Source organism: Psychrobacter nivimaris (assembly GCF_009812035.1).
Classification (GTDB): Bacteria; Pseudomonadota; Gammaproteobacteria; order Pseudomonadales; family Moraxellaceae; genus Psychrobacter; species Psychrobacter nivimaris.
Map to the genome: position 1 here is coordinate 1 of NZ_VZIZ01000004.1, position 57,671 is coordinate 57,671.

Here is a 57,671-nt window from a genome sequence, read left to right on the forward strand (position 1 = left end):
AAAAACTTGGTAATCCGCCTCTTCAGTTTGATTTGCTTATTTCAAGTTGAGAGTGGGGTTAAGGTATATATTAATCTAACGTGACAATTATAAGTAAGTCACTATTCAATTAAGTTCACTATTCTAGTATTCTGATAGCTATAGCTGCTCTACTACGGTTCTTTGTATTTGGCATTGTAAGCTCTGTTTTGCTGTTTACAAAAATAGTTCTAAATTACTTATATTCTTATAATATTTCCTTTTCTTGTAAGAATGATTATAAAAAATTATAGCGATTCAGCTTATGTACGAAATATTTCTTCTATATACCATGTTATTCTTTTCTTCGCTTATCACTATTATTATAGTGGGTACTTTTTTAGTAGATGCATTTGTCTATTTATTTGGAGAGAAAATCAACTTCAAGACCGTTTCATATAACATATCTCCTGTTGGTAGAGAGTTTTGCTTAGGACATTGGCACTCTATAAATATAGTCTACGAATATGAGGTATCAGAAAAGAACTATAGTAGTAGTTTACTTAATTCTACGAATTCTGTGATGAAGCTTAGCTATGAAAGTGCTAATGCGAGACTGTCAAAGTGTCTGAATGAAAGTAAAGTTTACGTTGTTAAATCATTTCCTAAAATATCGATGATAATGCCTTTTAGCCAAGATCTTAGATACTATTTAGGATTGATCTTTAGCGTCTCATGTATGATATTTTCAGGTCTGAAAATTCTATAAGTGTAATAAAGTTATTGAACGCTAGTTAGTGAGGTTAAAAACAGATGTCTTATTTGATAAGCTATTCTACAATAGCTCATTGACAGCCGTGCTAGCCAATTGATATATCTATTGTTCAAATACATGCAAGCAAAGGATAAATTTTGAGCGACTGCAAAGCGTTAGATGTTGATATTGGGCAAGAGCATATTGCCATACAGCGACGATATGATGCTTTGGGCGCAGTAAATGATTTACTTATCGCTGTTTGGTTTTTGATTGGTAGCTTTTTCTTTTTGAAAGAATCGTTAACGACGGACGGCACATGGCTATTTATCCTTGGCAGCGCCCAACTACTTATCAAACCGCTAATTAAGCTAATCAGCTTGATTCATGTTGGTAGGGTATTTAAACGCACAAAAAAATAACAACCTCGTTCAAAACACATTGAATTATTTTAATATGTCTGTATTATTGGACATATGGAAATAACTAATGCTATCGCAAGCTTTGCTGCGCTCTCTCAAGATACTCGTTTAAAGGCTTTTAAGCTGCTAGTCAGCCATGAGCCTGAAGGCCTACCTGCGGGCGAAATAGCCCGTCAGCTCGCTGTTCCTCATAACACAATGTCAGCCCACCTATCGGTGCTGGCACGGGCAGGGTGGGTGGTCTCACAGCGTCATAGCCGGCAGATTATCTATCGTGCTTCGTTATTACATATGGATAACGTCATTCAGTTCCTGTTGCAAGATTGCTGTGCGGGACATCCAAAACTGTGTGCGTCACTCATGGATAGCCTGAGCGACTGCAGAGTAAATGAGTCTGCTGAGCAAAGTAATGATTAAACCAATTATCAATTCAATAAATACATAAAATAGGTGTAAACACTATGAAGCCATTAATCTTTCATAATCCTAAATGCGGTACATCTCGTAACACACTTGCCATTATTAAAGCGTCGGGTGAAGAGCCAGAAGTGGTGGAATATCTGAAAAATACGCCAACGCGCGACCGTTTAGTGGAGCTGTTGGCACAAATGCAGATTTCGCCTAGAGAGCTATTAAGAAGCAAAGAAGCTATTAATGATGAGCTTGGTCTGGATAATCCTGAGTTGTCTGACGACCAAATTATCGATGCCATGATTGCGCATCCTATTTTAATCAACCGTCCTATCGTAGTGACGGATAAAGGCGCTGCTCTATGCCGTCCGTCAGAGCGTGTGTTTGAATTGCTAGCAAATCCAGTAAGTAGCTTCACCAAAGAAGACGGCGAGGTTGTTACTCATGACAAACACTGAGGTTGACCAAACATTAGCAGTTGATCCTACTGTTTCGCCAGAATTTAGCTTAGACGATTTGCCCAATATTGATATAGATAATCTTCAGCCTATCGACATTGATTCTTTAGTTGCGCCAAATGATTCACGTCATCCGCCGAAAATATTAGTGCTATACGGTTCTGTCCGTGCACGCTCGTTTTCTAGATTGGCCGCTGAAGAGTCTAGCCGATTGCTACGTTGGTATGGTTGTGAAGTAAAAATGTTTGATCCGTCCGGCTTGCCGTTGCCTGACGATGTAGACTCAGACCATCCTAAAGTGCAAGAATTGCGGGAGCTGGCGCAGTGGTCAGAAGGCATGCTGTGGGTGAGTCCAGAGCGTCACGGCAGTATCACTAGTATTATGAAAGCGCAAATCGACTGGATACCGCTGTCACTAGGTGGCGTGCGTCCAACTCAAGGTAAAACACTAGCACTGATGCAAGTCAGCGGCGGCAGTCAGAGCTTCAATACAGTTAATCAAATGCGTATTCTTGGGCGCTGGATGCGGATGATTACTATCCCCAATCAATCTTCGATACCCAAAGCATTTTTGGAGTTCAACGACGACAATCGCATGGATATGTCTCCGTTATATCTGCGTCTTGTCGATGTCTGTGAGGAGCTAGTGAAGTTTACTTGGCTCACACGCGGACGTTCAGATTATCTCACTGATCGTTATTCAGAACGCGTTGAGAGTGCTGAAGAACTATCGAGCCGCGTCAATCAAAAATCGATCTAACCTCCTAATCGATCTAATTTCCTATATTAAATCGGCTGAATAAAATCAGCTTAAGTAAGGTCGTACAATGCTTGCATTTGCTATTTTTGTGGTCACTTTAGTCTTAGTTATTTGGCAACCTAAAGGATTGGGCATCGGCTGGAGCGCCATGGGTGGTGCTTTAGTCGCGTTAGCGCTTGGCGTCGTGCAGTTATCAGATGTGGGTATCGTCTGGGATATTGTCTGGGATGCGACCTTTACTTTTGTGGCGCTGATTATCATCTCGCTTATCTTAGATCGGGCAGGGTTTTTTGGCTGGGCTGCATTGCACGTGGCACGTCTTGGCAATGGGCAAGGGCGCTTGTTGTTTCCGATGATTGTCATATTGGGCGCCTTTATTTCTGCCTTTTTTGCCAATGATGGTGCTGCGCTATTACTAACCCCGATTGTCATTGCTATCTTGCTACGTCTGAAATTTTCGCCACCATCAGCTTTAGCATTTATCATAGCGACTGGTTTTATCGCTGATACGGCAAGCTTGCCATTGGTCACCTCAAATTTAGTCAACATTGTCAGTGCCAATTATTTCGATATTGGCTTTGGTCGTTATGCGGCGGTAATGGTACCGGTCAATATAGTGTCTGTATTAGCGACGCTACTGGTGTTGTGGGTTGTCTATGCGCGTCATATTCCAAAAACCTACTCAACTAGCGAGCTAAGCGCTCCAGAATCTGCCATTACCGATCCATTAGTATTCCGAGCTGCTTTTCCACTATTAGGCTTGCTACTGGTCGCCTACTTTGCAACAGAGCCGTTGGGGCTGCCTATTTCACTGGTTACAGGCATCGCTGCTGTTGCACTAATGGCAATCGCTGGTCGCATATGGCAAGGCGGGCGTGGTGCGGTGGTCTCTGTGAGCGATGTGGTACGTAAAGCGCCTTGGCAAATCGTACTATTTTCAATCGGTATGTATTTGGTGGTATATGGTCTGGGTAATGCAGGACTTACTGCTTATGGTGCGCAAGTACTCAACTGGTTGGGTCAGCAAGGCGCAGTCATTGCTACCGTCGGAACTGGGTTCTTGTCTGCTATCGTCGCTTCTGTGATGAATAATATGCCAGCAACGCTAGTCGGCGCGCTTGCGATTGATCAAGCACAAGTACCTGCGGCAACACGAGAGCTAATGATTTATGCCAATGTCATCGGTAATGATTTGGGTCCTAAGTTTACGCCGATTGGTAGTCTGGCTACTTTACTATGGTTACATGTGTTGGCAGAAAAGGACTACAAAATCAGCTGGGGGCAGTACATAAAGATTGGTCTACTGATCACGCCGCCTGTGTTGTTAGTGACACTGTTGGCATTGGTGTTATGGTTGCCAATGTTGCCAAGCTAAGCTAGCCAACAGAAAGCTTGCTACAGTTATATCCTATCGTGACAATGATATTTACTTTTAAATATCATTGTCATAATCAAGAATGAGATAAAATAGTTGTAAGCGTTTATCAAAAGAGCAACGGTGATAAATAATATTAAATGAGAGACATAAAAAAACCCTCATCAAATTGATGAGGGTTTTGGCAAATGCCATAATTGAATCAAAGTTGACTCAAGAAATTTACTACTAAAATGTGGCTCTCCAACCTGGGCTCGAACCAGGGACACACGGATTAACAGTCCGTTGCTCTACCAACTGAGCTATTGGAGAATAAGCTATAAGTACTTGAGACCTTACAACGAGCCTTAACAGTCTCTAACGAGTTCTTGCTAAGTGGGGCGTATTCTAGCAAAGTTAAAAAATACGTCAAGCCTTTTTTTGCATAATTAGTAAAAATTGTCATTTTAATGATGAGATAGCGTGTTTTTCCTAGTTATGCCTAAGACTCTCGTAAAAAAGACGCCCTATAGAGTGTATAGGGCGTCTTTTTTATGAACAGCGGTAAGGCTCGTTGCTATTTACGATTTATTCAGCAACGTCTAAATCAGCCACTGCTTTTTCGATACGCGATAGCGCATCTTTTAGCGTCGCTTCATCAGTAGCGTACGAGATACGCATATAGCCGCCGAGACCGAACGCATCGCCAGGTACGACTGCCACGCCTACTTTGTCCAATAACCATGCTGAGAATTCAGTACATGATGACAGGCCAGCTGCTTTGATGAGCGGTACGATATTTGGGTATACATAGAATGCGCCATCAGGACGCAAGCAAGTAATGCCTTTAATGGCATTTAAACCATCTACGACTAGGTCACAGCGTTTCTCAAAGGCGGCTACCATCGGCTCTAGTACGCTCTGATCACCACTGATAGCGACTTCCGCTGCCACTTGGCTGATTGACGTTGGGCATGAGGTAGATTGTGACTGTACCTTTTTCATCGCGCCGATTAGCTTAGCAGGGCCACCCGCATAGCCGATACGCCAGCCTGTCATTGCATATGCTTTAGACACACCGTTCAAGATGATTGCGCGATCTTTTAGCTCAGGTGCCGCGTTTAAGATATTGTAGAACTTATCACCTGTCCAGCGGATGTGCTCGTACATATCGTCTGAAGCTACATAGACTTGTGGATGTTTTTTCAATACTTCAGCGATGGCCTTTAGCTCATCTAATGTGTAAATCATACCTGTTGGGTTAGATGGGCTGTTTAATACCAATAGTTTAGTCTTGTCAGTGATCGCTTCTTCTAACTGCTCAGGGGTAATTTTGAAGTCTTGCTCCGCTGGGCATTTGACGATGACTGGCACACCTTCTGCGATGATAACCATGTCAGGATAGCTGACCCAGTATGGTGCTGGGATGATGACTTCATCGCCAGGATTGATAAATGCTTGGGCAAGGTTAAAGAATGACTGCTTACCACCGACCGATACTAGGATTTCGTTTGGCTCGTAGCTGATGTCATTGTCGCGCTTAAACTTCTCGATGATGGCTGTTTTTAGCTCTGGCGTACCATCGACAGCCGTATATTTAGTGAAGCCATCATTGATTGCATCGATTGCTGCTTTTTTGATGTGTTCAGGAGTATCAAAATCAGGTTCACCAGCGCCCAAGCCGATAATATCTTTACCAGCTGCTTTGAGCTCTTTGGCTTTATTGGTAATCGCTAGCGTAGGTGATGGTTGGATGTTGTTGACGCGGTCAGACAGTTGCAACTCGCTCATGAGAGATCCTTTTTTATATGAGGGTGGGATTTGTGAAAATCTGATATTAATTATATAACGTTTTCATTGCTATCAGGACAAGATGTCAGATAGTTTAAGAAAAGATAGCCTTATCTTACCGTAATACGGTGGTCATTCGATTATAGATGATGGTAATAATGCTTCGGCAAACGACGCGATTGCTAATTTTTGAATTGTAGCATGCTGATATTGAGCTGTCTTACGACGCTAGTAACAGAATATTGTGTCGTTGCTTGTGATAGTAGCACCCTTATAAAGATGACAAATAACATGCTTATATTAAGCTTGAGCCAGACGATTGCGAAGACACAACAATAAACCTGTAGCCAACCACTATAATTATTTAGATTTGTTAAATAAAATGGCTTATAGCTTAATAAAATGCGCCCAATGATATCTGCGAAGAATAACGATAATTAATAGCTAGTTGCTATCAAAGGTCTAAGGTTTTATTAGGTAATCAGTTTAAGAGCATTAATTCCATATTATGAAAATACTTAAAAAGATAAGAATACTCAAAAAGGATATTTACGATGACAGATTCTACTGAAAAATTACATATTCTCATTACTGGGGCGACGTCAGGCATTGGTAAGCAGTTGGCAAAAGACTATCTACTAGCAGATCATCATGTATATGCGGTCGGCCGTGACGACGAAGCGTTGACTGAACTTCAGGCGTTAGGCGCAGAAACGATTGATTTAGACTTAATGGATCGAGAAAAGGTCATCGAAGCTTTTGAAAAAATCGACAATGTCGATCTAGCAATTTGCGGTGCTGGCATGTGCGAGTACTTAGATATGCCGAACTTTGATAGCAGTGTCTTTATGAAAGTCATGTCGGTCAATATGGGTACGTTGTCGCATGCGATCGAAGGAGTGCTGCCAAAGCTAATTGCTTCAAAAGGTCGCTTGGTCGGTATCGGTTCAGCATCTGCTTATGTGCCTTTTGCGCGCGCTGAGGCCTATGGTAGCTCAAAAGCTGCTATCCATTATCTAATGAAGACACTACAGATTAGCCTTGCTCCGCATGATGTGTCAGTCAGCTTAGTCGTACCTGGTTTTGTCGAAACACCGATGACCAAACAGAATGACTTTCCGATGCCGTTTATCCAAACGCCAGCGCAGGCTAGCCAAGCCATACGCGACGGTATCGAAAGCGGGCATGAGGTGATTGAATTTCCGAAAAAACTAACCATGCCTTTAAAAGCATTGGGCACGCTGCCTGATTTGGTCTGGCAGCAAGTTAGTGAAAAACTTAATAAAAAATAATCTACTATTAAAAATAATCTACTATCAATAGAACTCTTAGCCATCATATCGACAGAAAAATACAGAAGGGAATGCTTTTATGCCGTTTACTCGTTTCAAGCGTGCAAGTAACCAAAAAAATGCTAAAACAAACTCTGACCATCAGACTACCCCAAAACGTATTGCTATCATCGGCTCAGGTGTATCAGGACTGACATGTGCCCATTATCTAGGTACGCATCATGATGTGACGGTATTTGAAGCCAACGATTATATCGGCGGGCATGTAAATACGATTGACGTGGCACTACAAGACGGTAAAAAAGCAAAAAGTAGCAATGTAGAGAGTAGTGCGATAGATACAGGATTTATTGTTTTCAATGAGCGCACATACCCGAACTTTTTCCGTTTGCTTCATGAGTTGCAGGTGCCGTTTCAGGCAACGGATATGAGCTTTTCTGTCAAAAATACTGCACGTCATTTTGAATACAATGGTCATACGCTCAATACTTTATTGTCACAACGTAAAAATGTACTTAATCCAAAATTCTGGCAATTTATCAAAGATATCTTACAGTTTAACAAGCATATCAAACAACTACGCCAAGATTACGACAGCGCACGCTCTCAAGGACAAGATGTCAGTAGCTTTGCAGAGCAAACGCTCGGTGGTTATTTGGCACAAAAAAAATACGGTCAGCTATTTACTGATAACTATCTATTGCCAATGGTATCGGCTATATGGTCAACCAGCCTAGATGAAGTGCAAGCATTTCCTTTGGTGTTTTTTGCACAGTTCTTTGACAACCATGGGTTGCTGGATGTGGTCAATCGTCCGCAGTGGTTTACGATAAAAGGCGGTTCAAAACAGTACGTCAATAAATTGATTCCACGCTTTATCAAAGCGGGTGGCAAGATACGGGTCAATAGCCCAGTACAGTCTGTAGTTCGTGATGGTGAGCAAGTAACTTTGACAGTACAGAATGCTTTGACAGTGCAGGATAAAGGTAACGCTGACAACCGTAGAGAAAAACTTGTATTCGACGAGGTTATTTTTGCTTGTCATGCAGATACCGCACTAAAGATATTAAAGGATGCGGGCACCGATGAATCTGAAGTATTAGGTCATTTCCGCTTTACCAAAAACACAGCTGTACTGCACACCGATACCAGTGTTTTACCTAAGAAGCCACTGGCATGGGCAAGCTGGAATTACTTAATAGATGAAACAGTTTCAGGCAGTGTTAAGGATGAGCAAGCGTTTGGAAACGCACAGATACCTGCAAAGCCAGTGCTGACTTATCACATGAATATCCTGCAACGCCTGACCAAAAAACACAATTATTTGGTCACATTAAACCCAGCTGTAGACAATAAAAGCGTTGATGATAAGCAGATAATTAAAAGCATCGATTACAGTCATCCAGTGTTCGATCTTGCGATGATTGAGGCGCAGACTAAATGGTCGAGTATCTCGGGTAACGGTTCGCACACACATTTCTGCGGGGCTTATTGGTTTAATGGCTTTCATGAAGATGGTGTACGCAGTGGATTACGCGTCTGTCGGGCGCTTGGTCTTGATATTGATATAAAAGATGAGGTTGACCCAGCTCATTTACCTGACGCTGATAGCGCGCACACGCCGTTTCGTTATAAAGATTTGCCTATAAAAGCGGATACCAAATTACGTAGACTGAACAAGCGCGAAGTAAACATAGCGACGACCAATCAGGAGCTGGTCGAGTATGCTAATCGTTTACAGAGTTCAACTGCTGATACGAGCCAATATAAGAAACGTGGCTTATTCGGTCGCCGTAAAACCAAATAATATGACGATTAATGCCGTTATGTATTCTAAGTGTTTTGAAAGATTCGCCATATAAAAGTATGCCGTTACATAAGAGACTATTTATGACCACGTCCGCTCAAGATACCAATACTAAGCCAAATCATGAGTCTTCTTATGATACAAATGCATTGCCGCATCAGCTGTTTGAGGGTACGACATGGCACAGTCGGCTGCTACCTAGTTTGAATAAATTCGTTTACCCTTATCGCTACTGGGGCGTCAATATTAGCGCATTGGCGACAGGGCAAGAACTTCCTGAAATTAGCACGGCGTCATTTGACGAGAGTAAGTTTTTAGAAAAATTACCATTACGTAAAGTATTACCGAAAAAGCTACTAGCGAAAGGTCTGCCTCTATTTTCAGCAAAGAAAAAGGCGCTACAACGATTCTGTCCGGATGACTACCTACAGCATACTGACCTACAGAGTGCTAATAGCCTAAGTAACTATGAAAAACATGATAGTAACGGACAATCTATTCAAGCACTAGAAAAACGTCTAAGCCGAGCATTCGAGAGATATGCTGGAAGCGCACCTGAAGGCGATATGTTGGGATTACTTGTTTGCCGCAATGCGGGCATGTACTTTAGCCCAGTCAATTTTTACTTAGGATTTGATGCGCAGCAGACGCCAACTCATCTATTAGCTGAAGTGTCTAATACGCCATGGGACAAGCGTTATTACTACGGGTTTCTGTTAGAAGGAGAAGATACTGAGTTCTGTCATGACAAGGATTTTCACGTATCACCTTTTAACCCTATCGATCAGCTGTATCGCTGGCAGGTTACGGTAAAACGTACAAAGACAGACGAGCAATCTAATACTGGATTACAAGTGCGTATCGCTATCAATATCAGTGATGAGCGCGGTGAAGTGCTAAAAACTGGTATAAAGATATCAGGGGTGCCAATGACAGAAGATGCCGTTCGTCATAGCTTGCGAAAAAACCCTCTGATGAATATAACATCATTAACACGTATTTATTGGCACGCGTTTAAGCTCTATGCGATTAAAAAAGTGCCGTATATCAACTACGATGAAAAATTGGCCGACAGTCAACAGAAAAGCAGCTAGCAGTATCGAACGCAAAAGATGTCTTATATTTACAGCAATCTTAAATATCAACAATCTAAAAATCTCGTTAATGTACTACTAAAAATCAACTATTGAACAATAAAGCATTTAAACAAGGATAAATACACGATGCCAGCACGACCGACCGATCGAGCACCAGTCACAAAACTAGAAAAATTAACTGCTCGTGTGAGCAAAGTGGTTAATGAAAGTGCTGTACTACAGCCAGTCAGCAATAGTGTGAATCACTTAGCTAGAAAGCTTATATTTCGTGCGTTACAGCACATTCAGTTTGGTAGCCTCACGCTGATTGAAACATTTGGCGAGCAGGAACCTAAGACAAGTAGTTTTGGTAAAGTAGCTACTAACGACGCTAGTAGTTCAGCGGTTGGTCGCCATTCACTACATGTGACATTACAGATTCATGATAGCGCTGTCTATCGTCAGCTATTACTTGGTGGCTCTATCGCGCTAGCAGACAGCTATATCGATGGTGAATGGGATACGGATGATCTAACAGGTTTGATTCGTTTGGCAGCTCGTAACTTAGCCGTACTCAATAAACTAGAAAATCGTTTTGCTGGTATTAGTAAAGCATTTGAAAAAGCGAAGCATCAACTACGTAGCAATGACAAATCTGGATCCAAATCCAATATCCTAGCGCATTATGATTTGGGTAATGACATGTATGAGCGGTTTTTGGACGATACGATGATGTACTCATCAGCAGTCTATCCTACGCCTGACGTGACGCTCAGCGATGCTCAGCAGCACAAACTGTCGCTTATATGCCAACGTTTACAGCTCAGCGCTGATGATAGTGTGATCGAAATCGGTACAGGGTGGGGCGGTTTTGCTATTTTTGCGGCCAAGCATTACGGCTGCCATGTGACCACCACGACTATCTCTGATGCCCAGTATGATGAAGCGAAGCGACGAGTCGAAGCGGCAGGATTGTCTGATAAGATCACGCTTCTTAAGCAAGATTACCGCGAGTTGACGGGGCAATACGACAAGCTGGTCAGTATCGAGATGATTGAAGCGGTGGGTCATGAGTACTTACCGACTTTCTTTGCTAAGTGTAATAGCTTGCTCAAGCCGACAGGTCTTATGGTATTACAGGCTATCACCTTTAACGATCAGAATTATCAAGACTATATCGATTCAGTCGATTTTATCCAAACGCATATTTTTCCAGGGGGCTGTCTGCTCTCAAACCAAGAGCTGACGACCCAATTCACTGAGCAGACCGATATGGTCGTCAAGCAATTGCATGATTATGGCTTTGATTATGCTTACACACTGCGTGACTGGCGTGCTGCGTTTATGGCGCAGCGTACAGAGATTCAAGCGCTTGGCTATGACGATGCCTTTATCCGCCTATGGGAGTTTTACTTTTGCTATTGCGAAGGTGGGTTTTTGGAGCGCACGATCGGTGTGGTCCAAGTCACTGCGGTCAAGCCTAACAATATCGACACGCTGCATTTTTCCGATTTGCCAAGTGCGGTCTTGAAGAACGAAACGGTTTCGAACGATGAGACGGCCTTTAATGACGCAGATATGGCAGACACTGCGTCAGTATAAGTCTGATGATATAGATATGGTTTGTTCATAACATTCATAGGGTCTCAAACTCTATAGACAGTTTGAGACCCATATGTTGAGAGGTTATACATTGAAAGCTTCTATATCGAAAGGTTCTACGATGCTTGCAGGGCACGCTTATCACGCAGGCCTGAATAGCGTGTTACCGCTAGTGCCATTAAAGATATGACAGCACCGATCCAAGCCGTGTCTTGTAATGACATATTTTCAACCACGCTACCACCAATGATTGAGCCCAGTGCAATACCGATATTAAATGCAGCAATATTCAATCCAGAAGCAACATCGACGGCATTTGGTGTATATTTTTCAGCTTGCTTGACCACGTAGATTTGCAGACCTGGTACATTGCCAAAGGCAAAAGCACCCCATACCAAAATAGTCAGCACAGCAGCAATCTTGGATTGCATAGTAAAGGTAAATAGTAAAAGAATGACACTTAAGGCGCTAAATATAATGCTAAGCGCACTAATAGGGTCACGTTTATCTGCAAGTTTTCCGCCCCAGATATTACCAATAGCAACGGACACGCCATATACGAGCATGATAAGACCAATGGCTGATGGTGCAAATTTGGTCTGCTGCTCTAAGATAGGCGCTAGGTAGGTAAATGCCGTAAACGTACCGCCATAACCAAGAATAGTCATTAGATAAACCAGTAGTAATTGTGGTTTTACAATGACTTGTAATTGCTCTTTGAAGGTTGCAGGGATAGATTTTTTTAGGTTTTTTGGTACTAATATCGCGCTACCAATTAAAGCGATTAAGCCCAGTGCTGAGACGACCAAAAACGTAGCGCGCCAACCGAAATGCTGTCCAATCCATGTACCAAGGGGGACGCCAGTGACGAGCGCCACAGTGAGTCCGGTAAACATAATGGCAATTGCACTGGCTTCTTTTTCTTTACTGACAAGGCTAGTAGCAATCATGGAACCAATAGAGAAAAACACACCATGTGCCAGACCAGTCAAGATACGGGCAAGTATTAAGGTTTCATAACTGGGTGCTTGCCAAGCCAGCAAGTTGCCGATGACAAACAGACCCATTAGGCTCATCAGTACGATTTTGCGGTTCCAGCGGCCAGTGAGTGCGGTCAGTATAGGGGCACCGATGGCAACACCGACAGCATATAGGCTGACGAGTAACCCTGCGGAAGGCAAGCTCACGCCTAGATCTGCGGCAATAGTTGGTACCAGACCAACGATGACAAATTCGGTTGTCCCAATTGCAAATGCGCTTAGAGTAAGCGCCCATAAAGCGAGTGGCATAACGACATCCTAATAATTAAATGATGCGCGTAGTTTGACGGATTTATAGTTTGCAAAAAACAGCACAAATGACAAAATACCTTTGTCGATTTTGTAAAGGTAATCATGATGATGGGACATGCTAAAACAGAAGATATAGAGATATTTTTGACGGTAGTAGACACGGGCAGCTTTACTGGCGCTGCCAACTTACTGAATCAGCAGGTTGCCAAAGTATCTCGTGCGGTGTCCAGACTCGAAGACACGCTGCAATGCACGCTGCTAAATAGAACGACACGGCGCTTGGAGCTGACGGAGGAAGGGCATGTCTTTATAAGATATGCGCGTGAGAGTTTAAATACGTTATATACCGGTGAAGAAGCGATTAAGCTGTTAAAACAAGCGCCGAGTGGGCATCTACGAATTGACGCCGCGAGCCCGTTTGTCTTTCATCAATTGACGCCTTTGGTTGGTGATTTTGTGGCGCAATATCCACACATTACTCTCGACCTTACCTCGCATGACAATATTATCGATTTGCTTGAGCACAAAACGGATCTGGCTATCAGAATTGGCGACTTAAAAGACTCAAATTTGCATGCACGTCTATTAGGTAAAAGTAAGCTGCGGCTAGTATCCAGTCCTGAATATTTACATCAGTATAATGAAGTGACTCATATTGAGGATTTGAATATTGATAATTTGAGCACCCATAAATTAATTGGCTTTAACGATGCGTCAAAACTAAATAGCTGGCCACTAAAAACACCAGTTAAACTGAATTTCCACATGATAGCCAGTAGCGGCGAGACTCTACGTCAGCTATGTTTAAATCATCAAGGTATTGCTTTATTGTCACATTTTATGATTGGTGAGGATTTGGAGTCTGGACGACTGGTTGAGGTGTTGCCTGAGGCGATAGCCAGACCAAATAACCGTGAAGCCATACAGGCGGTATATTATAAAAACAGTGCCGTATCTTCGCGTATTCTGGCATTTTTAGACTTTATCCAACCAAGACTAACACTATAAATTTTATCCGTTTTTATTCATTTTATAAGAGGTAATATCATGGGTTACGTTTTTATTTATCTCACTGCTGTGGTTATCTTTTTGGGTGTCGATGCTGTATGGCTGACTACCATGAAAGGCGCCTTTTATGAGTCGCGTATTGGGCATCTATTGGCTGATGAGCCAAACATGATGGCCGCTGGCGTATTTTATATGTTTTATATATTGGCACTTTGTATTTTGGTTCTATATCCACAAATCAAAGCAGGCGCATCCGTTGGTCATATCTTCTTACTCGGCGGGCTGATTGGCTTGATGGCTTATGGCACATACGACTTTACCAATTTAGCACTGTATAAGGGCTTTACGCTAGATACAGCGTTGGTAGATTTTGTTTGGGGTGGTATTTTGACCGGTTCGGTTAGCGCCATAGTAGCGTGGCTTGCGTATCGCTTTCACTGGTTAAGCTAATGCTTACATCTTGGCCTATATAACGCTGTTTAAATAGCACCAATTTACATAATTTAGACTGTCTAATGACAGAGGTCTGTTTGTGCTATACGGCGACCTGCTGTATAAATGGTAGGCATAATAAATAAGTGTCAAACCATTAAGGAATATTATGCCGCAATACAATACCAGCTCCACTGCCAAAAAAGCCCCATTAAACCATGAGCTATATATGTCAGTACTGATGACGCCTGATATGGCGAATTTCATTGGCAACGTGCATGGTGGGGATTTGCTCAAGATGCTTGATCAGGTCGCTTATGCTTGTGCCAGTCGCTATAGTGGTAATTATGTGGTGACACTGTCTGTCGATCAAGTGATGTTCCGTGAGCCGATATATGTGGGCGAGTTGGTTACTTTTGCAGCCAGTGTCAATTATGTTGGTAATACCTCGATGGAAGTAGGTATCCGCGTCGAAGCAGAAGATGTGCGCGGTCGTACCGTCCGTCATACAAACAGCTGTTACTTTACGATGGTGGCTATCGATGACAATGGTAAACCGACATCCGCACCGCCACTCGATATCAAAAACAAGATGCAGCAATGTCGAGCGGATGCGGCTAAAGAACGAAAGAAACTGCGTATGGAAAGCTCCCATCGTCCTAGTTGCGACTTTGAAGAAATTAATAAACAGTTTAGCGAACACGAAGAAAATGCCGAGGTGGAAAAGTAGCCCAAGTTATTCAAAGCTATCTAAAGTTATTCAAAGCTATCTAAAATTGTATAAAGTTATCCAGTTTTATTGAATTAATAATTCATACAACGACTCACTAAAAAGACACTGATATTGTAGAGCGCTTATTTTAAGCTGATATATATTTCAAGCCATTCATCTACGGCGAAAAATTCTATATAAATACGTTATTTCAGTGAGTCTAGCATGAGTCTAAAGCCATCTATTGCTAATCCCCAGCGCCATTTACCAGCCTCTCCTAAAGCGCAAGCACCTCGCGCGCGTGGGGCAGGCAATCCTAAAATTTTAAATGACCCTGAATTAAAACATACCCTTAATCAAAGCCCTGAAACCAATGATGAGCATTCAGGCTCACTTATCACTGTGTTAATTGCGGTCGGAGCCAATCTGGTTATTGCAATTGCAAAAACCGTTGCCGCTTTTATGACAGGCTCAGCCTCTATGATTGCAGAAGCAGCTCACTCATGGGCGGATGCTGGCAATGGTACATTGCTTATCGTCGCAGAAAAAAAGTCCATCAAACCTGCTGATAAAAGCCATCCGTTAGGCTATGGCAAAGAGTCTTATGTTTGGTCGATGATTGCTGCCTTCGGGGTATTTACGGCAGGCTCGATTGTCTCTATCTATACTGGTATTAAGGAATGGAACGCTACTGAATCTGAGACTAATTATACGATTGGCTTTATCGTATTGGCAGTGGCGTTTGTGCTCGAAGGGATCTCATTGGTTCAGGCATACAGACAAAGCAAAAAGCATGGTGAAGCGCTCGATATCAGTGCACTTGGCTATGTTGTAGATACGTCTAACCCAACGTTGCGCGGTGTATTCTTTGAAGATTTAGCAGCGGTCATCGGTTTGGTGATTGCCGCTGCTGCTATGGGTATGCATGCTTATACGGGCGAACCGTATTGGGATGCGTTAGGGTCTATCATCGTCGGTCTACTACTGGGCGTCGTCGCCATATTCTTGATTAGTCGTAACCGAGATTTCTTGGTCGGGCATAGAGTCACTGACCGTATGCATGAATACGTTTTAAGCGAGCTGCTGAATCATCCAGATATCGATAGTGTGTCCTATCTGCACCTAGAGTGGGTCGGCCCGAAAAAGATATTTATGGTGGCAGCAGTAGATATCGCCGGCAATCAAAAAGAAGAGCATATCGCTCAGAAGTTTGAAGAGATTGAAAATCTATTTAGAGGTAATCCGGTATTTCAAGAGGCTATCTTGACGCTGTCAGAACCTAACGCTGAGCTGCTAAGTTTAGAGAGTATTTGATATAAGGGCTCAATAGATTAAATATGTGGTAGAGAAATCCTATTGAATACTTTTAAGTACACTTTCTAAATTCAAAAATCAAAACACAAAAAAGCCGTCATGAGTGACGGCTTTTCTTATAACTCTAGTACTTAGTAATTTTTTAACTTAAACGGTACTATTTCTTTGGTGCGTTTGCACCGATGAACCATGCATCTTTATCAACAATACGGCTAGCTTCTGTAAACAAGTCAGCGGTGTCTTCATCACCTGCATCACCAGCGGTAGCAATCGCTTCACGCAATGTCTCTGCGACTTTCTTGTAGCGGCTAGTTAACTCACGTACATGCTGATCTACTTCAGTGATGTCGGTTGGGTAGTCATCTAGGATAGACTCTTTGACTACGCGACTTGCCAAACCATTCGGTTGACCACCTAGGATTACAATACGCTCTGCGATAGTATCTGATACTTCGAGGATACGATCTGATGTCTCATCTAGTAATTGATGCACACCGATAAAGCCAGTGCCTTGTAGATTCCAATGGCACTGTTTGCCATCTAATGTCAAATCGATAACGTTTGCTAGGTTAGCGTTTAATAAATCAATCATTTTTTTCGCAGTTTCGTCTGAAATACCACTTGCGTAACGTTCTCTCATATTTTACTCCGTCATTTATTTAAAATTATTATATTGAATGAAAGTTCAATGTATTTTTATTGGTCTTCTATTCGATGACAATTAAGTTAAAGCTAACAATATGAATTGCTATAAATCTTTCAATTCATCAATACTGCTCACTAGTACTGAAAAGTCATCAACTTGTTAATTCAAGAATGATAATAGCAGCTTAACTCAGTGTTGGAACCCTTGAGTGTTAGGCTTTGTTGAGTGGTCGTGTAACGAGTTTGTTAACCGTGAAAAGCTTTGTAAATTTATCGAATACTGTGTGCGTTTTTTATAACGATGTAAGTTTTATCCGCTAATATTAAGCTTTAATTTCTGATAAACCGTACATTTATACACTCATATTTTTGGGCAGCGAGACAGTGTTTTAATTATAGGATGAGACTCCTTATTCTCCTTTAAAAACCGCTGCTCAGACCCCATATTGTTATAAACCTTAAGAAGAAGAAAGCCATTATGCGAATGCCTGAACCGCGCTCATCGCGTCAGTTAAATCAATTGGCCACTCAGCTCCAAGGCGAAGCTGAAATTAGTGGTGTTAATGCGTCAGGGACGCAAATATCAAGTCGTGCCTTTGAGATGGTGACTGACTTTGAGCCAGCAGGCGACCAGCCGCAAGCCATCAAAAAGCTAGTTAACGGTATCAATTCGGACATGGACGAGCAGTTGCTACTAGGTGTGACTGGCTCTGGTAAGACCTATACCATGGCGAAGGTCATCGCTGAAACTCAGCGTCCGACCATTATCATGGCGCACAACAAAACGTTAGCGGCTCAGCTATATGGTGAGTTCAAATCGTTTTTTCCTAATAATGCGGTCGAATATTTTGTCAGCTATTATGATTATTATCAGCCAGAAGCGTATGTCGCAGCGAGTGATACCTTTATCGAAAAAGACAGCGCCATCAACGATCATATCGATCAGATGCGCCTGTCAGCCACGCGTGCCTTGTTAGAGCGTCGTGATGCGATTATCGTCGCTTCGGTATCTTGTATCTATGGTTTGGGTGATCCAGAAAGCTATCTAAAAATGCTCTTGCATGTCGTTGTGGGCGATAACATCGACCGTACGGCAACCATCAAGCGTTTGGTTGAGATGCAGTACACACGTAATGAGCTAGATTTTGGCCGTGGTACGTATCGCTTGCGTGGAGAGCTGTTAGATATCTATCCTGCTGAGTCTGAGCAGCTAGCCGTACGTGTGCATTTATTCGATAACGAGGTTGAGAAGATTACGTGGTTTGATCCTTTAACGGGTAAGACGGTGCGCAGTGTGCCACGTATTACCATTTATCCAAAGTCGCACTATGTGACGCCGCGTAATAAGCTAGAAGCTGCTAGCCATACTATTCGTGCTGAGTTAGAGCCGCGTTTAGAGTACTTCCGTGACAACAACAAACTGATTGAAGCACAGCGTCTCAAAGAGCGTACTCAATATGACTTGGAGATGATTCAGCAGCTTGGTTACTGTAACGGTATCGAAAACTACTCACAGCATCTCTCTGGTCGTCCATCAGGAGAAGCGCCGCCGACGTTGTTTGATTATATTCCAGAAGATGCCTTGTTGTTCCTTGATGAATCACATGTGACGGTTTCACAGATTGGCGCGATGTATAAAGGCGATAGATCACGTAAAGAAAACTTGGTCAATTATGGTTTCCGTCTACCAAGCGCGATGAATAACCGCCCGATGAAGTTTGAAGAGTGGGAGCGCATTAAGCCTAAAACCATTTATGTTAGTGCCACGCCAGCCCTATATGAGCTTGAACACAGCGAGCAAGTCGTTGAGCAGGTCGTTCGTCCTACAGGACTAATTGATCCTGAGATTGAAATACGTCCTGTATTGACGCAAGTTGATGATGTGCTATCAGAGATTACCAAACGTCGTGAAAAGGACGAGCGTGTACTGATTACCACATTGACCAAGCGTATGTCGGAAGATCTGACCAGTTATCTTAAAGAGTACGATGTAAAGGTCGCTTATCTACATTCGGACATCGATACTGTTGAGCGTATGCAGATTATCCATGAGCTCCGTACTGGCGTGCATGATGTGCTGGTCGGTATCAACTTATTACGTGAAGGCTTGGATATGCCTGAGGTATCATTGGTAGCGATATTTGATGCGGATAAAGAAGGCTTTTTGCGTTCAGAGCGTTCGCTTATTCAGACCATTGGTCGTGCCGCGCGTCACTTGAATGGTAAAGCCATTCTCTATGCTGATCGTATTACACCAAGTATGCAAAAGGCGATAGACGAGACGGATCGTCGCCGTGATAAGCAGATTGCCTTTAACCTTGAGCATAATATCACGCCAAAAGGTGCTCGCCGTAGTATCACGGACAAGATTGATACGGGTGAAAGTTTGGATGCCAATGACAATCAAGCTATCCCAGTTAAGAGTAACTTGCCAGATGTCGACATCAACATCTTGCGTAGCCCTGATCTGCTTGCCAAAGAAATCAAACGATTAGAGAAGCAAATGCAGCAAATGTCGCGTGATTTGAAGTTTGAAGAAGCAGCAAAAACGCGTGATAAAGTGCTAGAGTTAAAAGCACATTTAATCTGATGGCTGAGGTTAAATACTGAGGCTAAACAATAGTGAAGGTGAGGTGCTTGTTGAGTACCTCACTTTTTTATGGTTTATTCAATATCGGAACGTACAGAATACTTGTAATACAACGCATTGCCACTTACCATATCCGCATAAATCTCACCATCCATATAACATTTCAAAAATTTAGGTCATAAGCGAATAAGCCGAGTACGTGTAATGTTCTTGGTAGGCTAGGCTTGTCGTTCTCATAGCTCACATTGTCAACACAGACTAAATTTTTGGAATGGACATAATCTAGGCGTATTATTCACTGTGCTTACCAACAACTTAATAGAATTAAACTCTAACGAAAATTCACTCGGCATGTCAGATGCTGCCAAACAAGCCGTTATCGACTCTTTAGACATCAGCTTTCGCTATCCCGATGACCAACGTGCGGCGCTGATTACTAAAGTCGCTGAGATAAACGGTGTAGCAGAGAGTCAAATTTCTCTAGGCAGTGGCTCTAGTGAAAACATTCGTACTGTCGTCCAAATGCTACAAAATCAAGCATTAGTAGCAGGCGAAAAATTCCAAGTTATCGTGCCACATCCAACCTTTGCCTATGCTGAGTTGTATGCGACATCTATCGATGTGCCTGTGGTAAAAGTACCGCTAACGACTGAAAACTACGCCTTTGACTTGCAAAGTATGCAAAAGGTGGCCGATGACTTTGACGGTATTAGTTTGTTTTATCTGTGCAATCCAAACAACCCAACGTCGATTATTACTGACACAGTAAATCTCAAAGAATGGGTAGGAAATGCAACAAGTAACCATTACTTTTTATTAGATGAAGCTTATTCGGAATATGTGACTGATCCAAGTTTTGAGAGTGGTGTCGCATGGATACGAGAGGAGTACTCAGAAAATATCGTTGTAGTGCGTACTTTCTCAAAACTATGTGCACTCGCTGGCATGCGTGTCGGCTATGCAGTTGCTAGCCCGCAAACGATAGGCAAACTAGAGGCTTTCATCTCAATTGATAATACCAACTTGGCAGGTGCCGTGGCTGCATTAGCGACTCTCGATGATGAAGGTTTTTTGGCATTGAGCTTACGTACGGCCAATCAATCGCGTCAGCTGGTTGAGCAAGCATTAGATGAGCTTGGTTTGCGCTATTTGCCATCACAGGCAAGCTTTATATTTCATGAGATACAAGGCGATGTGCAAACCTATATCGATAGAATGCACGAACATGGCATTGCGGTCGGGCGTGAGTTTGCACCTATCACTGGCTTTAATCGTCTAACACTTGGTAGACCTGATGAGATGGCGGTATTTGTACAAGTGCTTAAATCATTTCGTGAAAAGGGTTGGGTTTAATTAAGTTAGTTCATGCAGTTCTATAATATAGAAGGGAAGTTGCTGATTGGCAGCTTCCTTTTTTGTTGGGTCTGTTTTTCTGAGCCTGTTTTGCTAGGCCTATATTGAAGCCATGATGAATCGCACATTTTTACCAACATCAAACGCAGTTTTACATATCGCACCTTAAATAATCTAACGCTATCTTATAGGATAACTGAGTAAAGCATGACCCGTTAATCACGCAGATAAATACTGGGTAACAGTCACAGTGCTCGGCATGCTCACGTATCTTATAATTATAAAGTTAGGGATGTACCTATGTTCGATATCAAATCATTTTTTAAACGAGAAGTAGAGAAAAAGCTTATCAATGTAGATGACTATATTTTTATGCCAGAACGCGTAGAGATGGAGATTGAAGGTGGATTATTAAATTGTGTGTTGAATAGTGATGGTCGCGTAGATATTTTTTATAGCAAAGACGGCGTGACTGAGGTGGGTTCAGCGTCGCGCAAGCACCCATTTACAGCATTTGAAAAAGAGCTATATCATGGTATTTATGATGATGTAATCAATGATTTAATTAAGGAAGTAGATAAAATTATAGATAGCACCTCGAAGTATTTCCGTCGCAGCCAATCATTACCTTTTACGGCATCTATAACGTCTCAACCATCTGATACAAATAAATTTTAGGCTAATTAATTGAACCAATATATTAGCAATAAAAAGGGTGCGTTATGTATAACGCACCCTTTTTATTATTTTTTACTCTAATAAATAACTTAATTGTTCTATTGAACAAAGCTTGTATAGCAGCTCTGTAGAGATTTGGCGACGACTTGTGCGACTAACTGAGTACGGTACTGAGAGTCAATCGCGGCATTGCCCAGCTCAACAATCGTCACTTGCTGCGGTGCTTGCTCACTGACACAGCCACAAACATTAGTTTTAACAGATTCTTGCTGTGCTTCTGTCATGGCGACGCTTGCAACACGCCATGCGTTTTGTTTTTCAATTTGGCTACGGCATTGGTTGTCGATCGCAGCTCTAAAAACATTCATGCCGATCTCGTTTGCGGTACCGATTGCTGTACCTGTACCGTTGTTTGTAGTACCTGTTGAGGTACATCCCGCCAAGGCAAAAGTCGCTAGCATCATCGTTGAAGCCAAGATTTTTTTCATAAGTTAGTCCTTTAAGGTGTCTGTCATAAATAAAGCTGTATATTATCAGTAAAACCTAGCAATGACATCATTAACCACAGGCGCATTTTATTCTAGAACTCTATAACCTATATGTATTAACCACAAAAAAGCCAGCTAAGTAATCACTTAACTGGCTTGATATAGACTAAGCTATTCGGCTTATTTATACATTTTTGCCGTGTTCTTTTTGCTGAATATCTTTTGCCAATTTATAGCATTCGTTGATATGGTCATTAGCAATTTTCTTAAAAATCGTATAGCCCATCGTTGCAGCAACTAATTGACCGCCAAGTGGGATAAACTTGGTCACTTGTTTGGCAGCGATACGACCACCGAAACCTTGGATGGTTTTTTTGACGATACCACGTGTTGCCATGAGACCAGCAAAATCTACGGTACGATCTTTTACTGCGCTCCAATGCACTTCGCGAGATTCCAAGTTAATGGCTGATTGACGGTCTTCAATAAGACCAAAACGCTCACTAATTTCTGGAATCAACTGCGTCAACATCCCTGCATCAACTGCCACATCAAAAAATGGCACTGGCACAACCGCTACACCAGCAGAAACTCTAGCGCGTCTTTTTACCATTCCCTGACATTCTTTTTTGACTTTATCAAGATCTAGGTTAGGGTCGATAGTATTTGGAAGTTTTTCAGCAAGTGGCGTAGTTTTCATAAAGTGTCCTTATAAATAATTAAAATATAAATGATAAAAAGTTCAATGGATAACAAATCCTTCAGTTGCTTACTATTTTATGGATTTATGCGTGGCTTACAATCATTGCTTTGTAGCAAAATGAATGAAATTACTCACACTGTGCACCTTTTTTGTAAGTGATTAAATGAAGGTGGTTTGTATAAGCTATAAAAATGGCAGTCTGAATTATCAGTAATATATGGGCATCATTCATCAGGTTGCACAATGCCTAATGATATACAAAGGTAGTATAAATTGTCATTGTGAGCCTTTACTAAAGCCAGTAGAATACCCTCATGCTAAATTTAACCCCCCGTTATACCAGCACTCGCATCGACGAGTTGCCCGCCGCGCTGCAACCATTTGCCGCTCAATCATTCACGCTTGCCCGTCTGTATGCAGGTCGAGGTATCACTGCGCCTGATGAGCTGGAGACTAGCCTATCAGGTCTATTGCCTGCTGAGGCCCTGCACGGTGTCACTGAAGCCGTGCGCTTATTAGATGTGGCTATTGATGAGCGTCAGCGCATCTTGATCGTTGGTGACTTTGACTGTGATGGTGCCACCAGTACAGCCTTAATGATGCGCGCGCTCACAAAGATGGGTGCGGTCGTTGATTTCCTAGTACCAGATCGTTTTAAGTACGGTTATGGCCTAACGCCAGAGATTGTCGAGTTAGGTATTGAGACTTTTCAGCCAGATATGATAGTGACGGTTGATAATGGTATCTCAAGTCATGAAGGGGTAGCACGCGCCCAAGCTGATGGTATCACGGTGATTATCACCGACCATCATCTTACTACCAAAGAGACGCCACCTGCGCAAGCGGTAGTCAATCCCAATCAGCTAGGTTGTGACTTTGCTAGTAAGGCATTGGTTGGAGTAGGCGTAGCATTTTATGTGCTCGGACGCTTAGCAAAGCTACGCCGCGAAGCTGGCAAGTCTACGGTACAGGTGAGCCAATATTTGGATTTGGTCGCACTTGGGACGATTGCAGACGTTGGGGTACTGGATAAAAACAACCGTATCTTGGTACATCATGGGCTATCGGCAATTCGTCAAGGCCGCTGCTGTATGGGAATATTGGCATTGCTTGAGCAAGCGGGCCGTGATCCCAAGCAGCTTCATGCGCAGGATTTTGGTTTTGTATTAGGCCCACGTATCAATGCAGCTGGGCGTATGGACAATATGCGCATCGGTATCGAGTGCTTATTGACTGAAGACTGGAGCACCGCACAACGTTTGGCACAAGAGCTTGAACAGTTGAACCGTACGCGTCGTCATGTAGAGGGCGAGATGCGTACACAAGCCGATAGTATCGTACAAGCATTGGCCACTGAAAATAATAACGACGATAGGGCTAATGGTGATAGCGATGATAATGCCAGTAACGACGACACAATTACTCAAGCTGTCTCTACTGCTAAGGCTAGCAATTCAGGTGCGCGTGGTATTATTCTATACCAAGATGACTGGCATCAAGGAGTCATTGGCATTGTCGCTGGTCGACTAAAAGAAAGCCATTATTTACCCAGTATCGTATTTGCACCAGCAGACACTGAACAAACAGATGAAGATAGCGCCATTAAAGGCTCTGCACGTTCTATCGCTGGCGTACATATTCGTGATGCGATTGAACAAGTTGCTGAGCGTTATCCAGACTTAATCAGTCACTTCGGTGGGCATGCGATGGCGGCAGGTCTGACCCTCAAACGCCGTAACTTTGAGGCATTTGTCACAGCTTTTAATGAAGTGATGGCTCAGATGGATGATGAGGTATTTGCAGAGCAAAAATTCACCGATGGACCTTTGCAAGCAAGCGATTTTAGCTTATGGTTTGCCGAGCATTTAGCCGATGCCAGTATCTGGGGTCATGGATTTGCACCGCCGATATTTGATGGTGTGTTTGAGGTATTGAGCTTTAAGATTTTAAAAGACAAACATCTTAAGTTATCGCTGCGCTATCCAGACGTTCAATATCCGATAGAGGCCATTTGCTTTAACTTCGATAATGACGCGTGGGATTACCGTGCTAAGCAAGTCCATTTATTATTTCAGCTAGACATCAATGAATGGAATGGCAAACAAAGCTTACAGCTGATGGTCAAAGATTTGGCTGTGGTAGAGCAGGGGTAAAGCGACAATGTCAAACCGATAATACCAACGCGCTCGAAGATGAGCGCATTGGTATTTTCGAAATGAAGACACGCTCTAGTATCAGTATTTCCACTCTAGTGTGGGGAACTGCCAATCGTAACGAATAGCCAGCATACGCAAAGTAAAAATCGTACTCATCGTAGAGATGTCAGCTACCCAATCTGTCACGCCTAAGTTCTTTAGAGCAAAGTATAGAACCCCACCTGTCAACGCTGCCGTGATATAAATCTCTTGCTGCAGTACCAATGGAATCTCATTGCAAATCATATCGCGAATGATGCCACCAACCACGATGGTAATCACACCTAATAACAGCGCTACAGGTACATTGGCACCCATACTATCAGCGACTTTGATACCGATCAGTGTAAATGCTGACAGACCAATGGTGTCAGAGAGTTTGAGGAACTTATCTACTCGTCTGGAGTTTGGATGAAAAAATATCTGCATCGCTAGCGATGAAATTGTAATGAGGGTCAGATAGCTCATATCTACCATCCAAAATAACGGATGGCGATCCAGAATGACATCACGTACCGTGCCGCCGCCGATAGCAGTAACGATAGACACGAGCAGACAGCCGAAGACATCGAAGTTTTTGTGCTTGGCAAGTATCGTGCCTGAGACGCTACAGGCGATGATGCCAATCATATCGAAGAAATATATCAAAGAGCGGGGGTCAAAAGTAGTGATCAGTACGGTAGGGTCCAATACGATAGCCAACATGGGCAGTTCTCACTATTTTCAATTATTGTCAGTCAAACAAAGGTTATCTCAGCAGAGTCTTGCTCAATTAATCAGTTTACGAGTCGAATAGAAGGCAAGTGCCAGTCGAATCTGAGCGCGAGCATACGTACCGCAAAGATGACAAACAGCATAATAAATTCGTTGAGACTGGCACCGACTCCAAAATACTGTAAACATAAATAAGTCACAGACCCTGCGATACTGGCAGTAATATAAATCTCACGCTGTAGCACCAGTGGAATCTCATTACAAATGATATCACGTAGCAAACCACCGATAATGGCAGTCCAAACACCCATCATAATAGCAATAAGGGGAGACATGTCTAGGGTTAAGGCCACCTTAAAACCAATGACACTAAAAGCGGCCAACCCAATGGCATCAAAGAGCTTTAACGCATTATCAATCTTATGATAAAGGTGAAAGAAGATTTGTAAGATAAGGGAGGTCACCGTGATAACGATCACGTAATTAAGATCAGTCATCCAAAATAGAGGGTGACGGTCGAGAGCCATATCGCGTAATGTCCCACCGCCGATGGCATTGACCATCGCTACCAAGATACAACCAGCGATATCGAAGCCTTTATGCTGCGCAAGCAAAGTCCCTGCAATCGCGCAGGCAACAATGCCAACCATGTCCAATAAATATAATAGAATATCAGGAAAAATCAAAGCATTACCCATGGTTATATTGCCAAATCGAGATCATCAAAGTGATAGGTGTTTTTTAGGTGGCTATTCAATGCATAACTGTGACGAAATGGGCGTAGTGTTATAGTGCCATTTAGCCGTCTTTTGCAAATAATATCAGCCCTACCATAATCAGCCCTATACCGACCAGTCCCATCGCCGAAGGTATGGCGTTACCTAACAGTAATATACCCCCAATCAAGGCAAAGATAACCTCACTGGCTTGGGTTGAGTCAACGCCTGCAACCTCGCTTGAAGTAACAGCTTGCTCGCGCGCATACAAAAATATAGTGGTCGCTGCCACGCCTGCCAATAGAGCAACGAGCAACGTATTGATTATTTGTGAGGGGTAGGGCTGGTCAGGGCGCACTATAATGCCCAAAAACAGCCAAAATGGCAAACACCCGAGAGTCATTAGCCAAACTTTGTTAAAAGCATTTTGCAGTAGCGTGGTTTCGATAGAAGGAATACGAGCAATTAGATTTTGTAGGGATGAGGTTGCCGCAGTGTTGTCACTTTGAAGTACGCTATCCAGGTCGGTAGCATCATACGTCGTAGTTGGTAAATCATAATCTTCAGATATGAGCGGTTTACTCTGCTCATTAATATCAATACCAACACTGATGCTAGCTCGTTGAGCGTTCAACTCTGCTGCCTTCTGTAATATAGTATTGCGCTCGCGGGCATTATGAGAAGCCTGCCAAACCAGCTGGTTACCAATTGGGTAGCTAAAAGCTGCGATAAGAGCGGGTAGCGCACCGTAGAGCAGCATGTCAGACATTGGAACGGCGTCAGTTATAGAGGCAGCATGCAGACCTTCACTGATATTGACGAGCGCCACACCGATAAAGACAATGACAGCATATACGATGAATTTTTTATCAAAACGTTGACCAAATGCCAATAGTACAAGCAAACTGGTGACAACGGTAAACATAAAGGTAGCTGCTACTACCCATCCCGCAACATGATCTGCGGCATAGCAAATACCGGTATAAAAAAGTCCAAACCCAATACTGCCAGTAATGCACCAGAAGCCCCAATGCTGAAGAAAAATTTTCATTAATGCTTTAACACGACCAAAGCCATGTTGTATCGCAATAATGGCGGTAATAATCAATAGCATAAAGACATAGCGCAGACTCGCTGACCAAAACCAATGTCCACCTGCGCTACTCATAAGCTCATTTAAGATAAATGTCGAGCTAAAAAACGCACCTGCTAGCAAGCCCAATAAAATGAGTTTGATCATACCGCTACCTTATCCATGGCACTCAACGTGTTCACACTTTCTGTTTGTTACTTGCTGATAGTTACTTGCCTTTGGCATCTGCCCAAATGATCTTATGCAATTGCAGCTGAAAGCGAACTGGTAAGGCATCAGCCAACATCCACTCTGCTAGCTCGCGCGCCAATACAGGTACTTCAGGGCTAAGCTGTTCATCGACATCATCTGCGACGTTAAACATTGGAGAGAACCACACCGTACCGACCAATTCGTTTAACTTATACTCGGTCAATTTAGCTTTTGCCCAGTCGTAATCTGTACGATTCATAATGACAAACTTGATTTGGTCGTGCTGAGTGAGATAGTCGAGGTTTGACCATAGATTTTTATCGACTTCGCCTGAGCTTGGCGTTTTGAGATCCATTACTTTACTGACTGCTGTTGGTACGTTTTCTACCGTGAGTGCGCCTGCGGTCTCAAGGGATATCTCATACCCATCGCTCAGCAAACGTTTCATCAATTCAATGGCATTTGGCTGTGCTAATGGTTCACCACCAGTCAGACAGATGCGCTTGCACGGATAACCTTTGATGGTTTCTATGATGGTTTCTAATGATTGACGTTCGCCGCCAGTAAAAGCATATTCGGTATCACAATAGACGCAGCGCAGCGGACAGCCTGTTAGACGTACAAATATCGTCGGCAAGCCTGAGGTGATTGCCTCACCTTGTAAGGAATAAAAAATCTCAGTCAGACGCAACCCTGCTTCAGGGTCAGTGACAGGGATAGCGGCGGTGCGTAATGATGATTCACTCATAATATTTCAAATACAGTTAAAGGTCGATAAGACGATGAAGCGCTTATCAATCGTAATAAAAAGGCAGGGGATGGTACGAATGATTTTGTGTTTGTATAAAGACAAACTAAAAGAGGATTATAACGTAACGCGTTATATTAAGCTGCAAAAAAGATGCTGGAGTCATCCTCTAGCATCTTCATATAAAACAATATTATTCAATAAACAACGGTATTTGCCAAATATTTAGGCTAAGCGTAATAGCTCGTTTACTGATGTTTTTGCACGAGTTTGCGCGTCAACTTTTTTCACGATGATAGCAGCGTACAAGCTGTGCGTGCCATCTTCTGACGGCAAGCTACCTGGTACGACAACAGAACCTGCTGGTACACGGCCACGATGAATCTCGCCAGTCTCACGATCATAGATACGCGTCGATTGACCGATGTAGACACCCATAGAGATGACAGCGCCTTCTTCAACGATAACGCCTTCAACGATTTCAGAGCGCGCACCGATGAAGCAGTTGTCTTCAATGATAGTAGGGTTTGCTTGCAATGGCTCTAATACACCACCGATGCCAACGCCGCCTGACAGATGCACGTTTTTACCGATTTGAGCACATGAACCAACAGTCGCCCATGTATCAACCATCGCGCCTTGATCGACATAGGCGCCGATGTTGACGTATGACGGCATCAATACTGCGCCTGCTGCGATGAATGAACCTCTACGAGCGACAGCTGGTGGTACAACGCGTACGCCTGCTTCTTTAAACTGCGCTTCAGTCCAGTTAGCAAACTTAGTCGGTACTTTGTCATAGAACTGTACGTGTTCGCCAGCAGCTTGGACGTAGTTGTCGTTTAGACGGAAAGACAATAGTACGGCTTTTTTGGCCCACTGATTGACAACCCATTCGCCATCTTTCTTTTCTGCTACGCGCAGGCTACCGTTATCTAGTTGCTCAAGTACTTGGTTGATAGCATCGCGCACGTCTTGTGGCATATTGGCTGGGCTGTATTCGTTGCGATTTTCAAATGCTTGTTCGATGGTTTGTTGTAATGACATAAAGGTTCCTAAAATGAATGAAAAGTAAATAAATGAATCTTATAGTTAAAGATAGCGTCAAAAATCGACTAAAAATATTGCCTGCCACATTGTCGCTAATTTGACGACTTTTAGCAAATAAGTTGGGCGCAAAGGTCTGTATTGATAATAAGTAATGCCATTTAGACAGATGGGCTATTGCGCTCTATCCATTCTAAGATATCGTGATAGACCACCTTGTTCGCCTGCCCGTGAAGGGGCTCATGGCGCATATTAGGATACAGCTGAATATCGACATGACTGAAATGACGCTTGTCCAAACGCGTGACAACCCTACGTATACCGCGACCCATTTCACCAATCGGATCATCTTCACCGCTGATAAACAGCATTGGGAAGTTTTTGGCAATAGTAGTAGCCCAATTTTTATTCAGCCCAGTATCCATAAGCGTAAACAATGTCATAAAGCCATTGTTGGTAAAGTCAAAACCAGTCTTAGGATCGGCTTCATAGGCTTCAATGTTTGCGGTATTTTCACTGAGCCACGCAAACTGTGAGGACGAACTGCGATCAGATAGTTGGCTGTTCAGGACTTTATTCATCACCTTGGCAAAAACTGTATTCGGTTGTCTTGGTGCGACTCTGGCCAGTAATTTGTTGATAGGTAATAAAACCTTAGCTAGTGGGTTGGCGTCTGCGGAACCCATTAGGATGGCGCCTGTGAAATTATGCGCATGATGCTTGAGTACATTGCGCACGATAAATGAGCCCATCGAGTGACCCATCACAAAATGCGGGACGTCTGGATGACGCTCTTTTAGGCTATCGGCCATCACAATCACGTCTTTCAAAAGCGACTGTACTGGATGCTCCTCACCAAAAAATCCGAGATCGGCCTCAGTCTTGATAGTCTGTCCATGACCCAAATGATCGTAAGTCGCCACAGCGATACCATTGTCTGCCAAAAACTGTGCAAAATCGCTATAGCGACCGCTGTGCTCTGCCATGCCATGCACAATCAATAAAGTCGCGCTAATCTCGACGTCTTTGCTACTTGGTTCAAAAAAATCATGGTGCAAGTAGTGAATATTGTCAGAAGACAAAATGTGATCGTTACTGGTATCGATGTTGGTACTCATGTAATGTTCCTTGATTACTTATAATTTTCATTAACGATTTTGACAATGTTTCTCAAATAATGAGTCAAGCAGCGCAATTTATCATGCGGCTCTTATACTGTCCTATTGTACTGGGCGATGATAAATAATTTCACCTTATTTTATTATTTTAATTCAGTTATAAAAAATATCGTTCTAATAATAACGGTTGACGCAGTGACTATTGCTGAATATGTATAAGCCACATGAGCCACATAATTCATTTACGCTCTTACTGTTTGCCCGCAACAGACTGGTCTTATTTATATGATACTTTTAAATGAGTTTTTAAAGTCATTTATATCAATCAACATTCGATCAAACACTAACAGCAACTAACCGCCTTGATAAAATCATTTATGACGAAATTTTCATCGAAAAAGACATTATTATTGGCAGGCGCAGGTCACGCTCACATTGGTATGTTACGCCGACTTAGCGCCGCGCGTTTAAAGGATGCCGATACGATAGAGGCAGACATTCACTTAATTAGTCAGCAACCGCAAACCATCTATTCTGGCATGTTACCGGGTTGGATGGCAGGGCATTATCAGTTGCATGATATCAGTATTGATATCAAATCGCTTTGTGTGCGAGCAGGTGTGCGCTTTATTCAGCAATCGCTTGTACAAGTAAACGCAGCGTCAAATAAGGTGGTTACGACTGGCGATGAACAAACGGATTTTGACTACGATGTCTTGTCTCTAAATACGGGCGCAGATACAGACATGCGTTGGCTACCTGACCACAATAGCTACAACGAGTACAGAAGCGATAATGACGATAACAATACTGGCGCTGCTAATACTAACGTGATTGCCATACGACCGTTGTCAACATTTATCACGCAATGGCAGCGGATTCTAAAAGCCGCTCAGCAGTCTGAAAAGTATCAATTGGCTATTATTGGGGCAGGTGCTGCGGCCATAGAGTTGGTGATGGCAGCCCAAGTCACGCTACGGAACATCAATCGTAATCATCAGGTGACATTAGTATGCGGTGAGAATCTATTGTCAGGGTTTAACTCAGGCTTTCGACAACGGGTTATTAAGCAGTTACATCGTCATGACATTACGATAGTTCGAGAACGAGCGACCGATTATCGTGATGGCAAATTATCAACTACGCATAAATCATTGCCAATAAATGCTGTCATCGCTGCGACTGGCGTCATAGGCTCGGCATGGACGGCTTCTACGGATTTGGAGATAGAAGGTGATGGGTTTGTTGCAGTAAACGATAAGCAACAGAGCGTCTCTCATCCTAATGTGTTTGCGGTTGGTGATGTGGCGATACGAGTCGATAAATATGTGGCGCACTCAGGGGTTCACTCGGTGCATGGTGGTGCTGTCGAAGCCGATAATTTATTGGCCTATCTGGGTGACAACGTAATGAAAAGCTATCAGCCAAAATCACGCACGCTATATCTGCTGTCTTGCGGTGATAAATACGCCATTGGTAGTTGGGGTAATGTAAACCTACAAGGTCGCTGGGTATGGCATCTCAAGAAGTATATCGATAAGCGTTTCATTGAAGCCGATAAGGACTAACCAAGGTTAATGCTCATTTGGAATAAACCATAAAATCCATGTGATTAGTTGTCAATGCTTATTGATAATCAGGTATGATTGATTAGATAAACCGTAAAGTGAGCAATCAAGTTTTACGTTGTAAGTTTTGAAAATAAACAGTAAAAGCAATGCGCTATCTATGTTTTCTAATCTTTAATGTCACGTTGCTATCCTTTTTTAGTTGTACTGCTAACAGGATTTTAGACCATCATGAAATCAACTATCGAGCTACTTGAGCATACTGATTTTCCAGCGATAAAACGACGTCAATTGACGATATTGCAAGTCAATATGGGCTATTTATGTAATATGTCCTGCGTGCACTGTCATGTGGCTGCTAGCCCTTATCGTACCGAGATGATGTCACGTGAGTTGGTTGAGCTGATACCAGAGGTATTACAAGCACAAAACATCGATACGCTTGATTTGACAGGCGGTGCGCCTGAAATGCATGAGGATTTTAAGTATTTGGTCAAGGCAGCTCGAGCATTAGGTGTCAAAGTCATAGACCGCTGTAACCTGACTATCCTGATGGAAGAGGGTTATGAGGATATGGCGCAGTTTTTAGCAGATAACCAAGTGGAAGTGGTGGCATCTTTGCCTTGTTATTCCTTAGAAAATGTAGACAAGCAGCGCGGTAAAGGTGCGTTTGACGACAGTATATTGGGATTGCAAAAACTCAATCAGTTGGGGTATGGCAAGCCTAATTCAGATTTAACATTAAACTTGGTCTTCAATCCACAAGGCGCGACGCTGCCGCCCAATCAACAGCAGCTTGAAGCGGATTATAAGCGTGAGTTAAAAGCGCACTTTGATATCGAATTTAATCATCTATTTGCCCTAACCAATATGCCGATTCAGCGTTTTGGGGCGGTGTTATTGGCAAAAGACCAGTTCCACCCGTATATGGATTTGCTCAAAGCTAATTATATGGCTGCTAATCTGGCCGAGGTCATGTGCCGTTCGACCATTAGTGTCAACTGGTTGGGTGAGCTGTTTGATTGTGATTTCAATCAGCAGTTAGAGATACCTGTCCCCAACAAGTCACGGCGACACCTAAGTGACTTGTTAACGCAAAACCCGTCTGGTGATGACATTGCCATTGCCGACCACTGCTATGGCTGTACAGCAGGACAGGGCAGTAGTTGTGGCGGCGCGTTAGAAGAAGAGCCAGTAGAGCCAGCGTTAGCAGACACGCCTTAGCCGCTCTAATGTAAGTGCTTTTAATATAAGCACCTTAAACATAGATGTTTTAAGCCTAAACACTTTAAACATAGGTGCTTTTAGCATACGTAAAAATTTAGATAAAAAACAATCAGTGTAAACGGAGTAAGTCCTATGTCAGTATTTAACTTTTCTGCGAAGACGTTTTTCGCCCAACCAGTGATTGCTACGACTATTTTATTAGCAAGCGTGGCCGCTCATGCTGATTTCAACCATCAGAGCTGGGATAGCTTACTAAATAAGCATGTGACCATGACCAACGGTGGCAAAGCTTCAGTGGTCAACTATGCTGGCATGAAAGCAGATCAAAGTAAGCTGACAAGCTATCTGGAAGCGACGAGCAAGGTATCTCAATCAGAGTTCAATCGTTGGAGTAAAAATGAGCAGTTGGCATTTTTAATCAACGTTTATAACGCTGGTACGGTTGATTTGGTATTGACGAAATATCCAAACGTCAAATCCATCAAAGATATTGGCGGACTGTTTGGGTCACCATGGAAGCAAGAATTTGTTTCGCTACTCGGTAAAACGCGCTCACTTGATGATATTGAGCATAACCTGATTCGTGGTTCTAAACGTTACAACGATCCGCGCATTCACTTTGCGGTCAATTGTGCCAGTATCGGTTGCCCTGCACTGCAAGATGATGCCTTTACCGGCAAGCGTTTAGACAGTCAATTAGAGCAAGCAACGTCTAAGTTTTTAGCAGACAGTAGCCGCAACAGTCTTAAAGGCGATACGCTAAGAGTGTCACCAATTTTTAAATGGTATAAAGAAGACTTTGCAACCAACTGGCGCGGCACAAAAGATTTAGCAGGGTTTCTAGGTCGTTATAGCTCGTCACTAGGATTGAGTAAAGCTCAGACAGCGGATCTCAAACAAGGTAAGATAAAAATAAGCTATACCGACTACAACTGGAATTTGAATAAGAAATAAGCCAGTTTTTAATCTTAATCGCTGATTAATGTGACGGTATATCCATTGAAACTCTCCATCATTATTCCATTGTTAAATGAAGCGGACAACTTGCCTGAGCTTATGGCTCATATTGTCCGTCTCGATCCGGCACCGCAGCAAGTGATATTGGTCGATGGTGGCTCAGTGGATGGTTCGGTTGCTATCGCCGACAGTGTGCTCAAAAGTATAGAGGCTACCCAATCAGCTATCGACTGGCATATTATCGAATCTACGGTAGGACGCGCTCAGCAAATGAATGCGGGCGCTATGTTAGCAACAGGTGATGCGCTGCTATTTTTACATGCTGATACCGAGCTGCCAGCTGACGCGATAGACAACGTTCAACAGGCAGTAGCTCAGTATGACTGGGGACGTTTCGATGTGCGCTTAGACAGTCGTGAGCCATTGTTAAAAATCGTCGGATTAATGATAAACCAGCGCTCACGCTCAATGGGTATAGCTACTGGTGATCAAGCAATATTTATCAAAAAGTCCGTGTTTGAGCAGATTGGTGGCTATCCTGATCAGCCACTGATGGAAGATATCGAACTGTGTAAACGGCTAAAGAAAATTGCTCGACCAGCTTGTCTAAAGAGTAAAGTCACGACTTCAGCGCGGCGTTGGCAGCAGCATGGCACGTGGCGGACGATTTTTTTGATGTGGCATTTGCGCTTTGATTATTGGCGCGGCGTATCGCCTGACGTCTTAAAGCAACGCTACTATAAGCAGTGAAGTTGTTTGGTTTATAAATATGATAGACAAAAGAAGAAAGAGTTCGTCCTTGTACATTTGACCAATTGAGAGACCGTTATAGTGACAGCTGATTTATCTGCAAGACAGCAAGATACCTGCATCATTCTGTTTGCAAAATATCCAGCGCCTAATAAGGCGAAGACCCGTTTGCAGCCAGCGCTAGGGGTAGATGGCGCTGCACGTATGGCAAGGCAACTATTATTGCATAGTATTGAGCAGACCGTTGATACGGGCTTTGCTGTCGAGCTATGTGTGAGTCCAGCACCAACAGATCCATGTTGGCAAGCGCTTGATTTTCCTGACTCGTTGCGTTGGTCTGCGCAGGCCGACGGTGATTTGGGTTTACGTATGTTGATAGCCAGTCAGCAAGCATTGCAACGTTTTGACAAGGTTGTATTAATTGGTACGGACTGTCCTAGTCTTACGACAGCACGTATTCAGACAGCGATACAGCAGCTAAATCAACACGATGCGGTCATGATTCCAGCGACTGATGGTGGTTATGTACTGCTAGGGTTTAGACAAGTTAATGAAAGCCTGTTTTCGGACATTGTTTGGAGTACGGCTAGTGTAGCCGCTGTCACTGAGCAGCGCATGGCGGCATTAGGCTGGAGACTGGCATTATTTGACCCTTTGCATGATATTGATGAGCCTAAAGATTTAGTGCATTTACCGTCAAGCTGGCTAGATTCTCACGTCAATATTTAGGTTGATAATAGCTGATAAAGGATAATTGATAACTAGGTCAATAAACTCACTAACGTAGTTGCATATTCTAAGATGATTTACTAAGACTTTTAACTGGATGGCACATTCAATAAGGATATTGTTATGCATGACGTCGTGCAAAATTACTATGGAAAAGAGTTACAGAGTACCAATGATTTAAAGACTTCGGCTTGTTGTGATATTAGCAATATGCCTGAGTGGCTCAAGCCATTACTCGCAAATATTCACGATGAAGTATTGAGTCGTTATTACGGCTGTGGTCTGGTGTGTCCAGCACTGCTTGAAGGCTGCCGAATTTTAGACTTGGGCAGTGGTTCAGGCCGAGATGTCTATGCACTAGCACAATTGGTTGGTGAGAGTGGCCATGTAGTCGGTGTTGATATGACCGATGAGCAGCTATCCGTTGCCAGACAGCATCAAGCCTATCATATCGATAAGTTTGGCTATGACAATGTGACATTTTTGCACGGCTATATCGAGAAACTAGATGAACTAGACCTTGAGGCTAATAGCTTCGATATTATCGTCTCAAACTGCGTTATCAATCTATCACCAGACAAGGCCGCGGTCATGGCTAGTGTGCAGCGTTTACTGAAACCTGGTGGGGAGTTTTATTTTTCTGATGTCTATGCCGATCGCCGTATCCCGCAACACTTGATTGATGACCCAGTCTTATATGGCGAATGTTTGAGCGGCGCGTTGTATTGGAAGGATTTTAACCGTTTATCACGAGATGCAGGTTTCTTAGACGTACGTTTGGTTGAAGATCGCCCACTTGAGATCACAGATCCTACATTGGCGGCTAAAATTGGTAATATTCAGTTTTTTTCTGCAACTTACCGCTTATTTAAAATCGACTCGCTTGAGGATGCTTGCGAAGATCACGGACAAGCGGTGATATATAAAGGAACTATCGAGCAGTCACCGCATCGGTTTGATTTAGATAAACATCACGCTATCGAAGCTGGTCGAGTATTTCCAGTATGTGGCAATACGTTTCGCATGCTGCAAGAGTCACGCTTTGCGCCGCATTTTGAGTTTATCGGTGATGACAGTCACCACTACGGTATTTTTGCAGGTTGCGGTGAGCTAATGCCGTTTACTCAACCTATGATGCTGGCATCTGGTGCAGGTGGTTGTTGCTGACATTAAAGTGGTGTATTTAGTATAAATTTCAGATATACATGCTGAATTACAAGAAAGGCCATCATTTCAGATAATGGCCTTTTTTGATTTGATAGAAGCCAGCTTGATTAAAATCAGACCGATTAGCAGTAGTCAGTTAAAGATGGAAAAGACGCATTACAATCACGTTAGCAAGGCGGCCAGTCTGATCTTGGTATGTTCGTCCATCGCATCTATAGGTGTGACCAATGCTTGTGCAAGAGCACTGTGAGCGATTGACTCAGGTAGTTCAGCGGCAATCAAAGCAACAGCTTCTCGTATCACTTTTTGAGCATTATCTGCATTTTTCAGTAGGTTCTTTATCGCATAGTCGGCACTGACGGCTTCTTCCGTCGGATGCCAACAGTCGAAGTCTGTCACCAGAGCTAACGTGGCATAAGCAATACTGGCTTCACGTGCCAATTTGGCTTCTGGCATATTGGTCATGCCAATGATATCTGCCTGCATCTGACGATACCATTCTGACTCTGCTCGAGTTGAGAATTGAGGGCCTTCGATGCAGACATAAGTTGCCTTAGAATGACTGCTACCTTCTATAATATTTGCTTGGTCATAAGCGCGCGTCAAGAGTTCTGCTAGGGCAGGGCATAGTGGGTCAGCCATCGACACATGGGCGACGGCTCCCTCACCAAAGAAAGTACTCGCTCGCTGCTTAGTCATATCAATCATTTGATCTGGTATGACCATGTCTAATGGCTTAAGATGCGCTTGCAATGAGCCAACTGCTGATACGGAAACGATATAGCGTACCCCAAGCGTTTTTAGCGCATAGATATTGGCTCGATACGGCACTTCGGACGGGGTCAGTCTATGACCCTGACCATGCCGTGTCAAAAAGGCAACGGTCACTCCCTCAAGCTCACCTAAGACAATATCATCAGATGGACTACCATAAGGCGTCTGTATCGTTACACTGCGTTTGTTGGTCAGTGATGACATTTGGTAGAGACCGCTGCCACCGATGATAGCAATATCAGCAGATAACGTTGCCAGTACTTCCGTGTGAGGTATTGTCATAAGGACTATCCGAGTAGATTAATAAAAGAGAGACACAGACTAGTGCCATGTAATATCCTGAACCAAAAAATAGCTCAGATAAAATATAGCAGAACTTTTGTCCTTATAGTTATAAATCGAGATAGTTATAAATCGAGAGTCCTCATTAATTTGCTATATCTAAAAATTCCTAAGAAATAATGCGATATGGCAATATTTTTCAGATGTCGATAAAGGTTTACAATAGCAACAATTTTTGTTTTAATATTTATTAAATGAAACTTTGTTTCGCATAGCAAAACTTTATATATGTTAGCTCAATTAATGAATGGCCTATATTTTCTCAGGTAGCTTTAAATATAAGGTATTGAAAGAAAAAGAGAAAGCAAGCTAAGGTTTATTTGTTGATGGAATTACTATATTATTACTCGTCTGTAACGTATTTATGTATAAATACGGATATTGTTAAACGTACAAAATCGACCACTTCAAGGATGAATTCAATGCTTAATTCTTTAAAATCCCCATTACTTTTGTCAGCTATGTTGAGTGCTGCCTTAGGTCTAACTGCATGCTCATCTCCAAGTTCAGAGGGCAGTGATACTGCATCTGCAGATAGCGCGGCAACAGATACTGCAGCAGATAAGCTTGATACTAAGTTTTTGACCATCGCTACTGGCGGTGCGTCTGGCCCTTACAACATCATTGGTACTTCATTGTCTGAAGTCTATGTCAAAACCTTTGGCGTAAACTCAAAAACTCAAACCACTGGCGCATCAGTCGAAAACGTCAATCTATTGACCCAAGGCAAGGTCGACATGGTCTTGGCACTAAGTGACGTAGTGACAGATGCTGTCGAAGGTAAAAACAACTTTGAGCAGCCAATCACTAACATTCAACAGATTGCTGTTTTGTACCCTAATGTGGTGCAAATCGTAACCTCGGAAAAATCTGGTATCAAAAACATTGAAGATTTACGAGGCAAGCGTATTGCGGTAGGCGATCAAGGTTCTGGTACAGAAGTAAATGCTCGTACTTTACTTGAAGGGTTTGGTATCACGTATGATGATGTCACCGTTGATTATCTAGGCTTTGCTGAAGCTGCTGATGGTATGAAAGCAGGCAAGATCGAAGCGGCATTCTTTAGTAGTGGCCTACCAAACTCATCTTTGATGGAGCTAGAGCAAGGCTTAGATTTACAGATTGTCACTATCAACCAAGACAAGCTAAAAGAAATCATCGCGACCAAGCCTTACTTCAAAACCTTTGAGATTCCTGCTGGCACTTATGGCAACGAAACAGCCATACCAACTGCAGCAATCATGAATGCGTTGTTGGTTAGCTCTGATCTATCTGAAGCGGATGGTTATAAACTGACCAAAGCATTGTTTGATAATTTAGATGGTCTAAAAACAGCTCACCAAGCGGCCAATGATATCAGTCTAGAAACCGCTCGTGATGGCATGGTAGCCCCAATCCATCCTGGAGCTAAAAAGTACTATGACGAACAATCAGCCAAGTAATTCATTATGTTTACCAACTGGCGCGGCATTTATTGCAGCGCTGGTTTTTTTTACGCTATGGTTAGGCTTTACGCTTCAGTCTGTCGTTGAAGTGCGAGTCGCAGGCGTAGACGGTGCTGATGATAAGGTTTGTTATTTCACTGAGCCTGATTTTCAGCTACGTTGGATACATTCTGTAGAAAAACAGTGGTGGGAAGAGCAGTATCAACGCATAGACGGCAGTAGTACAGAAGGTGCGGAGCTGTTACTGACCACGACGTATTTTGAAGCATTCGGTGCGGGGACACCCTCCACCGAAATGCTCGCTCCTATACAAAAGCCTGGCTATCTGGGTTATCAAATCAACGAAAAACTGCCTCGCCTTAATTGGGTCGTATCTAGACTGACCAAAGGTGAAATGGATTATGGTGGTCATCGTTTCTTGATTCACCAGTGGGTGCCAGACTATTCTGAAGTGGTGATCATGCCTAAGACGTATGATTTAATTGATAGATTTAAAAAGGACTTTTGTCATGAACTCCCAAGTGACGGATCAAGGTAGTGTGACTACCATGCCAGATGCGCAAGTTGATAACGATGCTGAGGCGGATGCGGTCAACCGAGCAGTATTGGAAAAATATGACCGAGAGTCAATCACGCGTCATATCACTCAAGGACCAGTAAAATATTTTATCGCTGGCATTTGTATACTCTATTCACTGTTTCATTTATATATCACTTTTAATCCAATGCCAGCACTGTTGCAGCGCTCTGTGCACGTGGGCGTTGGTTTTGCATTGATATTCCTAATTTTTCCAGCCAGTAAAAAAAGCAGTCGCAAACGAGTGGCATGGTATGACTGGCTTTGGTTTGCGCTGTCCTTATCTGGCATGGGCTACTTGATTTACGAGTATCAAGATATTGTGACCTCGCGCGGCGGTATGGCGAACCAGATGGATGTGATATTTTCACTAATCACCGTAGTCTGTGTGTTAGAGGGCAGTCGCCGTATCACAGGTTGGATTTTGCCGATATTGGCAGGGATATTCTTAGCCTATCCGTTTGTCAGTCACATGGATTTTATGCCTGATAGACTTTTGACTCGCCCTTATGATATGGGTGATATTTTCGGTCAATTATTCCTAAAAACAGAAGGTCTGTATTCTGTCGCGATCGGTGCGTCAGTGACGTTTATTTTCTTGTTTATCTTATTCGGTGCGTTCTTAGCACGCTCAGGGATGGGGCAGCTGTTTAATGATCTGGCATTGGCCATCGCAGGTCATAAGAAAGGCGGGCCTGCAAAAGTAGCGGTCATCTCTAGTGGCTTTATGGGCAGTATCAACGGCTCTGCATTATCAAATGTAGTAAGTACCGGTGCCTTTACGATTCCGCTGATGAAAAAAGTCGGCTATCACAAAGATTTCGCGGGTGCAGTTGAGGCGAGTGCATCTGTAGGTGGGCAGATTTTGCCACCAATTATGGGTGCCAGTGCGTTCATTATGGCAGAGACCACAGGTTTGCCTTATAGCACGATTGCGCTTGCAGCCCTACTACCAGCCGTGCTGTACTATTTGGGTGTGATTGCACAGGTACATTTCCGCGCTGGTCGCCGCGATCTAAAAGGTATCGCTAAAGAAAATCTGCCAGCAGTAAAAGCAGTCCTAAAAGCACGTGGTCATATGCTATTGCCGATTGTTTTTTTGGTTTTCTTGTTAATCAGAAACGTACCTGTAGGATATGCAGCAGCTTATACCATTGGTTTTACGGTTGTCATCAGTATGCTACGTGCTGAGACACGCATGAGCTTTTCTGATATTTTAGGTGCATTGGAAGATGGTGCGCGTCAGTCGCTTGCAGTCATGGCGGCCTGTGCGGTCGTTGGTATTATCATTGGGGTGGTGAGTCTGACTAGTTTCGGTACCGTAATGACATCCTCTATCGTTACGCTAGGCGCGGGATCGTTGTTCTTTACGCTTATTTTAACCATGCTAGCATCTATGGTATTAGGCATGGGATTACCGTCTATTCCTGCCTATATCATTACGGCGACGATGGCGGCGCCAGCATTAGCTGGTTTTGATATTCCAATTTTGTCAGCGCATATGTTTGTTTTTTATTTTGGTATTTTTGCCAATATTACCCCGCCTGTGTGTCTAGCGGCCTTTGCTGGTGCGGGTATATCGGGCGGCGATCCGATGAAGACAGGATTCTTGTCGCTCAAGCTGGCACTCGCTGGATTTATCGTACCGTTTATGTTTATCTATAATCCTACGATGCTGATGATTGACCCCACTGATCTTGCTGTTACGGCAAAAGACTTCCCGCTACCGCCTATTGTAGATATCATTACAGTAGTAGTGACTTCGATTACTGGTGTCATTGCACTAAGCTCAGCACTTGAGGGGTACTTCAGAGGCGAGATGAATACGGTGACTCGTGTCATCTTAGCTATTGGCGCTTTGTTACTGATTTACCCTGAAATGATCACGGGCATCGTAGGAGGAGTTATTGTCCTCGGTATTGCTGCATTCAATATAAAAACAGCTGGAAAGCCAACGCCAACTTTAACCGTGTAAAGTATTGGATTTGAATTCTTCGTAAATCTAACAAAGCTAAAAAAAGGGTGAATAACAAATCTGTTATTCACCCTTTTTAATATTCTTAAGAGATGTTCTAGCGGCTGTTGTTCGCAACTACTTTCACCTCACTTGATTGCTAAATTAGCAGCCAAGTTTACCTTCAGCTTCTAATGCTTTTTTGCTACGGATAGGTGCTGGGCAATCTTCGCCATAGTACTGACGATCTGCAAAGTAGCTTGAGCGTACCATTGGGCCTGCCCAAATACTAAAGAAGCCAATCTTTTTACCGTAGTCCATATAGCGTTGGAACTCATCTGGATGAACATAACGATCGACAGGCGCGTGGTTTTTACTAGGCTGTAGATACTGACCGATAGTGATCATATCTACATCATGAGCTTTTAGATCATCGAGTAGGGCATAGATCTCTTCTTCTGTCTCGCCAAGACCAACCATAAAGCCGCACTTGGTGGCGATATCAGGACGACGCTCTTTATAAATCTTAAGCAAATCTAGTGAATGCTGATAGTCAGAACCTGGACGGAAGGCCTTGTATAGACGTGGCACCGTTTCGATGTTGTGGTTAAACACATCTGGTGCAGTCTCTGTCAATAAATCCAAAGCGATATCCATACGACCACGGAAATCTGGTACTAGGATTTCAATCAAGCAGTTTGGGCTAAGTGCTCTTGACTCGTTTAGGACTTCCACAAAATGTCCAGCACCGCCGTCTTTTAAATCATCGCGATCGACAGAGGTGATTACAGCATACTTAAGCTGTAGACCTTGAATCGTCTCAGCGGTATGACGCGGCTCATCCTTGTCTAGCTCATTAGGACGACCATGGCCTACATCACAGAACGGGCAGCGACGCGTACAAATATCACCCATGATCATAAAGGTGGCTGTACCATCAGCGAAGCACTGTGGCAGGTTAGGGCAGGCCGCTTCTTCACAGACGGTATAAAGCTTTTGCTCACGTAAGGTTGCTTTGATACGAGCAACTTCAGCAGGCGAGGACATTTTTACCCGAATCCAATCAGGCTTTTTCTTTGCCTCGACAGTCGGGATCACTTTAATTGGGATACGGGCAACTTTGTCATAGCCACGTAGCTTTTCGCCTTGGATGGCTTTTTTTGGTTTGGCCTTAGCAGCAGGTACATGTGTTTGTACGGCAGTTGTCATAATAGAGTTATCTCTTAACCCTTTATATTATAAGGGTTTATGGAATGATCAGAATGTTTTATGAGTGTAGATATTATAGCAGAAATTTGGTCGTCAATTTTTAAACAATATTGTTAAGATTACTATGATTGCTCGGACGACCATAGTTTTAAATATCTATATCGATTTCCAACTCATTCAGTATATCTATGGCAGCGCGAAATGCTTCTTGTGTGGCAGGTGCACCGCAGTACGGCAAGCTGTGCATGAGCACTTCTCTAATCTCAGCGACACTGGCCCCGTTGTTAATGGCACCGCGTATATGTCCTTTCAACTCATTTGGGCTTTTTTGGGCAATTAAAAAGGCAATAGTGATTAATGAGCGATACTTACGAGGTAATACTGAGTCATCTTGCCAAGTGCTGCCCCAAGCGTGTTCAATAATCCAGTCTTGCAGCGGTTGGGTAAATCCTGTGGCAGCATCAAGCGAGCGTTTGACATGCTGCTCACCCATCACCTCTGTGCGTACTTTGAGCCCATTGTCATAGTTGGTATTGTTGTCCATATTGCTATCGTCCATATCTTGTCGTCCTTAATAATGTCTTATAAAAGCGTATAACAGTCATATGGTGTCTGTTCAGTCATAAAGCAAGCAATTATTGATACGTGCGTACGAGTGAATGCCAGTTATAATGAGCGCGACAATCATATTATTGATGGCACTATTTTTATAATAAATGTTCGATATGGCCTTACTATGCGCCTTTTCAGGGCTGAGCCATTAACATTTAGAGCGATTTAAGCTATGATTGCACGGATAATTATTCCCTATAGTATATAGACGCAGGCAGTCATGCTGACTACCCACGCAATGTGCTAAACCCCAACTGACGAGGACGACTATTGTGTTAGAAGCTTATCGTAAACATGTCGAAGAACGTGCTGAGCTAGGAACGGTTCCGCTACCATTGAACGAAAAACAAGTAGCAGAGTTGGTTGAATTACTAAAGAACCCGCCAGCAGGCGAAGATGCATTTTTGATGAACTTGTTAGAAAACCGTATCCCTGCTGGTGTAGACCAAGCAGCCTACGTAAAAGCTGCGTTTTTGGCTGCTATCTTAAAAGGTGAAACATCATCACCATTGATCAGCAAGCAAAAAGCGGTTGAAATCCTAGGTACTATGCAAGGTGGCTACAACGTTCAGCCATTAGTTGCTGCACTAGATGATAGTGAAGTTGCACAAGACGCTGCTGAAGCACTAAAGAAAACGCTATTGGTATTTGACGCATTCAATGACGTGACTGAAAAAGCTGAAGCGGGCAACACCATTGCTAAAGAAGTGGTTCAATCTTGGGCTGACGCAGAATGGTTCTTGAACCGTGATGCAGTACCAGAAAAAACCACTTATACGACGTTCAAAGTCACTGGCGAGACTAATACAGATGACTTGTCGCCTGCGCAAGACGCATGGAGCCGTCCTGATATTCCATTGCATTCACTAGCCATGCACAAAAACTCTCGCGACGGCATCAATGCTGACGAAGAGGGTGTTGTTGGCCCAATGAAGCAAATCGAAGCGCTTAAAGAAAAAGGCCATCCGCTAGCCTATGTTGGTGATGTTGTTGGTACTGGTTCTAGCCGTAAGTCTGCAACCAACTCAGTATTGTGGTTGATGGGTGAAGATATCCCTAACGTGCCAAACAAACGTGGCGGCGGTCTAGTACTTGGTAACAATATCGCTCCTATCTTCTTCAATACGATGGAAGATTCTGGCGCATTGCCAATTGAAAAAGTGGCAGTTGATAACCTAAACATGGGTGATGTATTTGACATCTATCCATACGAAGGCAAAATCACTAAGCATGACTCTGACGAAGTACTATCAACGTTCTCACTAAACTCACCAACATTGCTTGATGAAGTTCGTGCTGGCGGCCGTATTCCATTAATCGTTGGTCGTGGTTTGACTAACCGTGCTCGTGAATACATGGGTCTTGGTCATTCAGATATCTTTGCTAAGCCAGAAGAGCCAGCTGATACTGGTAAAGGCTTTACGCTTGCACAGAAAATGGTTGGTAAAGCGTGTGGCCTGACAGGCGTACGTCCAGGTATGTACTGTGAGCCTAAGATGACTACGGTCGGCTCTCAGGATACGACTGGTCCAATGACGCGTGATGAGCTAAAAGACTTGGCATGTTTGGGTTTCCAAGCAGACCTCGTGATGCAGTCATTCTGTCATACTGCTGCTTATCCAAAGCCAGTTGACGTTGAGACTCAGCACACACTACCTGACTTCATCATGAACCGTGGCGGTGTAAGCTTACGTCCAGGTGATGGTATCATTCACTCATGGTTGAACCGTATGCTACTTCCAGATACCGTTGGTACTGGTGGTGACTCGCATACTCGTTTCCCAATGGGTATCTCGTTCCCAGCGGGTTCTGGTCTAGTTGCTTTCGCAGCTGCAACTGGTGTGATGCCACTTGATATGCCTGAATCTGTTCGTGTTCGTTTTGTTGGTGAGCGTCAAGCTGGTATCACGCTACGTGACCTAGTACATGCTATCCCTTATCAAGCGATCAAAGAAGGTTACTTGACCGTGGATAAGAAAGGTAAAATCAACGAGTTCAACGGCCGCATTCTTGAGATTGAAGGCCTAGAAGATTTGACCGCTGAGCAAGCGTTTGAATTGTCTGATGCCTCAGCTGAGCGTAGTGCTGCTGGCTGTACCATCACTTTGTCTGAAGCGTCAGTGACTGAGTACCTAAACTCAAACATCACGCTGCTTAAATGGATGATCTCAGAAGGCTATGGCGATGCACGTACGATCAGCCGCCGTGTGGAGCAAATGCAAGAGTGGCTGGCTAACCCAAGCCTCATGCGTGCTGATGATGATGCTGAATACGCGATCGACATCACTATCGATATGAGCGAAATCAAAGAGCCTATCCTGTGCTGCCCGAACGATCCAGATGATGCAAAAACGCTAGCAGACGTGGCTGGTGATACGATTGATGAAGTATTCATTGGTTCATGTATGACTAACATCGGTCACTTCCGTGCCGCTGGTAAATTGCTACAAGACGTACCAGCAGGTAGCCTGAAGACTCGTCTATGGATTGCACCACCGACTAAGATGGATGCACGCCAATTGATGGAAGAAGGTTACTACAACATCTATGCACAAGCCGGCGCTCGTACTGAAATGCCAGGTTGTTCACTATGTATGGGTAACCAAGCACGTATCGCACCGAAATCTACTGCGGTATCGACCTCAACTCGTAACTTCCCGAACCGTCTAGGTCAAGGCGCTAACGTATACCTAGCGTCTGCAGAGCTTGCAGCAGTCGCAGCGGTACTTGGTAAATTGCCGACTAACGATGAGTATCAGCAATATGCTGGCATGCTAAATAGCATGGGTGATGAAGTCTATCAATACATGAACTTCGACCGTATGGAAGACTATACGGAAGAAGCAGACAAGATCAACGTTGCTCAGTTGAGCTAATTTTGGTTGACGTTTAAGTTAAACGTTTTTAAATAAACAAAACCCCGTATCGTAATGATGCGGGGTTTTTTTAATTTTTTGAAAAAAATTTCAGAATCAAGAAGTACGTTTAACTTATTAAAAATCAGACTTTCAATAAGTTGACAACTCCTAAAGTCTCTTATCGTCTATCATAAATCGTATTTTTTAAGGGTCTCTGAATACAAGGAGGTGGGTGTAGTAAAATTCTGATAGGTTTAATTTAAAAATTCTCTATATACATCATTAAAAATAGCTTAAAATGTAATAATAAATATTAAACTATACTAAGCTTTTAAAACTATAATTGAGCCATTCATGATTGATTCAGAGATATTTACGGAACAGGCAGAGTATTTATCAGGTAGTGCTTTTAAAAGGTGGTCGATTAGTCACCAGAATGAAGCAGATACTATGAGGAAGCTAACACAAGCTGGTGCTAAGTTAATAACTGGACCTCGAGGATGTGGTAAAACAACTTTAATGCTTAAAGCTTTTGATAAATTGATGACAAGTAAGAAAGGAAACGGATTCCCTGTATATGTAAACTTCAAATCATCTTTAAAGCTGGAACCTCTATATAGAAGTAATACAAATGCTGTTTATTGGTTTAATCAATGGGTAATGCTTAAAGTTATTAGTGGAATTTACGACTCCTTGATTAAAATGAATATACACAAAGATGTTTTTAGATTGACTAAAGACCAAACAGCGAAGAATATCGAGCTACTAGAAATGGGGCGAGTCGATCTACTTAATGATGAAGATGATCAAATCACTCTTAATGATATACATACTTTAGCTGACAAAGTTTGCGAAATTTCGTTTAAATCACGATTTATTCTTCTACTTGATGATGCTGGACATGCCTTCTCTTCTGATCAACAAAAAGACTTTTTTGAATTTTACAGACAAATAAAGTCGAAAAAAATATCTCCAAAAGCTGCCATTTATCCTGGCGTAATAAACTATTCTTCTTCATTCCATGTCGGTCATGATGCAGAAGAAATTGATGTCTGGGTAAAACCTAATAGTGACGGCTACCTAGATTTTATGCATTCTTTATTGAAATCAAGATTTGAAAGTAAAGTCTTTGAATCTTTGATTAATGAGAAAAATCTTCTAAACCTTATGTGCTTTGCAGCTTATGGAATACCACGCGCTCTTTTAAATATGATTTCATCTATTTGTATCGAAGATGAAGATGGAGAAGTCTCCGTAAATCTCACAGCTAAAAATACTCTCAAAGAAATAAAAAATAGTCATGATTCAACATACAATATCTATGATTCTCTAAAGATAAAGTTGCCTATGTATCGTAATTTTATTGATACGGGTTCTAATTTTTATGAACAAACATTAAAAATTATTAAAGAGTTTAATAAAGGTTCAGATGTAGGTAAGCAAAGCTCAATCATAGCAATAAAGAGACCGGTTTCAGCAGAGTTGGAAAAAGTAATTGGTTTTTTTCAGTATGCTGGACTGCTCTCTCCTAATAGTATTAGGGCGTGTTGAACATTGGCGACAAATTAATGGCAAAAAAAATAGCGAACGGTTAATCTTTAAGCTCTCACACAAAAAAGATATCGTTCGCTATGCCTCGCACCATGCTCAAAGATGAACACTGGGCAAGACTAAGACCCATATTACTAGAACTTAATATCTATGACAAAGGAAATCTTAGACAAACGGTTGAAGGCGTGCTTTATCGCATGCGTGTTGGCTGTCCTTGGCGCGACTTACCCGAGTATTTTGGCAAGCCTAATACCATCTATAAAGCTTACCAGCGCTGGTTTCGCAGTAATAAGCTGATTGCATTATTTACGTTACTGATCAAAGACGCAGACCTTGAGTGGGTCTTTATCGATGGCACTCATATTAAAGCGCATCAGCACAGCAGTAGTGGCAATGAGAACCTACAATCCATTGGCAAAAGTGTGGCAGGCCGCGCGACCAAGATTCACTTAGCAGTTGATGCGCATGGCAATCCGATTGCCTTTATCTTGTCAGATGGCACAACCCACGATGTTAAGGTCGCTCTTGCTTGTGCTTATATCTGGCTCAAATTATGAATATTCAACACGCCCTAGTAATAGGGGAGGGAAAGGTGTCTATGAGTTATATGAAATACACTATGCAGCTATAATAGATAGAAACATATTTTTTAGTAGTAAAGCTATCAATAGCGAAAAATACGTTGAAGCTTTTTCGAATAGACCGAATCATCATTATCCTAGGCACCTAGAGGCTTCACTAGTTCCAGAAGATAATCTGGATCAAGCATTTTCTTTAGCTTTACCATCTTGTGAGGTATGTAAAAGTCCGAGAGTTTCTGACAAAGCTAAATTTTGTATGGAGTGTGGTGCTAAGCTACAGGATGCATCTATTTTTGAGGATATTGTTAGTCAAGATATAGAGTTATTACCTATTACGACAGCGCGAGCAGATTCAATTAAGCAGAGTTCCAAAATTCGAAAAATTAAAGATATTTTGATGGATTATGATAATAAGGAACTGAGAAAAGTAAATATGATTGGCCCTGCTTGGGCTAAAAAAATTAAGAGTTACGCAGAGGAGTTCATAGCGTAATGTCAACTTGGAAAAATTGTATTTGCCAGAATGTAGGTTCTGAGCGTATAAACGACTTAAACGATTACGTCTCAATTAACGAGATTAGTAACTTGTCACCTATTGATGATTTTTATAACGAGATGCAGAGTATTCTTAGTTTATTTCCTTATGAAAGCTGGGGAACAAACGACTGGATAGGATCTCTAGCGTCAATAGCAATAATATCTAGTGTAGAGAATTATTTCAGACAAGTCTTCAGTAAAATTTTAAAAATTTGCGTAGATTCACAAAAAATTGCAGCAAGCAATAGTATTAATTTAGGTTCAGTTATATGGCATCCTTCGAATGAAATGGAAAGAGGAGCATTTGAACATATTTCTTTGGCTTCTTCTGAAAATATAAATAATACATCAAGGAAGTTTATTGGAGTTGATTTAAAGTCTAATGGTTTAGGAATAATACTTGAAGAGTTTGACAAAGTGTGTGAGTTGAGACACGGTATCGTTCATTCAGGAATGGTGGTAGCTGGAAAAAATGGAATTAAGTTGAAGCTTGAATCTACTCACGATATTCTGAAAATAAATATCGGATTTGATCAGTTTCAAGAAATAACATCTATATGTAATGCACTAATTGTCGAATCAAATAAGATTTTTTTTGCAGAGCTAGCAAGGCGATGGGCTACAACATGGAGAGATACTCCTAGTTGGGATTCTTCGAAAGCAAACTTGAAGTTTAAAAGTATTTGGACTGTTTTTTATTCTTTACGTGATGATCAAAATGGAAGTATTCCTGAAAATCTAACGTGGCTGAAATGTCGTAATCAGATTGTTCGAGAGTTCAATATACAATAGGTATGTAACCATATAGTCGCCGTATTAATTCGACTTGTATGTTTCCACACATCTGTTGATTTTCCTTGATATAGATCTCAACTGACTTCCAAAGCTATCTCATGTATAATATAGGGGCAGGCGGAAACCGTGGCTTTGCACTTTATTTATCTTTTCTAATTCGGGACGGACCGATACTTTGATACGCACCTTGCTGTTTAAATACAGGTGCTTTGGAGTCTTGGTTGATGACCTTATCACCGCTCAAACGTCGCTTAATTTATGTGACCGCCTTCGAAATTATCGCGATTATCTTATCTACCCTTATATTGATGAAACTCAGTCACAGTGATGCATCAGAATCTTTACCAATCGCCGTAATGATGTCGGTAGCAGCCGTCGTTTGGAACTTTATATATAATACCGCTTTTGAAGCGTGGGAACGCCGCAGACGTATTGTACGTCGCACGTTATGGATACGCAGTGTTCATGCTTTTGGTTTTGAAGGCGGGCTGGTGTTGATCTGCTTGCCACTTTATATGATTTGGTACGATGTTGGTCTAGTAAAAGCTTTTATGATGGAAGTGGCACTACTGCTATTTTTCTTAGTTTATACGTTTACGTTTACCTTGATTTTTGACAAGATATTTACGTTACCTCATCATTCTAAACCCGCGACCGCTTCTTGATCAAAGGCATTGACAAAAAAAGGGCTACCATATTGGCAGCCCTTTTTTGATGGCATTATTGTTTATCTTGTTACTTACCTTGATATACAGGCTTACGCTTTGCGATAAAGGCACTAACCCCTTCGATAAAGTCATCGGTTTTTGCCATTACGGTCTGTTGCTCTACTTCCGTATCTAACGCTGCGCTCAAACCAGCGAAGGCATGTACGTTGAAACTCTCTTTCATAGCGGCCAACGCTTTGCCTGGTAATTGGCTCAATCGTAGCGCCAATGCTTGTACGGTAGCTTCTAGCTCGTCAATACTTACCACGTCGTTTACTAGATTTAAACGTGCCATATCTTCTGCTTTTAGTTTATCTCCTAGCATCACAAGCTCAGTCGCTTTTGCTGCACCAACCAATTGGTTTAATAAGTAAATACCACCTGCATCTGGAACTAGGCCAATATTAACAAATGCTTGTACAAACTTCGCATTGTCTGCGGCAATGCGGAAGTCACAAGTAAGCGCCAAGTTCATGCCAGCACCAGCTACAGCGCCTTCTAATTTAGCAATAATCGGCTTATGGATATGACGTAACTTTAAGCTGACTTCGCCTGCACCTTCTACCATACCTCTTAATTTTTTTGAAACAATATCCTTGTCTAATCCTTCAGACAACATCTCTTTAATATCGCCGCCGCTGGAGAAATTACCACCAGCCCCTTGTAAAATAATCACCCGTACTTGATCATCTGCAGCCGCTTTATCTAGCGCTATCAAGACTTGGTTTTTTAAGGGTGTGCCAAAGGCATTTAAGCTTTTTGGATCGTTAAAGGTAATGGTAGCAATATGCTCTGCAACTTGATAATCGACGAGAGACTGTGACATTTGAGATTTCCTTATTTTAAATGACGGTTTTAATATTTTGTATCAATGACAATACTTTGAGATAAAGGTAAAAATGGTTCAATGCTGATTACTATAGCAGCTTGCTATGATTATAAAAGCGTGTTTTGTAGGCGCTTAAGACACATCTACATACTGGTAAACTTTACTATTTTATCGTAAAAGCTGATGCTAACTAATGGGACAAAACGACTGGCTCGTAAAAAGGCTATGACCTAAGGGGCTAATGGATTATGCTAATATGCCAGGTTGAGCGTAAAAGAGTCGTAAAAGACACAAGGGTACGCTCGAACTTTTCATTGATCAAACAAGGATGTGGTTATGCCAACTATCACTGTAAATAACGCTGATATTTATTACGAAGACAGCGCACCGAACGACACACAAAAGCCTGTTATCGTATTTGCTCACGGTTTATTGTGGAGCTCACAGATGTATGACAAGCAAGTGGAGCACTTTCAAACAGACTATCGTTGTATTGCTTTTGATTTTCGCGGGCAAGGTCAGTCGCAGGTTACCAAATCTGGCTATGATATGGAGACGCTGACTGACGATACGCTTGGCTTACTTGCAGCGCTTGGAATTGATAAATGTCACTTCGTTGGACTATCTATGGGCGGGTTCGTGGCTCAACGTATCGCGCTCAAACGCCCTGAGTTGCTGTTGTCGTTAACGCTGTTAGAAACCTCTGCTGACCCTGAAGATCCAAAAAACATCCCTCAGTATCGCAAGCTGGTTAAAGCGATTCGCTGGTTGGGTATGAAGCGTGTGAGTAATAAGGTGATGCCAATTATGTTTGGCAGTACGTTTTTGGCAGACAAACTGCGCAAATCTGACCGTAAGCAGTGGCTGACGATGCTACAAAGCAATCGCAAAGGCGGCGTGGTCAAAGCAACAATGGGCGTGATTGAGCGTACCGGTACTTATGAGCAGTTGGGTGAGATTACAACGCCAACATTAATCGTGGTAGGTGATGAAGATGCCGCTACGCCTTATGCCAAATCTGAACGCATGCATTTTGCTATCGCTGGGTCAAAGCTTGCTATTATCAAAGGTGCGGGTCATACATCGACAGTAGAAGAGCCTGATCAAGTGAATCAAGTACTTCGTCAGTTTTTGGAAAGTTGTGTTTAGTGTAGCTACTGTTCGAGAGCTTTAAAGTTTCATATTGATAGGAAATCCTGAGCATATATCTATATAAAAAAGCCGCTACCTGTTATTTGATAGCGGCTTTTTTCATAGTGTGAGTTGTTAAATGACAGAAAACCATCATCAGAGATGAAAGCTACATTCGTGAGCTGTATTGGCTATGTCCGTCATCAATGGTGCCAAAGGCTTCTGCACGATTAACAATTTCAGTCGCCCAAGCACGGTGCGTCGCAGGCTCTAGCATCGTATTATTGTACTTAAATACCGCTTTGGCCTCAGAGTGAAGGATCGCTTGCGCTTCATCCAATGTACTCAGTGGCACACAGTAAGCTTGCTGTACTAGGGCGATTTGGCTTGGATGAATGACAGTTTTTCCCACCATGCCTAAGCTGACGTCTCGGTTCAACTCTTGCATAAATAGCGTCGGCTGATCCAAGTACTCAAATACTGGCGCGGTAAGATAAAAACCATGCGGCACAAAACAGCCAAGCATTTGATAAGCCAACGTACCGATAGGTGAGTCGTAGACAATACTGTTTTTTGGCCGACGTAAGCGCAGTGCTGCAAATAAGTCATTACCACCGATACGCAATGCAAAAACTGGCTGGCTAAATGCTTCTTTAAAAGCGATGGCAAGCTCCTGATTGTGATGCGGATTAAACAGCGCTGCGGTTTCGAGCGTCGGCATAAGTAGTTGATCTACTTTTAGGTTCTGACAAGCCATGCGCCAGTTAGATAGGCTATACATATCGACTTTTGGCATGACGAAACCATCGATAAGATCGATATGGGTATAATCAGCCAGTTGCTGTAGCATCATCGGGCTACGTGGACGTATAAAGACCAGTGGACGTGTCGGATGCTGGGCATGAATCTTCGCCGATTTAGATGGCGCATTGATGCTATTCACATGCTCAGCCCAAGTATTTAGGAGGGTTCGCAAACGCTCAAGCGCTAACTCAACATCCTGCTGACTGACAGCATCTTCTAGACAGATAATAATACTATTAATCGTCGGTAATTTATCCCGTTTGATGACTTGCCAAATATCTTGGCGAGTCGCAGGCATGTATAAGCTAGCACCGAGCTGATATGGATGGTGCGTGTGCGGCTTGACCATCGCATGACGCTCAGTGATCAGATGCGCATAAGATTGGGTATCATTGTAAAGGTCTGACTCGGTTTTTAGCATATCTGACATAATTGGCATCATAAGTAGAGAGTATAAGAGAACGAAAAAGAAAGTATTTAATACCGTTAAATGTATTAAGTGTCTTGGGAGCGCTGCTTGATAAGCGTGATGGCTTGATAAGGCAGTATTTTATCACCTAATACACTGATAGTGATGTTTCGTTGCGCACATAAATGGCGTAGCAATATGGTATCAGGGTGCTCAGCAGTAGCGAGCAATATACGCTCGGGATCACGGCGTAATATGGCACGTGTTGCCTCAGCAATAGTCGGCTTAATACGGTTGCGATTGACGATATGATAATCTGCTGCCAGCGTCTCTATCAACGCCGCAGTCTGGTAGCGTGGCTGCTGGTAAGTCGGTAAACGCGCTGGAGTTGTAGCCAATGCTCGTCTCACGGCATCGATACGCTCAATAAATGCCAAACTGTGATCTACCTCAATTAAATCATCATAAAAGACACTGCGATGCAGGCCTGATGACGGCTCTGTATACAAGCTGCGTGAAATTAATCCTGATACGGTGCTATTTAACAACCCTGATGGGATTAACCAGTCTTCTTCACTAGCCGCGAGCCAAGCAACGCCAGCCGGATCGGCAAGAGTCAGTAGCGGAATGACGTTAGCACCTTGATGAAAAATATTAGCAAAATTAACATGAGTAGAATCGCTAAACGTCTCTAGACTACGAGCCAACTCTTGATAGATGGCACCTTTACCTGTCCAGCCATCGACGAATATGACTGGACTGTTTGGATAAGCTTCCAGTAGCATTTGCAGGGCCACTGGATCAAGACCACGATCCCGAATGATACTGATGCCATAATGTACGCTTGGCAGGTGATAGCTACTGTCTGTATCCGACAGCGCACGCTGCAATAACACCCCGATCGGCAGACCAGCTCGTACCAAGCTGACTAAAACCAGTGGATGCTCATCACTCACATTCTGCTGAAAAACTTGATGTAGCGTATGAGACAAATGAGCGATATCGGTCGCGGTCCTTGTTGAGCCTTGCTCTAATGCCTGTATGTATAGCTGCTCATGCTTTGCAGTAGGCGCTTGCTCTAAGGTCAACATGTCAGAGTAATGGCGTTGTCCGCTTTGGATAAGCGCTTCTTTTTGACTGACTGGCACATCGGCAACCGCGTCCTTATCCACCATATCGAGTAGGACAGTGACATCGCTCGCAAGATAGCTGCCTGAGCCATAGTTTTTTAAAGCGGCTCTTTTTGTCTGTATATTAGGTAAAGTCATAGTATGAATAATAGCACTCGTAATGATAACAGTGGATTTGCGTGGCTGCAGTTTAAACTGATGGTTTAGCCTGACGATTTAGACTGATATTGCTCATGCAATTGACCATGATTGGGCATACCGTACCAATCTAACAACTGTAAGAAAGGCAGATCAGCTAAGCTATCACCAAAGCCAAAACTGGGACGCTGATGGTCTAAGTGATGCTCTAATAAAAACTGTACGGCATGACGTTTATGAACCGCATGAGGTAATATCGCTAAGTTATTAGCGTTCACATGTACATAGAAATCTTGATCAAAGTCACGTATCAGAGTGGGCAGTTTCTCAGCTAAATCTACGAGCGCTTGATGATCCTTCTGCGCATGTTTGATAGCCAGATAAATGGTTAGCTCTTCATCCATAGAACCATTGTTAAAGCTATCGATATGCGGTGTAAATACTAAATGACTTTGCTCGCTTTGACTATGACTGGTAAGTAATTCGCTTAACTGATTAAGCTTATCTTGCAATGGCGCGAGTTTACTATACATATGCTGCTGCCAACTGCTCAGCAGCGCTCCGTCAGACGTTAAAATAATCGCTCCATGGGTTAATACTTGCCAGCTATCAAAGGGCAGCTTCACACGTTTTATTTCACTACGATCCCGTGCCGTCACTACAATTAATTCAGTACTGGCAAGTAGCCAGTTAAAAAAGGTTGCTTGGCGCTGGCTCATAAAGCTCAGTGGTTCGTCTTGTTTATTGACCGTCGCACATACCAAAGTTTCAGGTTCAGTAGTGGGCAAGTCCCATGCATCAATTTTGCGCTGGGTTTGAAATAATGTGTCGTCCAAATCCATCAAGGCATAAGGCTTGATGATATCTGGGTTGGCTTTAAAAAATGAGGTAGTCATGGCGTCGTCCGTAAATAATAGGTTTGAAAGTTAGAGAGCAGTTTAATGACTAGGGCTCACCACCAGCACGTTATCCAAACCTCGCCACATAGCATCCACACTATCAGCTGATGTTTCTATACACAACACTATCAAATCCCAATCACTAGGCTCAACGTTATAAGCAAAATTGGTCATACCAAGCCCGTAATTGTCGCTAAAGCTTAGCATCGTAGTAATCGCTCCACCAAGCGCAATCGGTGAGCGGGTTAATGCGCTAAAATTAACCATGGACGCTGTATCTCCGCTCAGTTTTTTAGACTCTGTTTCAAGCCATTCAGCCAATAAAAATGGCAGCCAAACAAACTCATTGCTACCCAATACTAGGATTCTTTTTGGTAGCTGAGTAACATCAAACTTTTCTTGGCTATTGAAGCGCGTAAATGCAGTCTGAAAACTCGAAAGATAGTTAGCAAACCCCTTTGTACTGTCTAGCGTTGGAAAACGCCCCCAGTTGCCCGTATCACCGAGCGCCTGACTACCAGCGGCAGTAGTATCAACCGATGGCATCGAAATGGGTTCAGGATTGGGTGCGTCTGTCCATTGCCATGCGCCAGACAGTAAATGATGGCGATGAAACTCAATACCAGCGAGACGATCTGCCATACGTGCAGGCTTAGCATCTGACTGTGGATTAGGTGTTTCTTGATCTAATGACCAGTCGACCAATGTTGTTAGATGCACTTGCTCTAACTGGGTCAGTCCTGCTTCACGTAAGGCAGTGACGACATTAACACAGGTATTGCCCGTTGAGGCTTCATCATCGACCATAATCAGTGTTTTACTAGCCAGTAGCTGCGCTTGAGTAACGCTATCTTTGCTCTGATAAATCAAATGCTGGCTAGCATGACTGTGGTCTTCACAAAATGTCGTCAGCAAGGAGTCGGTACCATTCGGATCACTACTTTCATCGTGCTGTGCATGACGCGTAGAGTTTAATAGCAGAGCTTGAGGATAGCGCGTTTGTAGCGCTTGATGTACACCAGCAGATAGACCAACAGCGGTCTCTGCCATACCAATGACTAGGATAGGTTGAGGCAAGTGATTAGGCACTAAATCTGCCAAATTAGTAAATGCCTCTCGCATGTTGCTTGGCGCAACGGGAATATGACGACCTAGTACTTTTGAGACAAACAAAAACGCTCGTTTTGGGTTGATACGCTGGGCAAATCCTAGCAAATCTTCTAATTGATAACGGTCGCGTTGTTCTACGCCATTTTTATTAGTGGCTG

The 57,671-nt window shown here is 42.9% G+C and carries 51 protein-coding genes, 1 tRNA gene and 1 pseudogene (1 of these 53 running past the window's edge); 33 read left to right on the forward strand and 20 right to left on the reverse strand.

The genetic code is table 11. The features are described 5' to 3' along the window. The first annotated feature begins 870 nt into the window (after window positions 1–870). The 5 genes from FQV37_RS01205 (at window position 871) to FQV37_RS01225 (ending at window position 4,138) form a co-directional block, all read left to right on the forward strand. Entirely contained in the window at window positions 871–1,134 is a 264-nt protein-coding gene (locus FQV37_RS01205) for a YrhK family protein (RefSeq protein ID WP_057760924.1), read from the forward strand. Between the two features lie 54 nt (window positions 1,135–1,188). Next, window positions 1,189–1,551, forward strand: a complete 363-nt coding sequence (locus FQV37_RS01210) for an ArsR/SmtB family transcription factor (protein WP_057760921.1) — start codon at window positions 1,189–1,191, stop codon at window positions 1,549–1,551. 44 nt (window positions 1,552–1,595) lie between these two features. Next, a complete protein-coding gene (arsC, locus tag FQV37_RS01215) occupies window positions 1,596–2,003 on the forward strand; it encodes an arsenate reductase (glutaredoxin) (RefSeq protein WP_057760920.1) in 408 nt (135 codons plus the stop codon). Then, window positions 1,990–2,763: an arsenical resistance protein ArsH gene (arsH, locus tag FQV37_RS01220; protein WP_083603586.1), complete on the forward strand. Its 774-nt coding sequence runs from the start codon at window positions 1,990–1,992 to the stop codon at window positions 2,761–2,763. The genes arsC and arsH overlap by 14 nt, the downstream gene beginning before the upstream one ends. A gap of 67 nt (window positions 2,764–2,830) precedes the next feature. After that, window positions 2,831–4,138, forward strand: coding sequence for an arsenic transporter (locus FQV37_RS01225; RefSeq protein WP_160020957.1), 1,308 nt, complete (start codon window positions 2,831–2,833; stop codon window positions 4,136–4,138). A 236-nt stretch (window positions 4,139–4,374) separates the two neighbouring features. Here the strand turns inward: FQV37_RS01225 and FQV37_RS01230 are convergent. Continuing rightward, window positions 4,375–4,450, reverse strand: a tRNA-Asn gene (locus FQV37_RS01230). Between the two features lie 255 nt (window positions 4,451–4,705). Further along, window positions 4,706–5,908 (reverse strand): pyridoxal phosphate-dependent aminotransferase, encoded by a 1,203-nt coding sequence (locus FQV37_RS01235; RefSeq protein WP_057760918.1) that lies wholly within the window; start codon window positions 5,906–5,908, stop codon window positions 4,706–4,708. Window positions 5,909–6,462: 554 nt separating this feature from the next. Here FQV37_RS01235 and FQV37_RS01240 point away from each other — a divergent pair. The 4 genes from FQV37_RS01240 (at window position 6,463) to FQV37_RS01255 (ending at window position 11,685) form a co-directional block, all read left to right on the forward strand. Next, on the forward strand, window positions 6,463–7,200 hold the full coding sequence (locus FQV37_RS01240) for an SDR family NAD(P)-dependent oxidoreductase (RefSeq protein WP_160020958.1): 738 nt from the start codon (window positions 6,463–6,465) through the stop codon (window positions 7,198–7,200). A 79-nt stretch (window positions 7,201–7,279) separates the two neighbouring features. Next, window positions 7,280–9,007, forward strand: a complete 1,728-nt coding sequence (locus FQV37_RS01245) for an NAD(P)/FAD-dependent oxidoreductase (protein ID WP_160020959.1) — start codon at window positions 7,280–7,282, stop codon at window positions 9,005–9,007. 83 nt (window positions 9,008–9,090) lie between these two features. Beyond that, on the forward strand, window positions 9,091–10,101 hold the full coding sequence (locus tag FQV37_RS01250; RefSeq protein WP_160020960.1) for a DUF1365 domain-containing protein: 1,011 nt from the start codon (window positions 9,091–9,093) through the stop codon (window positions 10,099–10,101). Window positions 10,102–10,230: 129 nt separating this feature from the next. Beyond that, window positions 10,231–11,685: an SAM-dependent methyltransferase gene (locus FQV37_RS01255; protein ID WP_160020961.1), complete on the forward strand. Its 1,455-nt coding sequence runs from the start codon at window positions 10,231–10,233 to the stop codon at window positions 11,683–11,685. 116 nt (window positions 11,686–11,801) lie between these two features. On the opposite strand, the gene FQV37_RS01260 is transcribed toward FQV37_RS01255, so the two are convergent. Further along, a complete protein-coding gene (locus FQV37_RS01260; protein WP_160020962.1) occupies window positions 11,802–12,974 on the reverse strand; it encodes an MFS transporter in 1,173 nt (390 codons plus the stop codon). A gap of 108 nt (window positions 12,975–13,082) precedes the next feature. Here FQV37_RS01260 and FQV37_RS01265 point away from each other — a divergent pair, with 108 nt between their 5' ends. The 4 genes from FQV37_RS01265 (at window position 13,083) to FQV37_RS01280 (ending at window position 16,443) form a co-directional block, all read left to right on the forward strand. Further along, a complete protein-coding gene (locus FQV37_RS01265) occupies window positions 13,083–13,985 on the forward strand; it encodes a LysR substrate-binding domain-containing protein (protein ID WP_160020963.1) in 903 nt (300 codons plus the stop codon). Window positions 13,986–14,024: 39 nt separating this feature from the next. Beyond that, window positions 14,025–14,435: a DUF2177 family protein gene (locus FQV37_RS01270; RefSeq protein WP_114700344.1), complete on the forward strand. Its 411-nt coding sequence runs from the start codon at window positions 14,025–14,027 to the stop codon at window positions 14,433–14,435. A gap of 151 nt (window positions 14,436–14,586) precedes the next feature. Then, window positions 14,587–15,147: an acyl-CoA thioesterase gene (locus FQV37_RS01275; RefSeq protein ID WP_101206408.1), complete on the forward strand. Its 561-nt coding sequence runs from the start codon at window positions 14,587–14,589 to the stop codon at window positions 15,145–15,147. Window positions 15,148–15,354: 207 nt separating this feature from the next. Continuing rightward, entirely contained in the window at window positions 15,355–16,443 is a 1,089-nt protein-coding gene (locus FQV37_RS01280; protein ID WP_160020964.1) for a cation diffusion facilitator family transporter, read from the forward strand. A 157-nt stretch (window positions 16,444–16,600) separates the two neighbouring features. On the opposite strand, the gene dps is transcribed toward FQV37_RS01280, so the two are convergent. Further along, window positions 16,601–17,083, reverse strand: a complete 483-nt coding sequence (gene dps, locus FQV37_RS01285; RefSeq protein ID WP_057760902.1) for a DNA starvation/stationary phase protection protein Dps — start codon at window positions 17,081–17,083, stop codon at window positions 16,601–16,603. 483 nt (window positions 17,084–17,566) lie between these two features. Here dps and uvrB point away from each other — a divergent pair, with 483 nt between their 5' ends. From uvrB to FQV37_RS01300, 3 genes are all read left to right on the forward strand, one after another. Beyond that, window positions 17,567–19,678 (forward strand): excinuclease ABC subunit UvrB, encoded by a 2,112-nt coding sequence (uvrB, locus tag FQV37_RS01290; protein ID WP_101206411.1) that lies wholly within the window; start codon window positions 17,567–17,569, stop codon window positions 19,676–19,678. A gap of 300 nt (window positions 19,679–19,978) precedes the next feature. Continuing rightward, window positions 19,979–21,031: a pyridoxal phosphate-dependent aminotransferase gene (locus FQV37_RS01295; protein ID WP_240990906.1), complete on the forward strand. Its 1,053-nt coding sequence runs from the start codon at window positions 19,979–19,981 to the stop codon at window positions 21,029–21,031. Between the two features lie 300 nt (window positions 21,032–21,331). Next, window positions 21,332–21,709, forward strand: coding sequence for a hypothetical protein (locus tag FQV37_RS01300; protein WP_057760896.1), 378 nt, complete (start codon window positions 21,332–21,334; stop codon window positions 21,707–21,709). Window positions 21,710–21,807: 98 nt separating this feature from the next. Here the strand turns inward: FQV37_RS01300 and FQV37_RS01305 are convergent, their stop codons facing one another. Together FQV37_RS01305 and FQV37_RS01310 are read right to left on the reverse strand one after the other, a co-directional pair. Then, complete coding sequence (locus tag FQV37_RS01305) at window positions 21,808–22,197, reverse strand: hypothetical protein (protein ID WP_101206414.1); 390 nt, start codon at window positions 22,195–22,197, stop codon at window positions 21,808–21,810. A 184-nt stretch (window positions 22,198–22,381) separates the two neighbouring features. Further along, complete coding sequence (locus tag FQV37_RS01310; protein ID WP_057760892.1) at window positions 22,382–22,897, reverse strand: hypothetical protein; 516 nt, start codon at window positions 22,895–22,897, stop codon at window positions 22,382–22,384. Window positions 22,898–23,214: 317 nt separating this feature from the next. Between FQV37_RS01310 and recJ the strand changes: the two genes are divergently transcribed. Beyond that, entirely contained in the window at window positions 23,215–25,053 is a 1,839-nt protein-coding gene (gene recJ / locus FQV37_RS01315; RefSeq protein ID WP_160020965.1) for a single-stranded-DNA-specific exonuclease RecJ, read from the forward strand. A gap of 81 nt (window positions 25,054–25,134) precedes the next feature. Here the strand turns inward: recJ and FQV37_RS01320 are convergent, their stop codons facing one another. The 6 genes from FQV37_RS01320 to FQV37_RS01345 form a co-directional block, all read right to left on the reverse strand. Continuing rightward, window positions 25,135–25,800: a trimeric intracellular cation channel family protein gene (locus FQV37_RS01320; RefSeq protein ID WP_057760888.1), complete on the reverse strand. Its 666-nt coding sequence runs from the start codon at window positions 25,798–25,800 to the stop codon at window positions 25,135–25,137. A gap of 71 nt (window positions 25,801–25,871) precedes the next feature. Further along, window positions 25,872–26,507: a trimeric intracellular cation channel family protein gene (locus FQV37_RS01325; protein WP_057760886.1), complete on the reverse strand. Its 636-nt coding sequence runs from the start codon at window positions 26,505–26,507 to the stop codon at window positions 25,872–25,874. 100 nt (window positions 26,508–26,607) lie between these two features. Further along, window positions 26,608–27,765 (reverse strand): multidrug resistance efflux transporter family protein, encoded by a 1,158-nt coding sequence (locus FQV37_RS01330; protein WP_160020966.1) that lies wholly within the window; start codon window positions 27,763–27,765, stop codon window positions 26,608–26,610. Between the two features lie 61 nt (window positions 27,766–27,826). Then, complete coding sequence (gene queE, locus FQV37_RS01335; RefSeq protein WP_160020967.1) at window positions 27,827–28,558, reverse strand: 7-carboxy-7-deazaguanine synthase QueE; 732 nt, start codon at window positions 28,556–28,558, stop codon at window positions 27,827–27,829. Between the two features lie 225 nt (window positions 28,559–28,783). Further along, window positions 28,784–29,605 (reverse strand): 2,3,4,5-tetrahydropyridine-2,6-dicarboxylate N-succinyltransferase, encoded by an 822-nt coding sequence (gene dapD, locus FQV37_RS01340; RefSeq protein WP_057760881.1) that lies wholly within the window; start codon window positions 29,603–29,605, stop codon window positions 28,784–28,786. 161 nt (window positions 29,606–29,766) lie between these two features. Continuing rightward, window positions 29,767–30,723, reverse strand: a complete 957-nt coding sequence (locus FQV37_RS01345) for an alpha/beta fold hydrolase (protein WP_160020968.1) — start codon at window positions 30,721–30,723, stop codon at window positions 29,767–29,769. A gap of 377 nt (window positions 30,724–31,100) precedes the next feature. Between FQV37_RS01345 and FQV37_RS01350 the strand changes: the two genes are divergently transcribed. From FQV37_RS01350 to FQV37_RS01375, 6 genes are all read left to right on the forward strand, one after another. Then, a complete protein-coding gene (locus FQV37_RS01350) occupies window positions 31,101–32,291 on the forward strand; it encodes an FAD-dependent oxidoreductase (RefSeq protein ID WP_160020969.1) in 1,191 nt (396 codons plus the stop codon). 231 nt (window positions 32,292–32,522) lie between these two features. Then, window positions 32,523–33,515 carry an arsenosugar biosynthesis radical SAM (seleno)protein ArsS gene (arsS, locus tag FQV37_RS01355; protein WP_160020970.1) on the forward strand — a complete coding sequence of 331 codons (993 nt, stop codon included), beginning with the start codon at window positions 32,523–32,525 and terminating at the stop codon, window positions 33,513–33,515. A gap of 135 nt (window positions 33,516–33,650) precedes the next feature. After that, on the forward strand, window positions 33,651–34,472 hold the full coding sequence (locus FQV37_RS01360; RefSeq protein WP_160020971.1) for a DUF547 domain-containing protein: 822 nt from the start codon (window positions 33,651–33,653) through the stop codon (window positions 34,470–34,472). A 45-nt stretch (window positions 34,473–34,517) separates the two neighbouring features. After that, complete coding sequence (locus FQV37_RS01365; RefSeq protein WP_240990907.1) at window positions 34,518–35,225, forward strand: TIGR04283 family arsenosugar biosynthesis glycosyltransferase; 708 nt, start codon at window positions 34,518–34,520, stop codon at window positions 35,223–35,225. 81 nt (window positions 35,226–35,306) lie between these two features. Continuing rightward, window positions 35,307–35,954 carry a TIGR04282 family arsenosugar biosynthesis glycosyltransferase gene (locus FQV37_RS01370; RefSeq protein WP_160020973.1) on the forward strand — a complete coding sequence of 216 codons (648 nt, stop codon included), beginning with the start codon at window positions 35,307–35,309 and terminating at the stop codon, window positions 35,952–35,954. A 123-nt stretch (window positions 35,955–36,077) separates the two neighbouring features. Continuing rightward, the gene (locus FQV37_RS01375) at window positions 36,078–37,121 is read left to right on the forward strand and encodes a methyltransferase domain-containing protein (protein ID WP_160020974.1); all 1,044 of its coding nucleotides are present in this window, start codon (window positions 36,078–36,080) and stop codon (window positions 37,119–37,121) included. Between the two features lie 162 nt (window positions 37,122–37,283). Here the strand turns inward: FQV37_RS01375 and mtnP are convergent, their stop codons facing one another. Beyond that, on the reverse strand, window positions 37,284–38,177 hold the full coding sequence (gene mtnP / locus FQV37_RS01380) for an S-methyl-5'-thioadenosine phosphorylase (RefSeq protein WP_160020975.1): 894 nt from the start codon (window positions 38,175–38,177) through the stop codon (window positions 37,284–37,286). 482 nt (window positions 38,178–38,659) lie between these two features. On the opposite strand from mtnP, the gene FQV37_RS01385 reads away from it, so the two are divergent. The 3 genes from FQV37_RS01385 to FQV37_RS01395 are packed head-to-tail and all read left to right on the forward strand — an operon-like array spanning window position 38,660 to window position 42,234. Next, a complete protein-coding gene (locus FQV37_RS01385; protein WP_160020976.1) occupies window positions 38,660–39,679 on the forward strand; it encodes a TAXI family TRAP transporter solute-binding subunit in 1,020 nt (339 codons plus the stop codon). Next, window positions 39,657–40,220 (forward strand): DUF1850 domain-containing protein, encoded by a 564-nt coding sequence (locus tag FQV37_RS01390; protein ID WP_160020977.1) that lies wholly within the window; start codon window positions 39,657–39,659, stop codon window positions 40,218–40,220. Before FQV37_RS01385 ends, FQV37_RS01390 begins: the two co-directional genes overlap by 23 nt. Before the next feature lie 10 nt (window positions 40,221–40,230). After that, a complete protein-coding gene (locus FQV37_RS01395; protein WP_160021009.1) occupies window positions 40,231–42,234 on the forward strand; it encodes a TRAP transporter permease in 2,004 nt (667 codons plus the stop codon). A 144-nt stretch (window positions 42,235–42,378) separates the two neighbouring features. Here the strand turns inward: FQV37_RS01395 and lipA are convergent, their stop codons facing one another. Both lipA and FQV37_RS01405 read right to left on the reverse strand, forming a co-directional pair. Next, window positions 42,379–43,422, reverse strand: coding sequence for a lipoyl synthase (gene lipA, locus FQV37_RS01400; protein WP_057760861.1), 1,044 nt, complete (start codon window positions 43,420–43,422; stop codon window positions 42,379–42,381). Between the two features lie 148 nt (window positions 43,423–43,570). Then, a complete protein-coding gene (locus FQV37_RS01405; protein WP_420876956.1) occupies window positions 43,571–43,981 on the reverse strand; it encodes a carboxymuconolactone decarboxylase family protein in 411 nt (136 codons plus the stop codon). 325 nt (window positions 43,982–44,306) lie between these two features. On the opposite strand from FQV37_RS01405, the gene acnB reads away from it, so the two are divergent. From acnB to FQV37_RS01435, 6 genes and pseudogenes are all read left to right on the forward strand, one after another. Then, window positions 44,307–46,910: a bifunctional aconitate hydratase 2/2-methylisocitrate dehydratase gene (gene acnB / locus FQV37_RS01410; protein WP_160020978.1), complete on the forward strand. Its 2,604-nt coding sequence runs from the start codon at window positions 44,307–44,309 to the stop codon at window positions 46,908–46,910. Window positions 46,911–47,246: 336 nt separating this feature from the next. After that, window positions 47,247–48,443 (forward strand): ORC-CDC6 family AAA ATPase, encoded by a 1,197-nt coding sequence (locus FQV37_RS01415; protein WP_160020979.1) that lies wholly within the window; start codon window positions 47,247–47,249, stop codon window positions 48,441–48,443. A gap of 80 nt (window positions 48,444–48,523) precedes the next feature. Continuing rightward, window positions 48,524–48,967 (forward strand): annotated as a pseudogene (locus tag FQV37_RS01420) (IS5 family transposase); the annotation flags it as partial. 7 nt (window positions 48,968–48,974) lie between these two features. Further along, window positions 48,975–49,517 (forward strand): hypothetical protein, encoded by a 543-nt coding sequence (locus FQV37_RS01425; RefSeq protein ID WP_160020980.1) that lies wholly within the window; start codon window positions 48,975–48,977, stop codon window positions 49,515–49,517. Continuing rightward, complete coding sequence (locus FQV37_RS01430) at window positions 49,517–50,353, forward strand: hypothetical protein (RefSeq protein WP_160020981.1); 837 nt, start codon at window positions 49,517–49,519, stop codon at window positions 50,351–50,353. The genes FQV37_RS01425 and FQV37_RS01430 overlap by 1 nt, the downstream gene beginning before the upstream one ends. 227 nt (window positions 50,354–50,580) lie before the next feature. Further along, window positions 50,581–51,021, forward strand: a complete 441-nt coding sequence (locus tag FQV37_RS01435) for a PACE efflux transporter (protein WP_160020982.1) — start codon at window positions 50,581–50,583, stop codon at window positions 51,019–51,021. A 70-nt stretch (window positions 51,022–51,091) separates the two neighbouring features. On the opposite strand, the gene FQV37_RS01440 is transcribed toward FQV37_RS01435, so the two are convergent. Continuing rightward, window positions 51,092–51,889, reverse strand: coding sequence for an enoyl-CoA hydratase/isomerase family protein (locus FQV37_RS01440; protein WP_160020983.1), 798 nt, complete (start codon window positions 51,887–51,889; stop codon window positions 51,092–51,094). 339 nt (window positions 51,890–52,228) lie between these two features. On the opposite strand from FQV37_RS01440, the gene FQV37_RS01445 reads away from it, so the two are divergent. After that, window positions 52,229–53,041 carry an alpha/beta fold hydrolase gene (locus FQV37_RS01445; RefSeq protein WP_160020984.1) on the forward strand — a complete coding sequence of 271 codons (813 nt, stop codon included), beginning with the start codon at window positions 52,229–52,231 and terminating at the stop codon, window positions 53,039–53,041. Between the two features lie 151 nt (window positions 53,042–53,192). On the opposite strand, the gene FQV37_RS01450 is transcribed toward FQV37_RS01445, so the two are convergent. The 4 genes from FQV37_RS01450 to FQV37_RS01465 form a co-directional block, all read right to left on the reverse strand. Continuing rightward, window positions 53,193–54,257, reverse strand: coding sequence for an HpcH/HpaI aldolase/citrate lyase family protein (locus FQV37_RS01450; RefSeq protein ID WP_227679389.1), 1,065 nt, complete (start codon window positions 54,255–54,257; stop codon window positions 53,193–53,195). 65 nt (window positions 54,258–54,322) lie between these two features. Beyond that, window positions 54,323–55,504: a cysteine protease StiP domain-containing protein gene (locus tag FQV37_RS01455; RefSeq protein ID WP_160020985.1), complete on the reverse strand. Its 1,182-nt coding sequence runs from the start codon at window positions 55,502–55,504 to the stop codon at window positions 54,323–54,325. Window positions 55,505–55,569: 65 nt separating this feature from the next. Further along, window positions 55,570–56,400, reverse strand: coding sequence for an HAD hydrolase family protein (locus FQV37_RS01460; RefSeq protein ID WP_160020986.1), 831 nt, complete (start codon window positions 56,398–56,400; stop codon window positions 55,570–55,572). A gap of 42 nt (window positions 56,401–56,442) precedes the next feature. Beyond that, on the reverse strand, window positions 56,443–57,671 hold the 3' portion of the coding sequence (locus FQV37_RS01465) for a phosphoribosyltransferase domain-containing protein (RefSeq protein WP_160020987.1). It continues 88 nt past the right edge of the window; 1,229 of the gene's 1,317 nt are visible here — the last part of the coding sequence; its start codon lies beyond the right edge, outside the window; it ends in the stop codon at window positions 56,443–56,445.

Excerpts from the sequence above, each read along its gene's own strand:
- FQV37_RS01210 (WP_057760921.1), top strand. The coding sequence starts at position 1,189 with ATGGAAATAACTAATGCTATCGCAAGCTTTGCTGCGCTCTCTCAAGAT.
- arsC (WP_057760920.1), top strand. The coding sequence starts at position 1,596 with ATGAAGCCATTAATCTTTCATAATCCTAAATGCGGTACATCTCGTAAC.
- arsH (WP_083603586.1), top strand. The coding sequence starts at position 1,990 with ATGACAAACACTGAGGTTGACCAAACATTAGCAGTTGATCCTACTGTT.
- FQV37_RS01225 (WP_160020957.1), top strand. The coding sequence starts at position 2,831 with ATGCTTGCATTTGCTATTTTTGTGGTCACTTTAGTCTTAGTTATTTGG.
- FQV37_RS01235 (WP_057760918.1), bottom strand. The coding sequence starts at position 5,908 with ATGAGCGAGTTGCAACTGTCTGACCGCGTCAACAACATCCAACCATCA.
- FQV37_RS01240 (WP_160020958.1), top strand. The coding sequence starts at position 6,463 with ATGACAGATTCTACTGAAAAATTACATATTCTCATTACTGGGGCGACG.
- FQV37_RS01245 (WP_160020959.1), top strand. The coding sequence starts at position 7,280 with ATGCCGTTTACTCGTTTCAAGCGTGCAAGTAACCAAAAAAATGCTAAA.
- FQV37_RS01250 (WP_160020960.1), top strand. The coding sequence starts at position 9,091 with ATGACCACGTCCGCTCAAGATACCAATACTAAGCCAAATCATGAGTCT.
- FQV37_RS01255 (WP_160020961.1), top strand. The coding sequence starts at position 10,231 with ATGCCAGCACGACCGACCGATCGAGCACCAGTCACAAAACTAGAAAAA.
- FQV37_RS01260 (WP_160020962.1), bottom strand. The coding sequence starts at position 12,974 with ATGCCACTCGCTTTATGGGCGCTTACTCTAAGCGCATTTGCAATTGGG.
- FQV37_RS01265 (WP_160020963.1), top strand. The coding sequence starts at position 13,083 with ATGATGGGACATGCTAAAACAGAAGATATAGAGATATTTTTGACGGTA.
- FQV37_RS01270 (WP_114700344.1), top strand. The coding sequence starts at position 14,025 with ATGGGTTACGTTTTTATTTATCTCACTGCTGTGGTTATCTTTTTGGGT.
- FQV37_RS01275 (WP_101206408.1), top strand. The coding sequence starts at position 14,587 with ATGCCGCAATACAATACCAGCTCCACTGCCAAAAAAGCCCCATTAAAC.
- FQV37_RS01280 (WP_160020964.1), top strand. The coding sequence starts at position 15,355 with ATGAGTCTAAAGCCATCTATTGCTAATCCCCAGCGCCATTTACCAGCC.
- dps (WP_057760902.1), bottom strand. The coding sequence starts at position 17,083 with ATGAGAGAACGTTACGCAAGTGGTATTTCAGACGAAACTGCGAAAAAA.
- uvrB (WP_101206411.1), top strand. The coding sequence starts at position 17,567 with ATGCGAATGCCTGAACCGCGCTCATCGCGTCAGTTAAATCAATTGGCC.
- FQV37_RS01300 (WP_057760896.1), top strand. The coding sequence starts at position 21,332 with ATGTTCGATATCAAATCATTTTTTAAACGAGAAGTAGAGAAAAAGCTT.
- FQV37_RS01305 (WP_101206414.1), bottom strand. The coding sequence starts at position 22,197 with ATGAAAAAAATCTTGGCTTCAACGATGATGCTAGCGACTTTTGCCTTG.
- FQV37_RS01310 (WP_057760892.1), bottom strand. The coding sequence starts at position 22,897 with ATGAAAACTACGCCACTTGCTGAAAAACTTCCAAATACTATCGACCCT.
- recJ (WP_160020965.1), top strand. The coding sequence starts at position 23,215 with ATGCTAAATTTAACCCCCCGTTATACCAGCACTCGCATCGACGAGTTG.
- FQV37_RS01320 (WP_057760888.1), bottom strand. The coding sequence starts at position 25,800 with ATGTTGGCTATCGTATTGGACCCTACCGTACTGATCACTACTTTTGAC.
- FQV37_RS01325 (WP_057760886.1), bottom strand. The coding sequence starts at position 26,507 with ATGGGTAATGCTTTGATTTTTCCTGATATTCTATTATATTTATTGGAC.
- FQV37_RS01330 (WP_160020966.1), bottom strand. The coding sequence starts at position 27,765 with ATGATCAAACTCATTTTATTGGGCTTGCTAGCAGGTGCGTTTTTTAGC.
- queE (WP_160020967.1), bottom strand. The coding sequence starts at position 28,558 with ATGAGTGAATCATCATTACGCACCGCCGCTATCCCTGTCACTGACCCT.
- dapD (WP_057760881.1), bottom strand. The coding sequence starts at position 29,605 with ATGTCATTACAACAAACCATCGAACAAGCATTTGAAAATCGCAACGAA.
- FQV37_RS01345 (WP_160020968.1), bottom strand. The coding sequence starts at position 30,723 with ATGAGTACCAACATCGATACCAGTAACGATCACATTTTGTCTTCTGAC.
- FQV37_RS01350 (WP_160020969.1), top strand. The coding sequence starts at position 31,101 with ATGACGAAATTTTCATCGAAAAAGACATTATTATTGGCAGGCGCAGGT.
- arsS (WP_160020970.1), top strand. The coding sequence starts at position 32,523 with ATGAAATCAACTATCGAGCTACTTGAGCATACTGATTTTCCAGCGATA.
- FQV37_RS01360 (WP_160020971.1), top strand. The coding sequence starts at position 33,651 with ATGTCAGTATTTAACTTTTCTGCGAAGACGTTTTTCGCCCAACCAGTG.
- FQV37_RS01375 (WP_160020974.1), top strand. The coding sequence starts at position 36,078 with ATGCATGACGTCGTGCAAAATTACTATGGAAAAGAGTTACAGAGTACC.
- mtnP (WP_160020975.1), bottom strand. The coding sequence starts at position 38,177 with ATGACAATACCTCACACGGAAGTACTGGCAACGTTATCTGCTGATATT.
- FQV37_RS01385 (WP_160020976.1), top strand. The coding sequence starts at position 38,660 with ATGCTTAATTCTTTAAAATCCCCATTACTTTTGTCAGCTATGTTGAGT.
- FQV37_RS01390 (WP_160020977.1), top strand. The coding sequence starts at position 39,657 with ATGACGAACAATCAGCCAAGTAATTCATTATGTTTACCAACTGGCGCG.
- FQV37_RS01395 (WP_160021009.1), top strand. The coding sequence starts at position 40,231 with ATGCCAGATGCGCAAGTTGATAACGATGCTGAGGCGGATGCGGTCAAC.
- lipA (WP_057760861.1), bottom strand. The coding sequence starts at position 43,422 with ATGACAACTGCCGTACAAACACATGTACCTGCTGCTAAGGCCAAACCA.
- FQV37_RS01405 (WP_420876956.1), bottom strand. The coding sequence starts at position 43,981 with ATGGACGATAGCAATATGGACAACAATACCAACTATGACAATGGGCTC.
- FQV37_RS01415 (WP_160020979.1), top strand. The coding sequence starts at position 47,247 with ATGATTGATTCAGAGATATTTACGGAACAGGCAGAGTATTTATCAGGT.
- FQV37_RS01430 (WP_160020981.1), top strand. The coding sequence starts at position 49,517 with ATGTCAACTTGGAAAAATTGTATTTGCCAGAATGTAGGTTCTGAGCGT.
- FQV37_RS01435 (WP_160020982.1), top strand. The coding sequence starts at position 50,581 with ATGACCTTATCACCGCTCAAACGTCGCTTAATTTATGTGACCGCCTTC.
- FQV37_RS01440 (WP_160020983.1), bottom strand. The coding sequence starts at position 51,889 with ATGTCACAGTCTCTCGTCGATTATCAAGTTGCAGAGCATATTGCTACC.
- FQV37_RS01445 (WP_160020984.1), top strand. The coding sequence starts at position 52,229 with ATGCCAACTATCACTGTAAATAACGCTGATATTTATTACGAAGACAGC.
- FQV37_RS01450 (WP_227679389.1), bottom strand. The coding sequence starts at position 54,257 with ATGTCAGATATGCTAAAAACCGAGTCAGACCTTTACAATGATACCCAA.
- FQV37_RS01455 (WP_160020985.1), bottom strand. The coding sequence starts at position 55,504 with ATGACTTTACCTAATATACAGACAAAAAGAGCCGCTTTAAAAAACTAT.
- FQV37_RS01460 (WP_160020986.1), bottom strand. The coding sequence starts at position 56,400 with ATGACTACCTCATTTTTTAAAGCCAACCCAGATATCATCAAGCCTTAT.